Origin of the sequence: Halomonas sp. (assembly GCF_014859505.1) — a bacterium.
Lineage (GTDB): Bacteria > Pseudomonadota > Gammaproteobacteria > Pseudomonadales > Halomonadaceae > Halomonas.
In genome coordinates this window covers 1-43,673 of sequence record NZ_JACUUD010000015.1, presented here as the reverse complement: position 1 = coordinate 43,673, position 43,673 = coordinate 1, and the positions used below count along the sequence as shown (strand labels likewise).

At 68.1% G+C, this 43,673-nt stretch carries 39 protein-coding genes and 1 pseudogene; 18 read left to right on the top strand and 22 right to left on the bottom strand.

What is annotated here, in order from left to right:
* Positions 1 to 676 (top strand): transporter associated domain-containing protein (locus IBX53_RS04005; protein WP_290905687.1); only part of this gene is annotated, 676 nt, incomplete at its 5' end.
* 50 nt (positions 677 to 726) lie between these two features.
* The gene (lnt, locus tag IBX53_RS04000) at positions 727 to 2,193 is read left to right on the top strand and encodes an apolipoprotein N-acyltransferase (protein WP_290905684.1); all 1,467 of its coding nucleotides are present in this window, start codon (positions 727 to 729) and stop codon (positions 2,191 to 2,193) included.
* Between the two features lie 106 nt (positions 2,194 to 2,299).
* Here the strand turns inward: lnt and phaC are convergent, their stop codons facing one another.
* From phaC to prmB, 5 genes are all read right to left on the bottom strand, one after another.
* Complete coding sequence (gene phaC / locus IBX53_RS03995; protein ID WP_290905680.1) at positions 2,300 to 4,138, bottom strand: class I poly(R)-hydroxyalkanoic acid synthase; 1,839 nt, start codon at positions 4,136 to 4,138, stop codon at positions 2,300 to 2,302.
* Between the two features lie 140 nt (positions 4,139 to 4,278).
* Positions 4,279 to 4,704: a phasin family protein gene (locus IBX53_RS03990; protein WP_290905677.1), complete on the bottom strand. Its 426-nt coding sequence runs from the start codon at positions 4,702 to 4,704 to the stop codon at positions 4,279 to 4,281.
* Positions 4,705 to 4,818: 114 nt separating this feature from the next.
* Positions 4,819 to 5,280, bottom strand: coding sequence for a hypothetical protein (locus IBX53_RS03985; RefSeq protein ID WP_290905675.1), 462 nt, complete (start codon positions 5,278 to 5,280; stop codon positions 4,819 to 4,821).
* A 67-nt stretch (positions 5,281 to 5,347) separates the two neighbouring features.
* Complete coding sequence (aroC, locus tag IBX53_RS03980; RefSeq protein WP_290905672.1) at positions 5,348 to 6,433, bottom strand: chorismate synthase; 1,086 nt, start codon at positions 6,431 to 6,433, stop codon at positions 5,348 to 5,350.
* Positions 6,434 to 6,460: 27 nt separating this feature from the next.
* Positions 6,461 to 7,408 carry a 50S ribosomal protein L3 N(5)-glutamine methyltransferase gene (prmB, locus tag IBX53_RS03975; protein ID WP_290905669.1) on the bottom strand — a complete coding sequence of 316 codons (948 nt, stop codon included), beginning with the start codon at positions 7,406 to 7,408 and terminating at the stop codon, positions 6,461 to 6,463.
* A 126-nt stretch (positions 7,409 to 7,534) separates the two neighbouring features.
* On the opposite strand from prmB, the gene IBX53_RS03970 reads away from it, so the two are divergent.
* On the top strand, positions 7,535 to 8,110 hold the full coding sequence (locus tag IBX53_RS03970; RefSeq protein WP_290905665.1) for a Smr/MutS family protein: 576 nt from the start codon (positions 7,535 to 7,537) through the stop codon (positions 8,108 to 8,110).
* Positions 8,111 to 8,117: 7 nt separating this feature from the next.
* Here IBX53_RS03970 and IBX53_RS03965 read toward each other — a convergent pair whose 3' ends face one another.
* Genes IBX53_RS03965 through IBX53_RS03955 form a run of 3 tightly spaced genes read right to left on the bottom strand, consistent with a single transcriptional unit; the run spans position 8,118 to position 10,902 of the window.
* Entirely contained in the window at positions 8,118 to 9,209 is a 1,092-nt protein-coding gene (locus tag IBX53_RS03965; RefSeq protein WP_290905662.1) for a patatin-like phospholipase family protein, read from the bottom strand.
* Positions 9,206 to 10,096, bottom strand: coding sequence for an alpha/beta hydrolase (locus IBX53_RS03960; RefSeq protein WP_290905659.1), 891 nt, complete (start codon positions 10,094 to 10,096; stop codon positions 9,206 to 9,208). The genes IBX53_RS03965 and IBX53_RS03960 overlap by 4 nt, the downstream gene beginning before the upstream one ends.
* Positions 10,093 to 10,902: an alpha/beta hydrolase gene (locus tag IBX53_RS03955; RefSeq protein ID WP_290905656.1), complete on the bottom strand. Its 810-nt coding sequence runs from the start codon at positions 10,900 to 10,902 to the stop codon at positions 10,093 to 10,095. Before IBX53_RS03955 ends, IBX53_RS03960 begins: the two co-directional genes overlap by 4 nt.
* 225 nt (positions 10,903 to 11,127) lie before the next feature.
* On the opposite strand from IBX53_RS03955, the gene IBX53_RS03950 reads away from it, so the two are divergent.
* On the top strand, positions 11,128 to 12,075 hold the full coding sequence (locus IBX53_RS03950) for an AEC family transporter (RefSeq protein ID WP_290905653.1): 948 nt from the start codon (positions 11,128 to 11,130) through the stop codon (positions 12,073 to 12,075).
* Here IBX53_RS03950 and sixA read toward each other — a convergent pair.
* The 7 genes from sixA to IBX53_RS03915 all read right to left on the bottom strand — a co-directional run bounded on the left by sixA (position 12,072) and on the right by IBX53_RS03915 (position 19,951).
* Positions 12,072 to 12,548, bottom strand: coding sequence for a phosphohistidine phosphatase SixA (gene sixA, locus IBX53_RS03945; protein WP_290905651.1), 477 nt, complete (start codon positions 12,546 to 12,548; stop codon positions 12,072 to 12,074). The genes IBX53_RS03950 and sixA overlap by 4 nt on opposite strands.
* On the bottom strand, positions 12,541 to 13,608 hold the full coding sequence (locus IBX53_RS03940; RefSeq protein WP_290905649.1) for an NAD(P)H-dependent glycerol-3-phosphate dehydrogenase: 1,068 nt from the start codon (positions 13,606 to 13,608) through the stop codon (positions 12,541 to 12,543). The genes sixA and IBX53_RS03940 overlap by 8 nt, the downstream gene beginning before the upstream one ends.
* A gap of 158 nt (positions 13,609 to 13,766) precedes the next feature.
* Positions 13,767 to 15,209, bottom strand: a complete 1,443-nt coding sequence (locus IBX53_RS03935; protein ID WP_290905646.1) for an NAD(P)(+) transhydrogenase (Re/Si-specific) subunit beta — start codon at positions 15,207 to 15,209, stop codon at positions 13,767 to 13,769.
* A 15-nt stretch (positions 15,210 to 15,224) separates the two neighbouring features.
* Positions 15,225 to 16,796, bottom strand: coding sequence for a Re/Si-specific NAD(P)(+) transhydrogenase subunit alpha (locus IBX53_RS03930; protein ID WP_290905643.1), 1,572 nt, complete (start codon positions 16,794 to 16,796; stop codon positions 15,225 to 15,227).
* Positions 16,797 to 16,972: 176 nt separating this feature from the next.
* Positions 16,973 to 18,877, bottom strand: coding sequence for a molecular chaperone HtpG (gene htpG, locus IBX53_RS03925; protein WP_290905640.1), 1,905 nt, complete (start codon positions 18,875 to 18,877; stop codon positions 16,973 to 16,975).
* Between the two features lie 53 nt (positions 18,878 to 18,930).
* Entirely contained in the window at positions 18,931 to 19,452 is a 522-nt protein-coding gene (locus IBX53_RS03920; protein ID WP_290905637.1) for a PaaI family thioesterase, read from the bottom strand.
* Positions 19,445 to 19,951 (bottom strand): PaaI family thioesterase, encoded by a 507-nt coding sequence (locus IBX53_RS03915; RefSeq protein ID WP_290905635.1) that lies wholly within the window; start codon positions 19,949 to 19,951, stop codon positions 19,445 to 19,447. The genes IBX53_RS03920 and IBX53_RS03915 overlap by 8 nt, the downstream gene beginning before the upstream one ends.
* A 254-nt stretch (positions 19,952 to 20,205) precedes the next feature.
* On the opposite strand from IBX53_RS03915, the gene IBX53_RS03910 reads away from it, so the two are divergent.
* Complete coding sequence (locus tag IBX53_RS03910; protein WP_290905632.1) at positions 20,206 to 22,191, top strand: transglycosylase SLT domain-containing protein; 1,986 nt, start codon at positions 20,206 to 20,208, stop codon at positions 22,189 to 22,191.
* A gap of 48 nt (positions 22,192 to 22,239) precedes the next feature.
* Here the strand turns inward: IBX53_RS03910 and IBX53_RS03905 are convergent, their stop codons facing one another.
* Positions 22,240 to 22,884, bottom strand: coding sequence for a LysE family translocator (locus IBX53_RS03905; protein WP_290905630.1), 645 nt, complete (start codon positions 22,882 to 22,884; stop codon positions 22,240 to 22,242).
* Positions 22,885 to 23,163: 279 nt separating this feature from the next.
* Here IBX53_RS03905 and IBX53_RS03900 point away from each other — a divergent pair, with 279 nt between their 5' ends.
* Positions 23,164 to 23,370 (top strand): cold-shock protein, encoded by a 207-nt coding sequence (locus tag IBX53_RS03900; protein WP_290905627.1) that lies wholly within the window; start codon positions 23,164 to 23,166, stop codon positions 23,368 to 23,370.
* Between the two features lie 135 nt (positions 23,371 to 23,505).
* On the opposite strand, the gene IBX53_RS03895 is transcribed toward IBX53_RS03900, so the two are convergent.
* From IBX53_RS03895 to IBX53_RS03885, 3 genes are all read right to left on the bottom strand, one after another.
* A complete protein-coding gene (locus tag IBX53_RS03895; protein WP_290905624.1) occupies positions 23,506 to 24,198 on the bottom strand; it encodes a hypothetical protein in 693 nt (230 codons plus the stop codon).
* Positions 24,199 to 24,278: 80 nt separating this feature from the next.
* Entirely contained in the window at positions 24,279 to 26,228 is a 1,950-nt protein-coding gene (locus IBX53_RS03890; RefSeq protein ID WP_290905622.1) for a M48 family metallopeptidase, read from the bottom strand.
* A gap of 13 nt (positions 26,229 to 26,241) precedes the next feature.
* Positions 26,242 to 26,838, bottom strand: coding sequence for a LemA family protein (locus IBX53_RS03885; RefSeq protein ID WP_290905619.1), 597 nt, complete (start codon positions 26,836 to 26,838; stop codon positions 26,242 to 26,244).
* A gap of 118 nt (positions 26,839 to 26,956) precedes the next feature.
* Between IBX53_RS03885 and IBX53_RS03880 the strand changes: the two genes are divergently transcribed.
* The 5 genes from IBX53_RS03880 (at position 26,957) to IBX53_RS03855 (ending at position 31,228) form a co-directional block, all read left to right on the top strand.
* Positions 26,957 to 28,555, top strand: a complete 1,599-nt coding sequence (locus tag IBX53_RS03880) for a cation:proton antiporter family protein (protein ID WP_290905616.1) — start codon at positions 26,957 to 26,959, stop codon at positions 28,553 to 28,555.
* Positions 28,556 to 28,665: 110 nt separating this feature from the next.
* Positions 28,666 to 30,162: a DUF1538 domain-containing protein gene (locus IBX53_RS16235; RefSeq protein ID WP_367171538.1), complete on the top strand. Its 1,497-nt coding sequence runs from the start codon at positions 28,666 to 28,668 to the stop codon at positions 30,160 to 30,162.
* On the top strand, positions 30,159 to 30,509 hold the full coding sequence (locus IBX53_RS03865) for a transcriptional regulator (RefSeq protein ID WP_290905614.1): 351 nt from the start codon (positions 30,159 to 30,161) through the stop codon (positions 30,507 to 30,509). The genes IBX53_RS16235 and IBX53_RS03865 overlap by 4 nt, the downstream gene beginning before the upstream one ends.
* A 26-nt stretch (positions 30,510 to 30,535) precedes the next feature.
* Positions 30,536 to 30,922 carry a CBS domain-containing protein gene (locus tag IBX53_RS03860; RefSeq protein ID WP_290905611.1) on the top strand — a complete coding sequence of 129 codons (387 nt, stop codon included), beginning with the start codon at positions 30,536 to 30,538 and terminating at the stop codon, positions 30,920 to 30,922.
* Positions 30,923 to 30,940: 18 nt separating this feature from the next.
* Positions 30,941 to 31,228, top strand: coding sequence for a hypothetical protein (locus IBX53_RS03855; RefSeq protein ID WP_290905608.1), 288 nt, complete (start codon positions 30,941 to 30,943; stop codon positions 31,226 to 31,228).
* A 154-nt stretch (positions 31,229 to 31,382) separates the two neighbouring features.
* On the opposite strand, the gene pepN is transcribed toward IBX53_RS03855, so the two are convergent.
* The 3 genes from pepN to IBX53_RS03840 form a co-directional block, all read right to left on the bottom strand.
* A complete protein-coding gene (pepN, locus tag IBX53_RS03850) occupies positions 31,383 to 34,016 on the bottom strand; it encodes an aminopeptidase N (RefSeq protein ID WP_290905604.1) in 2,634 nt (877 codons plus the stop codon).
* Between the two features lie 110 nt (positions 34,017 to 34,126).
* Complete coding sequence (locus tag IBX53_RS03845) at positions 34,127 to 34,612, bottom strand: YajQ family cyclic di-GMP-binding protein (RefSeq protein WP_290905599.1); 486 nt, start codon at positions 34,610 to 34,612, stop codon at positions 34,127 to 34,129.
* A 53-nt stretch (positions 34,613 to 34,665) separates the two neighbouring features.
* A complete protein-coding gene (locus tag IBX53_RS03840; protein WP_290905596.1) occupies positions 34,666 to 35,166 on the bottom strand; it encodes a GNAT family N-acetyltransferase in 501 nt (166 codons plus the stop codon).
* An 85-nt stretch (positions 35,167 to 35,251) separates the two neighbouring features.
* On the opposite strand from IBX53_RS03840, the pseudogene IBX53_RS03835 reads away from it, so the two are divergent.
* From IBX53_RS03835 to IBX53_RS03805, 7 genes and pseudogenes are all read left to right on the top strand, one after another.
* Positions 35,252 to 35,443: pseudogene (locus IBX53_RS03835) on the top strand (RimK family alpha-L-glutamate ligase); the annotation flags it as partial.
* A 67-nt stretch (positions 35,444 to 35,510) separates the two neighbouring features.
* Positions 35,511 to 36,110, top strand: a complete 600-nt coding sequence (gene cobO / locus IBX53_RS03830; protein WP_290905593.1) for a cob(I)yrinic acid a,c-diamide adenosyltransferase — start codon at positions 35,511 to 35,513, stop codon at positions 36,108 to 36,110.
* Between the two features lie 345 nt (positions 36,111 to 36,455).
* Positions 36,456 to 37,802: a UDP-glucose/GDP-mannose dehydrogenase family protein gene (locus tag IBX53_RS03825; RefSeq protein ID WP_290905590.1), complete on the top strand. Its 1,347-nt coding sequence runs from the start codon at positions 36,456 to 36,458 to the stop codon at positions 37,800 to 37,802.
* Positions 37,803 to 37,811: 9 nt separating this feature from the next.
* Positions 37,812 to 39,749, top strand: coding sequence for a glycosyltransferase (locus IBX53_RS03820; RefSeq protein ID WP_290905587.1), 1,938 nt, complete (start codon positions 37,812 to 37,814; stop codon positions 39,747 to 39,749).
* A gap of 17 nt (positions 39,750 to 39,766) precedes the next feature.
* Positions 39,767 to 41,281 (top strand): PilZ domain-containing protein, encoded by a 1,515-nt coding sequence (locus tag IBX53_RS03815; RefSeq protein ID WP_290905585.1) that lies wholly within the window; start codon positions 39,767 to 39,769, stop codon positions 41,279 to 41,281.
* Between the two features lie 61 nt (positions 41,282 to 41,342).
* Positions 41,343 to 42,236, top strand: a complete 894-nt coding sequence (locus tag IBX53_RS03810; RefSeq protein WP_290905582.1) for a polysaccharide lyase — start codon at positions 41,343 to 41,345, stop codon at positions 42,234 to 42,236.
* Between the two features lie 32 nt (positions 42,237 to 42,268).
* Positions 42,269 to 43,564: an alginate lyase family protein gene (locus IBX53_RS03805; protein WP_290905578.1), complete on the top strand. Its 1,296-nt coding sequence runs from the start codon at positions 42,269 to 42,271 to the stop codon at positions 43,562 to 43,564.
* The last annotated feature ends 109 nt before the right edge of the window (positions 43,565 to 43,673 follow it).

Genomic DNA, 43,673 nt, shown 5'->3' with positions numbered 1-43,673 from the left:
GCAGGTGCGGGAGGTGCTTATCCCCCGTTCCCAGATCACCGCCATCGGCCTCGACCAGCCGCTGGAGGAGTACCTGCCGATCATCCTCGAGGCCGGCCACTCGCGCTATCCCGTGATCGGCGAGAACCTCGACGAGGTCAAGGGCATCCTGCTGGCCAAGGACCTGCTTCCGCTGCTTCAGGGCGGCCAGCAGAATGGCCGCCCCTTCCGCCTCGAGGAGGTGGTGCGCACGGCGCTGTTCGTGCCGGAGTCCAAGCGGCTCAACAGCCTGCTCAAGGAGTTCCAGGACACCCACAACCACATGGCGATCGTGGTGGACGAGTACGGCGGAACCGCCGGCATCGTCACCATCGAGGATATCCTCGAGGAGATCGTCGGCGAGATCGAGGACGAGCACGATGCCGACGATGAGGAGGATATCCGCGAACTGGGCGAGGGCCGCTACGCCATCCGCGCCCTGACTCCCATCGAGGATTTCAACGAGCGCTTCGACACCCGCTTCTCCGACGAGGAGTTCGACACCCTCGGCGGCCTGGTGATGCAGCGCTTCGGACACCTACCCGGCCGCGGCGAACACACCGAGATCGGCGGCTGGCGCTTCATCGTTCTCAACGCCGACAATCGCCGAATCCGCCTGCTGGAAGCCGAGCCCTGCGAAGGGTCTGACGAGGCCTGAGCCCCTGGGATTCGAGCCCTTGAAATCTCCCCATGACACGGACGGTCACGATGTCTGAGCTTCGCCTCTCCCCGCTGGTCGGCTGCCTGCTCGCCCTGGCGGCCGGCGTGCTGACCACCCTCACTGCCTCCCCCTTCGAGCTGTGGTGGCTCGGCCCCGTGGCAGTGGGGCTGGTCTACCTGGGCATTCACGCGCTGACGCCCGGCCAGGCCGCTCTGCGCGGCTGGTGCTACGGCCTGGGTCTGTTCGGCTCGGGCGCCTCCTGGGTCTATGTCTCGATCCACGACTATGGGTATACCGGTGTGCCCCTGGCGCTGTTTCTCACCGCGCTCTTCGTGGCCAGCATGGCGCTGTTCCTGGCGGTGACCCTTTGGCTCTACCGGCGCCTCACCGGCCCGCGGCTGGCCTTCCTGTCGTTTGCCGGCGCCTGGGTGCTGGGCGAGTGGCTGCGTACCTGGCTCTTCACCGGCTTCCCATGGCTGCTGCTGGGCTCCGCCCACGTGGACTCGCCGCTGGCCCCCTGGGCGCCCATTGGCGGGGTCTACCTGCTGTCGCTGATCACCGCACTCAGCGGCACCCTGCTGGTGGAGTTTCTGGCCCGGCGCTGGTGGGCCGCGGCCCCCATCGCGATCCTGTGGCTCGCCCCGCTGGCGCTGCCGACCCAGTGGACCCAGCCCGCCGGCGAGCCACTGCGCGTCGCTCTCCTGCAGGGCAACCTGGATCAGCTGATCAAGTGGACCCCCGAGGGCCAGCGCGAGGCCGCCAACACCTACAGCGAACTGACCCGCGCCCAGCCCGATGACATCGACCTGATCGTCTGGCCCGAGGCGGCGCTGCCGATGTTCGAGGACCAGGCGCGGCCCATCCTCGAGCGGGTGCAGTCCAACCTCGCCCCCGGTACCGCCCTGCTTACCGGCATCCTCCAGCGCGACGCCCAGGGGCGCTACTTCAACAGCGTGATCGGCCTGGGCCAGGCCGAGGGCGAATACCGCAAGGAGCATCTGGTGCCCTTCGGCGAGTACCTGCCCCTGGAGAGCCTGCTGCGCGGCACCATCGCCTTCTTCGACCTGCCCATGCCCGCCATGACCCCGGGACCCTCCGGCCAGGCACCGATGGTCGCCGCCGGCACCACCATCGGCAACGCCATCTGCTACGAGATCATCTATGCCGACCTGGTGGCCGAGCGCGCCCGCGACAGCGAACTGCTGATGACGGTCTCCAACGACACCTGGTTCGGTGAGTCCATCGGCCCCCTGCAGCATCTGCAGATGGCCCGGCTGCGCGCGCTGGAAAACGGCCGCTACCTGGTACGCGCCACCAGCAACGGGGTGACCGCGATCATCGACCCCCAGGGCCGCATCACCGCCCGTGCGCCCCAGTTCGAAGTGGCGAGCATCACCGGCGAAGCCGTGCCCATGCTTGGGCTGACTCCGTTCACCCGCACCGGCAGCTGGCCTACCTGGCTGCTCGCCGCGCTGCTGATCCTTCCCGGCCTTCGCCTGGGCCGCCAGGCGTAAGCCGCGAGCCACCATCTCGAACACAAGACAGCCAGAAACGAATCGCCCCGAGGCCTTGGCCACGGGGCGATTCTCTTGCCGGGTACGTCAGCTTACGTGTGGAGCTTCAGGTTTCCGACGAGGGCGGAATTTCGCCGAGCACCTCGGGGATGGTCGTCTTGACGTAACGGCCCGGAGCCGGCTCGAGGATATCGAGCTCACCGTCACCGGGCTGGCGGGCCGGCACCCTCTTCTCGGGGTCGGCGTAGCCGTTCTCGGTGATCCACGCCTGCCAGTGGGGCCACCAGGAGCCCTCATGCTGTTCGGCGCCGGCGAGCCACTCCTCATGCGTCTCGGGCAGGGCATCATTGGTCCAGTAGCCGTACTTGTTCTTGGCCGGCGGGTTCACGACCCCCGCAATATGGCCGGACCCCCCCAGCACGAACTTGACCGGCCCCTTGGGCAGCAACGCACCGTAGTAGGTGCTGTTCCACTTGGCGATGTGATCCTCCCGGGTGGAGAGGAAGTAGCTCGGGGTGGAGACCTTGCGCAGGTCGATCTTGACGCCATCGAGTTCGATGCCGCCCGGCTGCACCAGGCGATTCTCCAGGTACATGTGGCGCAGGTACCAGCCGTGGGTCGCCGCCGGCAGGTTGGTGCCGTCGGTGTTCCAGTAGAGCAGGTCGAAGGGCGCCGGCACGTCCCCCTTGAGGTAGTTGTTGATATAGAACGACCAGAACAGATCATTTTCGCGCAGCAGGTTGAAGCTGAAGGCCATGACCCGGCCGTCCAGATAGCCGTCGCGGGCCATCTTCTCCTCGATGCCCGCAAGCACCGGCTCGGAGAGGAAGACGCCGATCTCGCCCGGGTCGCGAAAGTCCTGCAGGGTGGTCATGTAGGTGACCGACTTCACCTTGCGGCCACGACGGGTGCTGGTCAGATAGGCCACGGTGGAGGCGGCCAGGGTGCCGCCCACGCAGTAGCTCATCATATTGACGGACTTCTCGCCGGTGGCCTGCTCGATCGCCTCCATGGCGTCGATGGGCCCGAGTTGCATGAAGTCGGCCCAGGTAAGGTCGCGCTGGGCAGGCCCCGGGTTGCGCCAGGAAATCAGGAACACGGTGTGTCCCTGGCCGACCAGCCACTTGACCAGCGAGTTGTCCTCGCGCAGGTCGAGGATGTAGTACTTGTTGATCCAGGGCGGAATGACCAGCAGCGGGGTCTTGAAGACCTCCTCGGTGGTCGGTGCGTACTGGATCAGCTGGATCAGTTCGTTCTCGTAGACCACCGAGCCCGGCGTCACGGCGATGTTCCTGCCGACCTCGAAGGCGCTGCGGTCGGTCATGGTGACGTTGAGGCCCTCGGCGGAGTTGCCCAGGTCATGGCGCAGCCTTGCCAGCCCGTCGACCAGATTCTGGCCACGGGTCTCCAGAGTCCTGCGCATCACCTCGGGATTGGTGGTCACGAAGTTGGTCGGCGCCATGGCGTTGACCATCTGGCGCGCGTAAAAGCCCAGCCGGTGCTTCTGGTCTGCAGGCATGTCGAGGCCATCGATCAGCTCCTCGACCATGCGCGAAAAGAGCAGATACTGCTGCATGATCGCCAGGTAGTAGGGATCGCTGGTCCAGGCATCATCCTTGAAGCGGCGGTCGCCCTTCGGCGGCGTTACCAGCGGCTCGACCTGCTCGCCGGCCATGGCGCGCATGCCGTTCTGCCACAGCTGGAACTGGTCCTGCATCAGCCGCGCCTGGGTCTGCCACAGCTGGGGAGGATTGCCCATCAGCGACTCGGCCGCCGCCTGAAAGCTGTCACGCATGTCCCCGTAGACAGAATCGGCGGCATCGCTGGGCACCATGCGCTCCAGCAGATCGCTCATCAGACCGCGATACTCCTCGCCGATCTCCTTCAGCTGGGCGTTCCACGCCTCGAGCTCGGCCTGTGTCGGTGCTTCAACCCCTGGCTGCATTGACCCCTCCTGGCGCGCCGATCACCCTCTGGGGTACCGGCTGCGAAAAGCAAAACCCGCCACCCGTTGAACACGGGTAGCGGACTGACCTGCGGCACACCTGAGCGCACCACTGGATGTGTTTACCCGAGAGCGCCGGCTCAGCTCTTGCTGGCACCGCGAGCGGAAGTGGCCTTGGCGGTCTCGGCCTTCTGCGGCTCACCAGCGGCGGCCTTGGCAGCCACCTTCTCGGCCAGCTTGGCCTGTTCTGCAAAAAGCGTCTCCAGTTCGGCCTTGAACTCGAGGCTCATCTCGGAGAGTGCCTTGGCATCTTCGAGCATCTGTTGAGAGAGCTGGTTCATCACATCGGCCTGGCGGGCGCTGAACGCCTGCATGGAATCGGTATCGCTGACCTCGCTGGCATCGCGCAGCCGCTCGGTACCGAGCTGACTGTAGCGCTTCATGGACTCCATCTGGTACTGGGTCAACTTCTCCATGTTGTCCAGCATCAGGGAGTTGAGCTTGCGCATCGGCTCGAAGAACTGGCGAGTCTGCTCGTTGAAGTTTTCGATCATCTTGTCTTGCATGGGGGTTTCCTCCCGAAACGGTGACGATTGACGGACGATGGGCCCGACATGTTGCATTGCACAAAGCGTAGTCTGCCATGCCCCATGTTGCAAGACGATGAAAGGCTAACGGGGTCACTCGCCCTTGGTTTTCGCCCGTGAGCGGACGCTGGCGGCGCTCTTCTTCGCCGTGCCACCGGCCTTGCTCGACGCACTCGAGGAACCGGCCGAGCCCGCGGCACTGCTCCTCGATGCCTCGCTGCTCCTGGTGGACGCCGCCCCGGCCTCGTCAGCCCCGCCTCGGGAAGCGCTCTGGCCGGCCTGCTTGAGCATGTCTAGCATCATCTGCTGGTAGGTGCCGAAGCTGGACAGCCCCTGGGAGAGCCCTTGAGAAAGCCCCTGGGTGAGCCCCTGCCCCATGCCGGACTGCTGCAGGAAGGGCTGCATCAGGCTCATGGGGTCATAGCCCTCCACCCCGGACTCCATCTGCTCCTTGATCTGGTCAAGCAGTTGCTGCTGGAAGACCGCCACATCGGGCAGGCCCAGCGACTGGCGAAACTCGTCCGGGGTCAGGTCGAACTCGACATTGATCTTCATGGCATTGCCCTTGCGTTGGTGATGCCAGGCAGTGTAGCAGCCCGCTCACTGGCTGGCGGAGCCCCCCTCAACGCAATACCGGGGTCCCTACACGCACCTCGGCATTCTGGGCGCGATGCCGCAGCAGGTGGTCCATCAGCGTCAGCGCCATCATCGCCTCGGCGATGGGCGTGGCACGAATGCCCACGCAGGGATCATGGCGCCCCTTGGTGACCACCTCCACCGCCTGGCCGTGGACATCGATGCTGCGCCCCGGGGTGGTAATGCTGGAGGTGGGCTTGAGCGCCAGGTGGGCGATGATGGCCTGGCCGCTGGAGATGCCGCCAAGCACCCCGCCGGCATGGTTGGAGAGGAAGCCCTCCGGCGTCATCTCGTCGCGGTGCTCGCTGCCGCGGCTTGCCACGGACGCGAAGCCGTCGCCGATCTCCACCCCCTTCACCGCGTTGATGCTCATCAGGCCGTGGGCCAGTTCGGCGTCGAGGCGATCGAACACCGGTTCGCCGAGCCCCGGCGGTACGCCCTCGGCCACCACGGTAATCTTCGCGCCGACGGAGTCCTGGTCGCGACGCAGCTGGTCCATGTAGGCCTCGAGCTCCGCCACACGCGCCGGGTCGGGACAGAAGAAGGGGTTGTCATCCACCGCCTCCCAGGCCTTGAAGGCGATCTCGATGGGGCCGAGCTGGCTCATGTAACCACGCACTGTGATGCCCCGAGTAGCCAGGTACTGCTTGGCAATGGCCCCGGCCGCCACCCGCATGGCGGTCTCACGAGCGCTGGAGCGCCCGCCCCCGCGGTAGTCGCGGATGCCGTACTTGTGATGGTAGCTATAGTCGGCGTGGGCCGGACGGAACTGGTCCTTGATCTTGGAGTAGTCCGCGGAGCGCTGGTCGGTGTTCTCGATCAGAAGACCGATCGAGGTGCCCGTGGTGACCCCCTCGAAGACCCCGGAGAGGATCCTCACCCGGTCCGGCTCGCGACGCTGGGTGGTGTGGCGCGAGGTGCCGGGGCGACGACGGTCGAGGTCACGCTGCAGGTCCTCTTCGTCGAGCGGCAGCCCCGGCGGGCAGCCATCCACGATGGCGCCCAGCGCTGGGCCGTGGCTCTCGCCGAAGGTGGTGACGGTGAACAGCTTGCCGAAGGTGTTGCCGGACATGGGCGCTTCTCCTTGAAGGGGCGTGGATCAGGCGAAGGACGCCGCATGGGCGTCGAGTTCATCGGCGGTGAGGGCGAACACCCCCTGGCCGCCGCGCTCGAATTCGAGCCACAGGAAGGGCACCTCGGGGAAAGCGGCCTCCAGCCGGTGGTCGGAGTTGCCGACCTCGACGATAAGCACGCCGCGCTCGGTGAGATGCTCCCGGGCCTCGCCCAGGATACGCCGCACGATCTCCAGGCCGTCGGGTCCGGCGCCCAGCGCCAGCGACGGCTCGTGGCGGAACTCGGCTGGCATGGTGGCCAGGTCGCGGGCATCCACATAGGGCGGGTTGGAGACGATCAGGTCGTAGCGGCCCGGCAGGCCATCGAAGAGGTCGGAGTGCACCGCACGCACCCGCTCGCCCACGTCGTGGCGGGTGATGTTCTGGCGGGCCACCGCCAGGGCCTCCTCGCTGATGTCGCCGAGATCCACCTCGCAGGTGGGCAGATGCAGCGCCGTGGCGATGCCGATGCAGCCGGACCCCGCACACAGGTCGAGCACCCGGGCCGGCGGCTCCTCGGGGAACCAGGCGGCGAAGCCATGCTCGATCAGCTCGGCGATGGGCGAGCGGGGGATCAGCACCCGCTCATCCACGTCGAAGGGATAGCCGGCGAAGAAGGCCTCGCCCAGCAGGTAGGGGAGCGGGCGGCGCGAGGTGATCCGCTCGCGCACCAGGGCCACGACACGACCGCGCTCGACGGGCAGCAGGCGGGCGTCGAGCACCGCCGGGTCGACGTTCCAGGGCAGGTGCAGGGCGCCCAGGGTCAGCGCCACCGCCTCATCCCAGGCGGATTCGGTGCCGTGGCCGAAGAAGAGCCCGGCCAGGTGGAACTCGCTGGCCGCCCAGCGCAGGCAGTCGCGCAGGGTGATCAGGCCATCGCGCAGCTCGGCATCGGGAAGCGAGAGGGTCGAGAAGGTGTCGTTGCGGGCGGCCACGGGGCATCCTGTGTTGTCGGGCGAATCGGGCAAGATGGCCGATTGTAACCGCCGGGACGGTTCACAGCCACGCCACGCTGGTTATACTGGTCGCCCCCTGACCTTCCCGACTGGCCCCACACCGCCATGAGCCGAGACCGCCACCGCCCGGACGACGACGAGATCAGCGCCTTCCGCCAGGCGTTGCGGGAGGCCGGCGTGCGTCGCCTGCGCACCAACCGCGCCGACCCCGGGCGTGAGCGACGCGAAGATCCCGCGGCCGTCGCCGAGCGCCGCGCCGCCGCCCAGACGGCGAACGAGACCAGCGGCAGCGGCCGCACCTCCGACGGACGGGTCGAGGCGGTTCGCCCCTCGGAGTCCCTGGAGTTCGCCCTGCCCGACCTGCCCTGGCGCACCCGTCAGCGGCTCAAGCGCGGCCAGCTGACCTGGGAGGCGGGGCTGGACCTGCACGGCCATACCCTGGAGGAGGCCCGCATCGAGCTCGAGGCCTTCCTGCGCGAGGCAAGCGCCGAACGGCGCCGATGCGTGCTGGTGGTCCACGGCAAGGCGTGGGGCGCTGCCAGCGATTATCCGGTGATCAAGAGCCATGTGAACGCCTGGCTTCGCGAGTGGCCGGCCGTATTGGCCTTCTCATCGGCCATCGAGGCCGACGGCGGCACCGGCGCCGTCTATGTGCTGCTGCGCCGCCGCGGCGAGGCCTGATCCGTTCTTATTCGCCCGGTTCGGACACGCTCGGGCGGAGCGGCTGCGCATGCCCAGGCCCCACCACCACGCCTCGCCCACCCCAGCCGGGGTGGTTGCGATCCTCGAAGCGATCCAGCGCCTCCACCGCCAGATGGCGACCCAGGGTGATCAGCGCCTCGGCGCGATGAAACTCGTAGGCACCACACACCGTCTTGGGCACCTCGATCAGCACGTCCGGCGGATAGCCCGCCACCTTGTACTTGGCGAGTGCCGCCTGGGTGATGTCGAAGGAGGCCAGCACCATGTCCAGCCTTCCCCACTCGCGGCGGCGGATGCCCGCCTCGCTTTGGTCGCCCCCTTCGTCATCCACGCCGCCGTTGCTCGTCCCCAGGCCATTGAACCAGCGACCCGCGGCGCTCCTGACCTCCTCGATCCAGCCGCCGAAGTCGATGCCGCCAGCGTCGCGCGCGCGCTCACGGGCACGCTCCTTCTCGGCCTGATCGGGCGGCAGCAGCTCCTCCAGGGTCACCGGATGCGGGCTGTGAGCGGTGACGTTGACCGCCAGCACCAGGTCGGCGTGGGCGGAGACGATGGGAATGATCGGCAGCGGATTGAGCAGGCCGCCGTCCACCAGCACCTGGTTCCCGCGGTGCACCGGGGTGATCACGCCGGGCACGGCGATGGAGGCGCGAATCGCCTCCAGCAGCGGGCCACTCTGGAACCACACCTCGCGCTGGCGGATCAGGTCGGTAGCCACGGTGGTGACAGGGATCGTCAGGTCCTCGATACGGGTATCGCCGATCAGACTCTCCAGTTTGCCCATCACCTTGCTGGCCCGCATGGCGCCCATGGGGCTCCAGGTCACGTCCACCAGCCTGAGCACGTCGAAGTAGTCGAGGCGACACACCCAGTCGCGGTAGCCCTCGAGTTGCCCTGCCGCATAAACACCGCCGATCAGGGCGCCCATGGAGCAGCCGGCGATCGCCACGATCTCGTAGCCCCGTGCCTCCAGCTCATCGATGACCCCGATGTGGGCATAGCCGCGCGCGCCGCCACTGCCCAGCACCAGGGCCACCCGCTTGCCGTCGCGTTTCGCCGGCGTCTCGTGCTCATTCATCTCCCCTCCTCCTGGTCATCCTGCCCCGGCATCATCCGGTGCCAGTCGGCGATCACCTCGGCAACCGCCTCCACCGCCTCCGGCTCCAGGTGCAGGTGGTGCCCGCCGTCCAGGACCCGGCGCTGGAGCCCTGGCATCACCCCACGGGCCAGCCGGGCCCGTTCGCCCTCGCCGAGGATCCCGGTCGTCCCTTCCACCAGCAGGGCCGGGCAGCGGATCGCCGCGAGCATCGCCAGCCCCTGTTCGGGGCAGAAGCGGACCGGCGAGGGACGCAACAGGCGACCATCGGTGCGCAGCTGGACGTGGCCATCGTCCCGCGCCTCCAGGTTGCGAGCCACCAACGGACGCGCCGCCTCGGCACCGATCGGCGTGGCGCCCCCTGCCACCCGCGCCGCCACGGCACTCTCACTGTCAGGATAGCGCGGCGTCGGCGACAGGGGGCGACGGTGGCCCATCAGCCCCCGGCGCAGCTGGGCCGGCGCCTGCTCCGCCGGCGTGGTGAGGGTGCCCAGGCCATCGAGGAGCAGCAGCGCCTCGACCCGCTCGGGGAGCGCCGCGGCGATCAGGCAGGCAACGCCGGCGCCCATGGAGTGGGCCAGCAGCGTCACCCGCGTCAGGCCGAGCGCCTCCGCTGCGTCGAGCAGGTCATGGCAGTAGTCCCAGATCGCATAGTCGCCCGGCAGGGGCGCGGAGTGCCCATGACCCGAGAAGTCGATGGCCACCACGCGGATCCCCAGGCGTTCCACCAGCCGCGGCGCCAGCCGCGAGAAACTGGCGGCGTTATCGAGCCAGCCGTGCAGGGCCAGCCAGGTCGGCGCGCCCGGCTCGCCCCACGCCAGGGCCGCCAGGCGGCCATCGGCCAGGCGCAATTCACAGGGGCCGGTCATGGGCAGGTTTCCAGCAGGGCATCAAGGGTCACCAGCAGGGCGTCACGGGTCTCGTCCGGGTACTCCATGGGGAACATGTGGGATCCCGGCACGAGGGTTACCGGCACGCCATGGCGCTGAAGGCGGCGCCGGCGCCGCGGCGTCAGCAGGTCGGAATCCTCGCCGGCGAGCAGCGCGCAAGGCACTCTCAGCCGCTTCGGCAGGTCGCCCAGGTGGTCCGGCAGGTGACAGAAGATCTCCACCTCCACCTGGGGGTCGTAGACCAGTACCGCCTGGCCATCGTCGAGCAGCCGGGTCCCTCCCTGCACGTAATCGTCGAGGGCCTCCGGGGTGAAGCGCCGGAACAGCCGGCGCCGCCTGAGCGCGTCCCGCATGGCTTCGCGGTCGGGCCACAGGGCCCGCCGGCCGCGGCTCTGCCCCGCCGGTGTCACCCGCTCCACGAAACCGAAGCGCTTGGCGAGCTTCATGGCCCAGGCATCGAGGCCCAGCATCAGCGGCGGGTCGAGCATCACCACGCAGCGAAAACGCTCGGGCGCGGCCTCGGCGGCCATGGCCATCAACACGCCGCCCATGGAGTGACCCACGCCAATCACCGGCTCATTGTCCCCCTCCAGGGCATGGAGCAGTTCATCGCGCAGCGCCAGCCAGTTGTGGCCCACCGGAAAGTCGGGGTGGTGGCCCAGGCGATCGAGGAGCTGAACATCGAAGCGCTCGCCCAGGGGGCCGAGGAAACTGCGATAGCTCGAGCCGGGAAAGCCGTTGGCATGGGCGAAGAGCAGGCGGGGACGGTCGGGTGATGGGGTCATGGAGGCATCCGTGGTCGGGCGGGCGGGGCTCTTCTGGCCGTAGCAGGCTAACGGGATTACCATGATTCGCCAAGTCACCTCCCGGCCTGACCCTTCTCTGGAGCCCCTGTGAACGCGACCCCCAAGCCCCCTCGTGACACCCGCACCCGCAACCGGATCTTCTTCGCCGCGGTGATCGCCGCGATTCTCGTCGGCCTGTGGCTGGCCCGCTAGGGCGCCGCCAGCATGGAGCTCTCCGCCCTCTTCCTCCAGACCCTCGAGGTCACCCTGCCGGTGTTCGCCATGGTCTTCATCGGCCTGGGCCTCAAGCGCGCCGGCTGGATCGATGCCGCCTTCGTCTCCACCGCCTCCCAGCTGGTGTTCCGCGGCACCATGCCGGCCCTGATCTTCCTGAGCATCATCAAGGCCGACCTGGATGCGACCCTCAACCCGACGCTGCTGGGATTCTTCGCCCTGGCCACTCTGGGCAGCTTCCTGTTCTGCTGGGGCTGGGCCCGACTGCGGGTGCCCCATGCGGAGCGCGGGGTCTACATCCAGGGGGCCTTCCGCGGCAACTGCGGCGTCGTGGGGCTGGCGCTGGCGGCGGGCATGTACGGTGACTACGGCCTCTCCGCCGGCGGGCTGCTGCTCGGGGTGGTGATCCTCACCTACAACGCCTTCTCGGTCATCGCGCTGGCCAGCTACCAGGAGGGCCGCAGCGCCGACTGGCGCAGCATCCTCTCGCACATCGTGCGCAACCCCCTGATCCTCGCGGTGGTGGCGGCCATCCCGGTGGCCGCCCTGAAGCTGCGCCTGCCCGGCTGGCTGATGACCTCCGGCGAGTATTTCGCCTCGCTCACCCTGCCACTGGCGCTGATCTGCATCGGCGCCACCCTGTCGCTGGGCGCCATCCGCGAGTCCGGGCGCCTTGCCACCAGCGCCAGCCTGCTGAAGATGGTCACGGTGCCGTTACTGGCCACCACGGCGGCCTGGCTGGCCGGCTTCGAGGGTCGCGAGCTGGGAGTGCTGTTCCTGTTCTTCGCCAGCCCGACGGCGGCCGCGGCCTTCGTCATGGCCAAGGCCATGGGCGGCAATGCCGTCCTGACCGCCAACATCATCGCCCTGACCACCCTGATGGCCAGCCTGACGATCACCGTCGGCGCCTTCGGGCTCAAGGTCGCCGGCCTGATCTAGTCCAGATCGGCGGGGGCGATCAATCGCACGAGTCGAGCGCAGCCCGCCGCCCACACATCGGCCTCCAGTTCCGCCAGCGCCGCAGTGGGAAACCCCGGACCGCGCTCGGCGCGGCCCTCCACCAGCAGGCCGACAAGGGCTCCCACCAGCGGCATATGGCTTACCAGTAACAGGGGTCCCCCACCGGGCTGACCGAGCAACCAGTCAGCCACCGCCGTGGAATCGTCGTCGGGGGTGAGGATCGACAGCGTCTCCACCCGAACGCCAAGCCTCTCGCCCATGATGGCGGCGGTCTGCCGGGCGCGAACGAAGGGGCTGGCCAGCAGGCGCGCCCCGGCGAGGTCGTCACGCTCGGCCAGCCAGGCGGCCATGCGGCGCGCCTCGTCATGCCCGCGCCCGGTGAGTTCGCGTTCGGCGTCCGGCCGCCCCGGCCCCGCCTCGCCATGGCGCAGGATCAGCAGGCGTTCAGCCATGCCGGCCCCCGCCTTCGCGGTGGGCGCGCTGCACATCCTCGCGGGCCAGCACGAACTCCACGTCGCTGCTCTGCTCGCCGAGCATCAGCATGCGCGCCATCTCCTTGGCCGGCACGCCCTTGAAGAGCACCTGATAGAGCCCCTCGGCCAGCGGCATGTAGACGCCCTCCTGGCGGGCCATGTCGCGCACCAGACGGACGGTGTTCACCCCCTCGGCCACCTGGCCCAGCGCCGCCACCGCCTCGTCCAGGGTACGGCCCTCGCCCAGGGCATAGCCGACCCGGTAGTTGCGCGAGAGGGGCGAGGAGCAGGTCACGATCAGGTCGCCGACCCCGGCCAGCCCCAGAAAGGTCATGGGATTGGCGCCCCGATAGACGGCAAAGCGACTCATCTCGGCCAGCGCCCGGGTCATCAGCATGCTGCGGGTGTTCTCGCCCATCCCCAGCGCGGCGGCCATGCCGGCCGAGATGGCGTAGATGTTCTTCAGCGCCCCGCCCAGTTCGACGCCGTGACGGTCATTGCTGGCGTAGACCCGAAAGTAATCGCAGCCCAGCGCCGTCTGCACCCGGGTACGGGTCTCGGGATCGTCGCTGGCGATCACCGTGGCGGTGAGCTGCTTCTGGGCAACCTCCGAGGCCAGGTTGGGCCCGGAGATCACGCCGATATGGGGGAAACCGGTTTCCTCCTCCAGGATCTGGCTCATCAGCTTGAAGCCCTCCTCCTGGATGCCCTTGGTGGTGCTGACCAGGATCTGGTCAGGGGTCAGCCAGGGGCGTGCCTGGCGCACCACCTCGCGAAAGGCCTTGGAAGGGATCGCCACCAGGACCAGGCCGGCACCGCTAAGCACCTCGGCCATGTCGGTGGAGGCGATCACCGCGGGATTGATCGCATAGTCGGGCAGGTAGCGGCCGTTGCGATGCTCGCGATTGATCTGCTCGGCCAGCTCGGGGTCACGCAGCCACTGGCGCACCCGTGAGCCATTGTCGGCGGCGATGCTGGCCAGGGCGGTACCGAAGCTGCCGCCCCCCAGCACCGCCACCTTCATCTGTTCCTCTGCCATGCTCGGCCCCGCCTGTGTGGATGAAATCGGGATGGTGGATGAAATCGTGGTGAATGGAGTCACGATTGTAGCGAAAAAAGGGCCCGAATCGTCAGCCGATTCGGGCCCCGCGAACCTCCCTGTCGACCGGCCGTCACGGCAGGCCGACGGCCTGTGGCCTAGTCGATCAGCGACAGCAGCGAATCGATGCTCTCGCGGGCGTCACCGTAGAACATCCGGGTGTTCTCCTTGTAGAACAGCGGGTTCTCGATGCCCGAGTAGCCGGTGCCCTGACCCCGCTTGCAGACGAAGACCACCCGCGATTTCCACACCTCCAGCACCGGCATGCCGGCGATGGGGCTGTTGGGGTCCTCCTGGGCCGCCGGGTTGACGATATCGTTGGAGCCGATGACGATCGCCACATCCGTCTTGGGGAAGTCATCGTTGATCTCGTCCATCTCCATGACGATATCGTAGGGCACCCGAGCCTCGGCCAGCAGCACGTTCATGTGCCCGGGCAGGCGCCCGGCCACCGGGTGGATGGCGAAGCGCACCTCCTTGCCGGCGGCGCGCAGCTTGCGCACCAGTTCACTGACCGCGTTCTGGGCCTGGGCCACCGCCATGCCATAGCCCGGCACGATGATCACGCTGTCCGCGTTGTTCAGCGTCGCCGCGACCCCACCAGCATCGATGGACACCTGCTCGCCCTCTATCTCCGCCGCCGGCCCCTTGGTGCCGCCGAAGCCCCCCAGGATCACGCTGACGAAGTTGCGGTTCATCGCCTTGCACATGATGTAGGAGAGGATGGCGCCGCTGGAGCCCACCAGGGCACCGGTGACGATCAGCAGGTCGTTGGAGAGGGTGAAGCCGATGGCCGCCGCCGCCCAGCCCGAGTAGCTGTTGAGCATCGACACCACCACCGGCATGTCGGCTCCGCCGATGCCCATGATCAGGTGGTAGCCGATGAAGAACGCCAGGGCGGCGAGCAGCAGCAGGGTCCAGAAGCCGGCGCCGTTGAGGTAGAAGATGGCCAGCAGCAGCGACAGCGCCGCGGCACCCGCGTTGAGCTTGTGGCCACCGGGCAGCTGCCTGGACTTGCCATCGACCTTGCCGGCCAGCTTGCCGAAGGCGATCACCGAACCGGTGAAGGTCACCGCACCGATGAAGATGGCGAATACCACTTCTATCTGGAGGAAGGTCAGCTCGTCGGGCGCCTTGGTGGCCACCATGGCGGCGAAGGCCGAGAACTGCTCGGTGGCGCCTCCCACGGCCTGGACGGCCAGCACACGGCGTCGCTCCAGGTCGGCGTTCCAGGCCACGAAGACCGCGGCAAGGCCCACGAAGCTGTGCAGCGCCGCCACCAGCTGGGGCATCTCGGTCATGGCGACTCGCTTGGCCACCACCCAGCCGATTGCTGCACCGATGATGATCATCGGTATCATCACCCAGTAGGCACCGATGCCCGGGCCCAGAGCGGTGAACAGCACCGCCACCGCCATGCCGACGATGCCGTACCACACCGCCCGCTTGGCCTTCTCCTGATTGCTCAGCCCTCCCAGGGAGAGGATGAACAGTACGCTTGCCGCGATGGCCGCGGCGGACACGAATCCTTGACTCAGCATCTCATCTCTCCGGGATCAGGACTTCTGGAACATGGCCAGCATCCGGCGCGTGACCAGAAAACCGCCGACGATGTTGATGGTGGCGATCAGCACCGAGATCGCCGCCAGCAGCATCACGATACCGCTGCCTGAACCGATCTGCAGGACGGCGCCGAGAATGATGATCCCGGAGATGGCATTGGTGACCGCCATCAGCGGCGTATGCAGCGAGTGACTCACGTTCCAGATCACCTGGAAGCCCACGAAGCAGGCCAGCACAAAGACGATGAAGTGCTGCATGAAGGAGGCCGGGGCGATCTGGGCCAGCAGCAGCATCACCGCACCGCCCACGCCGAGCAGGATGGCCTGGCGCTTGGTCTGGGCCTTGAACACCGACAGCTCGGCGGCCCTCTTCTCCTCCGGCGTCGGCGTCTTCTCCTTGGGCCTGGGCTTGGCCGCGGCGATGGCCTTCACCTTCGGCGGCGGCGGCGGGAAGGTGATCTCGCCGGCGTGGGTCACCGTGGCGCCGCGGATCACGTCGTCCTCCATGTCATGCACCATCACGCCGTCCTTCTCCGGCGTCAGGTCCGTGAGCATATGGCGGATGTTGGTGGCATAGAGCAGCGATGCCTGGGTCGCCATGCGTGAGGGGAAGTCGGTGTAGCCGATCACCACCACGCCGTTATCGGTCACCACCCGTTCATCGGCGACGGTCAGATCGCAGTTACCGCCCTTCTCGGCGGCCAGATCGATGATCACCGAGCCGGGTTTCATGGCCGCCACCATGTCCTCGAGCCACAGCTTGGGGGCCGGGCGGCCGGGAATCAGCGCCGTGGTAATGACGATATCGATGTCAGGCGCCTGGGCACGGAAGCACTCGAGCTGCTTCTCACGAAACTCGGGGCTGGAGGGCGATGCATAGCCGCCGGTCTCGGCGCCGTCCTGGCTCTCCTCGAAGTCGAGGAACACGAACTCGGCACCCATGGACTCGATCTGCTCGGCCACCTCGGGCCTCACATCGAAGGCCCGCACCATGGCGCCCAGGCTCACCGCCGTGCCGGTGGCGGCCAGACCCGCCACCCCGGCCCCGATCACCAGCACCTTGGCCGGGGGGACCTTGCCCGCGGCGGTCACCTGGCCGGTGAAGAAGCGGCCGAAGTTGTTGCCCGCCTCGATCACCGCCCGGTAGCCGGCGATGTTGGCCATGGAGGAGAGCGCGTCCATCTTCTGGGCCCGGGAGATGCGCGGCACCATGTCCATGGCGATCACGCTGGCTCCCTTCGCGCGGCAGCGCTCCAGCAGCGCCTCGCTCTGGGCCGGCCAGAAGAAGCTGATCAGCGTCTGTCCCTCGCGAAGGCGGTCGGCTTCCTCCTCGGAGGGCTCGCGGACCTTGATCACCACCTCGGCCTCACGCCACAGGGCCTCGGCGCCCTCGACCACGCTGACGCCCGCCTCGCGATAGGCCTCGTCGGTGAAGCCCGCCGCCTCGCCGGCTCCACTCTCTACCAGACACTCGTGTCCCAGTTTCTGGATCTGCTGAGCGCTCTCGGGGGTCAGCGCGACACGCGCCTCGCCCCTGACCCGCTCTCGGGGTGCTCCAATCTTCACGTCGCTTCTCTCCATGGCTAACCTGGCGGGGCCCGGAGCCGCCGCCGACTCCCTCATCCTAGGCCACCGCGACGCTCTCGTCCGGTCCCGCTTTCTACGCTGCGGCTTGGTGCCACCTCCGAAAACGACGACGCCACCCCGCAGGGTGGCGTCGGATCACGGCATGGCCGGGTCGGTCAGGTGGTGAGCAGGGCGTTGAGACGCTTGACGTAGGCGGCCGGGTCATCGAGATGACCACCCTCGGCGATGATCGCCTGGTCCAGCAGCACGTGGGCCAGATCACCGAAGGCCTCGCCATCGACGCCCTCGAGCTTGGCCACCAGGGCGTGGACAGGGTTGAGTTCGAGGATCGGCTTGACCTCCGGCATCGGTTGGCCGGCGGCCTCCATGATGCGGCGCATCTGGAAGCCCATCTCGTGCTCGGGCAGCACCACGCAGGCCGGCGAGTCGGTCAGGCGGTGGGTCACCTTGACCTCCTGGACCTGGTCGCCCAGCGCCTCCTTGACGCGCTTGACCAGGTCCTCCTTGGCCTTGGCAGTCTCCTCCTGGGCCTGCTTCTCCTCCTCGCCCTCGATGTCGCCGAGGTCGAGCTCGCCCTTGGCCACGTCCACGAAGGCCTTGCCCTCGTAGTCGTTGAGGTGGCTCATCAACCACTCGTCGACGCGGTCAGTCAGCAGCAGCACCTCGATGCCCTTCTTGCGGAAGATCTCCAGGTGGGGGCTCGACTTCGCCGCGTTGAAGCCGTCGGCGACGATGTAGTAGATCTTCTGCTGACCCTCCTGCATGCGTTCCACGTAGTCGGCCAGCGACTGATCCTGGGTGGTGCTGTCAGTGTGGGTGGTGGAGAAGCGCAGCAGCCCGGCGATCTTCTCGCGGTTGGCGAAGTCCTCCGCCGGTCCCTCCTTGAGCACGCTGCCGAAGGTGTTCCAGAAGGTCTGGTAGGCCGCCTTGTCCTTGGCCAGCTTCTTGAGCATGTCCAGCGCACGCTTGGTCAGCGCGGAACGGATCTTCTCGACCTTGGGATCCTGCTGCAGCAGCTCGCGGGAGACGTTGAGCGACAGCTCGCGAGTGTCCAGTACCCCCTTGATGAAGCGCAGATAGAGCGGCAGGAACTGCTCGGCGTCGTCCATGATGAAGACGCGCTGCACATAGAGCTTCACGCCGCGGGCGCCGTCACGATCAAAGAGGTCAAAGGGCGCGCGGCCCGGCACGTAGAGCAGGCTCGTGTACTCGAGCTTGCCCTCGACCTTGTTGTGGCTCCAGGTCAGCGGATCCGAGAAGTCGTGGGCCACATGCTTGTAGAAGGCCTGGTACTCCTCGTCGGAGATCTCGCCCTTGGGGCGTGACCAGAGCGCAGTGGCCTCGTTGACGGTCTCCCAACTGACGGTCTCGCTGCCCTCGATCTCCTTGCCCTCGTCGTCACGGGCCTTCTCGACCTTCGGCATGCGCACCGGCACCTCGATGTGGTCGGAGTACTTGCGCACCAGGCTCTGCAGACGAAAGTCGTCGGCGAACTCCTTCGCATCTTCCTTGAGGTGGAGCACGATCTCGGTCCCGTGGATGTCGCGCTCGATGTCGGCCACGGTGAACTCGCCCTCGCCCCGCGAGCGCCACTCCACGCCCTCGGCCTTGTCGCTGCCCGCCTTGCGGGTGCGCACGCTGACCTCGTCGGCGACGATGAAGCCCGAGTAGAAGCCGACGCCGAACTGGCCGATCAGCCGGGCGTCCTTCTGCTGCTCGCCGGAGAGCTGCTTGAGGAAGTCAGCGGTACCGGAGCGGGCGATGGTGCCGAGATTCGAGATGACCTCGTCGCGGCTCATGCCGATGCCGTTGTCGCGGACGGTGACGGTGCCCGCCTCGGCGTCGTGCTCGATCTCGATGCGCAACTCGCTGTCGCCCTCATAGAGCGTGTCGTTGTCCAGCGCCGCGTAGCGCAGCTTGTCGCAGGCATCGGCGGCATTGGAGATGAGCTCGCGCAGGAAGATCTCCCGGTTGGAGTAGAGGGAGTGGATCATCAGGTGGAGAAGCTGCTTGACCTCGGTCTGGAAGCCAAGGGTTTCTTCGTGCGTGGCGGTGGTCATGTGTCCTGAACCTCGTCGACATGTTCTGCGGCGAGCGGTGCCGCGGGGGTGAATCACTGTCGCCGATATGGGGCCCCGCGGACGCTTTTCAAGCCTTGCCGCTGCTCATGCCTCACCCGGCCGGACTCGCCCAGCACGAAGTGCAGCCGCGCCGTGGCCACCGGAACCGATTCGCTCTCCTGCCAGGCCGTCACCTGAACATTGGCCAGGCGTCGTCCCTCACGCAGCAGCAAGCAGCGGGCGAAGGTGGGCACCGCCCGCGCGGTGCGCAGGTAGTCGATGGAAAGATCGACGATCCGCGGCAGCGTCGCCTCACGGGCGGACAGCATCAGGTCAAGGGTCGCGGCGGTTTCCATGAAGGCGGCGACCACGCCGCCGTGCAGCGCCGGCAGCAGCACGTTGCCGACATTGCCCGGCGCCGGCTCCAGGCGAAACAGCAGGCCGTCACCCTCCGGGTCAGGCACCGCGGAGACACCGATGCGGGTGGCGTAGGGAATCAACGCCAGCCAGGCCGCCACATCACCCTCGGTGCGGGTGCGCGCGATCCATGCCACGTTATCGAAGCCCTCAGGCATTGCCGCTCTCCTTGTCATGGTTCGCTGCAAACAGCGCCTCGGCAAAGCCGGGCGGCGTATTGCGCGGCCCCAGCCGCACGAAATTGCCGATGCCCCGGGCCACCTGCCTCCCCTCCTCCTGCCACAGGATGCCTTCGGTAAAGACCACCGAGGCGGTGACCCCGACCACCCGCGCCTCGGCGTAGAGCGCCAGGCCCGCCACCGCCGGCCGGAAGTGGTCGACACGCAGGTCCAGGGTCGGGCACACCTCCGGCTCGGGCAGCCCACGCAGCACGGCACTGCCGCAGACGGTGTCCAGCAGCATGGTCAGCACGCCGCCGTGGACCAGCCCGCGGGAGGCGTCGCCCAGCAGGTCGTCACTCCAGGGCAGGCGCATGCGGATGGCCTCGGCGTCGGCCGCCAGCACCTCGAGGCCCAGCTCACGGGTATGGGGAATCACCCGCACGAAGCGGGTCAGGGCCCGGCGCCAGGCATCGGGGGATCGATCGGGACTGGGCATCACACCTGGCTACCTCCATCGTCGTCAAATAATAGTGTTATCACAGGCTTCCATCGGATGGTTTTACCACACGCTTTCCAACAAGCGTTTGAAAGACTCCAGGCTAGTCGTGCGCCTGCCGCGGCACAAGGCATCGCCCGTCAACGCAGCACCACCTCCGGTTACCCTTTCCCCCTACCCTTGACGCCGGGAATGCGCCACGATGGATGACATGGATAGAAGCCATCAGACGTCAACTCCCGGAGACCCTTGCCATGCGCCAACGCCACCCCGCCACGAAGCGCGGCACCCGGCGCAGCGGCGCCCGGCGCCTCGGCACCCTGCTGACTGCCCTGACGCTGTCGCTGCCGTTCTCGCTGACGCTGGCCCAGGCCGACGACCGCGCCCTGCGCAATGCCCTGGAGGCCGCCCGCAGCCAGCAGTGGGAGCGCATCGACCAGCGCGCCATTGCCGACCATCCGCTGGTCGGCTACGTGGAGTACCACCGCCTGCGCGGACGCCTGCCCCAGGCCGAGCCGGGCCAGGTCCTCGACTTCATCGAACGCCACGCCGACTCGCCCCTGGGCGAGTGGCTGCGCGGTCAGGCCATTGCCCAGTACGGCTACGCCGGCCGCTACGGCAGCCTGCTTGCCGTGGCCGACGGCGAACCCGCCGGTACTGCCCGCCAGTGTTACTACTACTCCGCCCTGCTCGGCAGTGACCCCCAGGCCGCTGCCGAGGGCGGGCTGGCCCTGTGGATGGTGGGCCGCTCCCAGCCCGATGCCTGCAACAACCTGTTCAGGGCCCTGCGCGACCGCGGCGTGATCGGCGAGCAGCAGGTCTGGGAGCGCAAGATGCTGGCCTGGCAGGACGGCGAGACGGGCCTCGCCAGCTTCCTGGGCCGCCAGCTCGGCAGCCGCTGGGAGGAGGCCCGCCAGGCCATGACGCGCCTCTCGGGCGACTTCGCCTCCGTGACCCGAGTGCCGACCTGCCTGGGCCCCGAGTGCCGCGGCTCCGGCCCGCTGTTCGCCGCCGCCATGCACGGCTTCACCCGCGCCGACACCGAGGCGGCCCTGGAGGCGTGGCGCAAGATCGCCCCCCACCTGCCCATCGAGCGCGAGCACCATGAGGCCATCGAGCGCGACCTGATCTTCTATACCCTGGTTCGCGACATCCGCCACAATCGCGGCTGGGTCGACGGCGCGCTGGCCGGGCGCAGCGACGCCGACCTGCTGGAGCTGCGCGTGCGCGCCGCCCTGGGCGAGCGGGACTGGCGCGGCGTGCTCGACTGGCTGGCGCGCATGACGCCCGAGACCCGCGACGACAGCCGCTGGCACTACTGGGCCGCGCGCGCCCACGAGCAGCTGGGCGACAGCGCCCGCGCCCGGGAGGACTATGCCCTGGCCGCCGAGGGGCGCAACTTCTTCGGCTTCGCCGCCGCCGACCGCCTGGGCCAGCCCTATGCCCTGAACCTGGAACGCAACGGCTTCGATGACAGCTACCGGCAGCAGGTCTCCCGCTGGCCGGCCGTGCAGCGCACCGAGGCGCTGCTGCGTATCAACGAACCAGGCCTGGCCGCCAGCGAATGGTATGCGGCCGTGGAGCGCGGCGGCGAGCGAGAGGCCCGCGCCCTGGCCGACTACGCCCAACGCCGCGGCTGGCACGCCAAGCTGGTGCAGACCACCATCACCGGTCGCATGTGGGATGCCCTGGACTGGCGCTTCCCCGAGGCCTACCGCGAGCACTTCCTGCACTGGGGACGCATGACGGGGGTCGACCCCTACCTGCTGATGGGCATCGCCCGGCGCGAGAGCGCCTACAACCCCGAGGCGGTCTCGCCGGCCGGCGCCCGCGGCCTGATGCAGGTGATGCCCGGCACCGCCACCCAGCTGGCTCGCCAGCTCGGCATCAGTGACCCCGGCGCCTACGGGGTGCTCGACCCGGAACTCAATATCCGCCTGGGCAGCACCTACATCCGCGACATGCTCAACCGCTACAGCGGCAACCGCCTGGCCGCCGCGGCCGCCTACAACGCCGGTCCCGGCCGGGTCGACCGCTGGCTGGCCGACGCCCCGGAGGAGTTCGACCTCTTCGTGGAGAGCATTCCCTTCCGCGAGACCCGCCTCTACGTGCAGGCGGTGCTCAGCTACCGGGCGATCTTCGAGAGCCTGGCCAATGGCGGCGACAGTCGCGGCGTCTCCATGCTGAGCCCGACCGAGAAGACGGTGCGCTACGACCGCTCGCTGCTGGCCAGGAACTGAAGGTCACTGCACGCAGGAGGCGCCGGGTAAGCCTCGCGCAGGCCGACCCTATGCCGGAGGGCGCTCCAGCGCCAGCTTGATGCCAAAGGCGATCAGCACAGCCCCGGTGGCTCCGTTGAGGCCCCGGGCGAAGGCGCGGCTGGCCAGCAGGCGCCCGGCGCTGCCCACCATCACCGCCACGCCGATCTGCCACAGGTTGGCGATCACGAAGTGCACCCCGGCCAGGAACAGCGACTTGGCCAGCGCCGGGTCGCCGGGGGCGATGAACTGGGGCAGGAAGGCCATGTAGAAGACCACCGTCTTGGGATTGAGCACGTTGGAGAGCAGCCCCTCGCGCAGCGGCCGCCACATCGGCACGGGCTGGCGCTCGCCACTGACCTCCGCCACCGGTAGCCCCTGGCCACGGCGGGCCGCCAACAGGCCCTGCACCCCCAGCCAGATCAAGTAGCAGGCCCCGGCCAGCTTGAGCAGCCCGAAGGCCCAGGCCGACTGCAAGAGGATCAGCGAGATCCCCAGCGCCGAGACCGCGGCATGCACGAAGAGCCCGCAGCAGATCGCCAGGCTGGTCAGCACGCCGTCACGCACCCCGCCCCGGGCGGTGTTGCGGATCACCAGCAGGGTATCGACCCCGGGACTAATGGAAAGCAGGGTAATGGCCATCAGGAAGGGCCAGAACTGGGCATCGATGAACATGGGGGCGGGGTATTCCTTGGGTCGAGAAGCGGGCTTGCTGCCCGAGGGGATTCGATCTACAGTGGTTTTGCGGCTGGCGTCCGGCGTGATGAACACGGGGATGTCAGGGTGCCTCGGCACCGTATCGCAGCGCTGGTCAGCAGGAAGCAAGTCGTCGGTTGTCGTTCGATTTACTCGATACGCGCGGTGAGTACTTCTTTCCCTGTCCTGCCCACGCACTTCGGGCATCCGCACCGGCGGACCCGGCACGACCATTAAAGTATGTTAAGGAAATCGACAATGGCAACTGGCACTGTCAAGTGGTTCAACGACACCAAGGGTTACGGCTTCATCTCTCCGGACGACGGCGGTGATGACCTGTTCGCTCACTTCTCCGAGATTCAGGCTGACGGCTTCAAGACCCTGCAGGACGGCCAGAAGGTCACCTTCGAGGTCACCCAGGGCAAGAAGGGCCTTCAGGCCTCCAACATCCGCCCTGCCGACTGATCAGGTGCGCGGAAGGCGGCGCTCGACGCCGCCATTGAAACGAGAAGGCCCACCGATCGGTGGGCCTTTTTCTCTTGGGTGGGCACGCTTTCTATGGTGGGCCCGCTTGGCCGCCTCGGGGGATAGGCCTCGGGGCTAGTCGGCCTCCATGGGCTCGAACTCGAAATCGTCGACCTCCATGGGCTCGAACTCGGGAAGCTCCTGCTCCACCGCATCGAACTGCTCCTCCAGGCGGCGCTGGGCCTCCTCGAAGCGGCGCTCCTGCTCCTCGATGATGGCGTCGACGTCGGAGCTGGTCGGCCCGCCGGTATCGAGCTGGTCATCATCCAGGCCGGTGCCGAGGTCCATCCCGGTATCGAAGGCGTCGTCACCCTCCATGGGCTCGGGTACAACGGCCTCCTCCTCGGCCGCCTCGAACTGTTCCTCGATGCGCCGCTGCGCCTCCTCGAAGCGCCGCTCGGTCTCCTCGAGCATGGCGTCGATCTCGTCGCGGGTGGTCTCACCGGGCAGTGCCGCCCCCTCGTCCAGGGTGCTGGCCGGGGACTCGCCCAGGGTCTCGGCCTCGGGGATCTCCTCCGGCACCTCGTCGGGAAGCTCGGCCGCAGGATCCGTCACCTCGGCCGCGGCCGCTTCCTCCTCGACCAGCCCCGCCTGCTCCTCGGGCGACAGCTCATCGTCGAGGGCTTCCGGTTCGGCACTTTCGTCCGGCGCGGCCTCTTCCTGTGCGGCGGGCTCGGCCGGTGTCGGCTCGTCACCGTTGCCGCAGCCGGCCAGGCCCAGGGCCATCAGGGCCGCCAGCAGGGCGGGCTTCCAGAGTGTCTTTTGCATGTGCCTGCTCCTGCACGTCTGATTTCCGGGGATGACACATTGCAACAGAGCCGCCGGCCTCCCGCAAGGCAGAACCCGAGTCACTCGTCCCCCAGGGCACCACGCAGCGGCAGCGGGCAGCCAAGGGTCCAGGCCACCGCCCGCAGCAGCTCGGCCTCCTGCGGGACGATCCGGCCATCCTGCTCCACGCAGCAGACCATCGCGGCCAGCAGCGCCGCCCGCTCGGCCTGGACCAGCCTCACCAGGCGCTCCATGGCCCAATCCAGCTCTGCCGCCGTGGGCGGCTCAAGCACCAGATCCAGCTCGACGCCGAGCGCCCGACCCGCCTGATCGAGGGACTCGCGCTGCTCATCCAGAGTCGTCTGACCGGCGCGGGCCAGGGTGGAGAGCAGCAGCGACAGCGGCCCCGCGAGGTCACGCAGGTGCCGGTCTCGCCGCGCCCGACGCTCGCCCTCGATGCCCACCAGCACCAGCCGGTGCAGCGACCATTGCAGGGCACCCGGCACGGTTTCGGCGGCCATCAGGCCAGCCAGGCACTGGCGGAAGCGGGCGAACTGGGCCGCGGAGAGCTGGCGCAGCTGCGGCAGACTCAGCTCGATCAGCGGTAGACGATCCCCAGGCGCCAGGGTCGCCAGGGGCTCGGCGAGGGCGTCGAGTTCGCTCAGCACCTCGGGCAGCGCCTGGTTGGCCAGCACGCGCCGCTGGGCATCACGGCTGACCGGCTCCACCCCCATCAGGATGCCGTAGACCAGGGCCCGGGCGGCGAAAGGCTCATGGGCGGCGTCGATCAACCGCGCGTCGATACTGGCCAGCCGGCGGCGAGCCGCGGACAGGGCCGCGGGGTCGGGCTGGCCGACGCTGGCCACCACCGCGCCGGCGATGGCGGCCCCGGCCAGGGCACCCCCGACCTCAGCGCCCATGCCTCCACTCACCCCCCCCCCGAGAATGGCGCCGCGGGGCGAGGAGGACGCAGCCTCCTGTGTCGTCGCGGCCTTCGGGGTGGGGGCGAAGGGCTCGGGCAGGCTCCCGTCCCAGCGCGGCAGCACGCGACGGATGCGCGCCTCCAGGGGCGGATGAGTGGCGGTGAGTCCACTCAGGTGGCGCACGCCGCTGCCGAAGTAGAGGTGGCTGAACTCCGAAGCCTGGGACGCCATCAGCCGCGAACCCAGACGATAGGCGGCCAGGGTCTGCAGGGCCCCGCCGATGCCCTCGGGGTTGCGGGTGTACTGCACGGCGCTGGCATCGGCGAGGAACTCCCGCTGGCGACTCACCGCCGCCTTGATCAGGTTGCCGCACAGGGTCCCGGCATAGCCCACCAGCATCAGCGCCGCCCCGCCGGCCATCAGCCCCACCTGGGCACCGCCGCCGCGGCGCGACGAGCGTCCGCGTCCCGTCATCGCGGCCCCGCGCAGCAACAGCTGGCCGATCAGGCCGATCACCAGGATGCCATGGAGCAGCGCCACCAGCCGCAGGTTCAGGCGCATGTCGCCGTGCAGGATATGGCTGAACTCGTGGGCGATGACGCCCTGCAGCTGGTCGCGATCGAGGTGCTCGATGGCGCCCCGGGTCACCCCGATGGCGGCGTCGTGGGAATCATGTCCAGCGGCGAAGGCGTTGATGGCGGCATCCTCGAGCAGGTAGACCGCCGGCACCGGCATGCCCGAGGCAATGGCCATCTCCTCCACCAGGTTGAGCAACTTGCGCTCGTCGGCGTCCCGGGTCTCCGGGTTGAGCGGACGGCCACCCAGCGCCTCCGCCACCGCCGACCCGCCGGCGCGCAGCTGCAGGTGACGCATCACCGCACCGCCCACCACCACGGCCAGCACCCCCAGCGTCACCCAGACGAACAGCTCGGGCTCAAGGGCCCGTGCCAGCGGGTCCGGGCCACCCAGCTGTCCGTCCATCAGCACCACGGCCAGCGCCACCAGCACGCTGGCCGCCACGATCAGGCCGAGCACGGCGAGCAGCAGCAGCACGACGAGGCGCCCGGTCTGACGCCGGGCACGATCCTGGGCGGTGAAGAAATCCATGAGTTTCCTCCGCTCAGAAGCTGACGCGTGGCGCGGCCTGGATCTCGGCGCTGTCCTCGAACTCCAGCAGCGCGGCGTCCTGCTTGTGGCCGAAGGAGGGCGCCAGGACGACCGGCGGGAAACTCTGCTTGTAGGTGTTGTACTGCATCACGGCGTCGTTGAAGGCCTGCCGGGCGAAGGCGACGCGGTTCTCGGTGCTGGTCAGGGTCTCGGAGAGCTGTTGCATGTTTTCCGAGGCCTTGAGATCCGGATAGGCCTCCATCACCACGTTGAGCCTGCCAAGCGCCGACCCCAGCGCACCCTCGGCCCCGGCGAGCTGGGCCATGGCGCCCGGCTCGCCGGGATGGGCCGCCGCATTCTGCAGCCCGGCCAGGGCGCCGTTGCGCGCTTCAGTCACCGCCTGCAGGGTCTCACGCTCGTGGCTCATGTAGGCGCGGGCGGTCTCCACCAGGTTGGGAATCAGGTCGTAGCGGCGCTTGAGCTGCACCTCGATCTGGGCGAAGGCGTTCTGGTAGCGGTTCTTCAACGCCACCAGGCGGTTGAAGATGGAGACCGCGTAGACCACCAGCAGGCCCAGCACCACCACCGGAAGGATTGTCGAGAGTTCCATGCGCATCTCCTCTTTCGGCCCGGGCCGGATGCCGGGGCCATGCCATCGGTCGGTGCCATTTCTCCAGCAACCTCTTTACACTCTATCCCGAGCCACTTTTCTGTGACAGGGACCGTTGATGATCGATGCCGCCTATATCCTCGCCGCTTTCATCGGTGGCCTTGCTGCCATGGCGGTAAGACTCCCGCCACTGGTGGGTTTTCTGGCGGGCGGGTTTGCGTTGAACTGGCTCGGCTACACCCTGACCCCGACCCTGTCGACCATTGCCGACATCGGCGTGACGCTGCTGCTGTTCACCATCGGTCTCAAGCTCAACATTCGCATGCTGCTGCGAACCGAGGTCTGGGGAAGCGCCTCGCTGCACATGATAGGTTCCAGCCTGCTGTTCTTCCTGATTCTCGGGCTGCTCAAGTGGCTGGGCCTCTCCCTGCTCGATGAGGCCGGCTGGCGGGTCCTGCTGCTGCTGGGCTTTGCGCTCTCCTTCTCCAGCACCGTGTTCGTGGTCAAGGTGCTCGACAAGCGCAGCGAGACACAGTCGGCCTATGGCCGCCTGGCCATCGGGCTGCTGATCATGCAGGACGTGTTCGCCGTGGTGTTCATCACCGCCTCCACCGGCGAGCTCCCCAGCCCCTGGGCGTTCATGCTGCTGCTGCTGATTCCCCTGGCGCCGATGCTCTACCATCTGCTGGACCGGCTGGGTCACGGCGAGATGCAGATGCTGTTCGGCATGCTGCTGGCACTGGTGCTCGGCTACGGCCTGTTCGAACTGGTCGGCATCAAGGGGGACCTCGGCGCCCTGATCGTCGGCCTGCTGCTGTCGCCCCATCCGGCGGCCCAGGCACTCTCCCGGTCGATGTTCAACCTCAAGGAGCTGCTGCTGGTGGGCTTCTTCCTCAGCATCGGCTTCACCAGCGTCCCCGACTGGCAGATGGCCAGCCTCGCCCTGCTGCTGGTCGTCCTGCTGCCCCTCAAGAGCCTGCTCTACCAGTGGGTCTTCATGCGCTTCCCGATGCGCCACCGCACGTCCCTGCTGGCCACGCTGACGCTGACCAACTACTCCGAATTCGGCCTGATCGTCGGGGCCCTGGCGGTCTCCACCGGCTGGCTCGCCCCGGAATGGCTGGTAGTACTGTCGCTGGCCGTGGCGCTGAGCTTCGCCTTTTCAGCCGCGCTCAATGCGGTGAGCGAGGGCCTCTACCGTCACCTGGAGTCAAGGCTGCCCGCACCACGGCGTGGCGACATGCCCTCCGGCGAGCGCCCCATCGAACTGGGCGATGCCGAGGCCGTGGTTCTGGGCATGGGGCGCATCGGCCGCAGCGTCTACAAGCGACTGGGTAAAGAGTACGGGCTCAGGGTGCTGGGCATCGACAACAACCCCAGAACCGTCAAGGAACTGGGGGAGCGCGGCATGAACCTGCTGGAAGGGGATGCCGTGGATTCCGACTTCTGGGACAAGATGCTGATGTCACCTGACGTCCGCATGGTGATATTGGCCATGCCGCACCATGCCGGTAACCTGTTCGCCCTGCAGCAGCTGCGCAACCGCCAGTTCAAGGGCAGGATCACCGCCGTGGTCGAATACCCGGAGGAGATCGAACCCATCCGCGAGCTGGGGGCCCATGCGGTCTTCCATGTCTATGACGAGGCCGGGCGTGCCCTGGCCGACAGCGCCGCTGAGGCGGCCGGCGTCGGCTCCATGGCGCGCCAGATGGGCTGACGGGGAAGAGAGGTATCGTCATCCCGCGACGGCGACGAGCGTGATAGGCTGATGGCGCAGGCGACAGCCAAGCCGCGGAAAGTATGACTGCCTGCCAGAGGGAGCCGGCCTTGCCGAGTCAAGTAAAGGACCTTGTACACGCCCTGCTGCATGCGCTGCGCAACCTGATGCCGATCATCATCGTGGTGGTGGGCTTCCAGGCCCTGCTGCTGCGCGAGTGGCCCGAGGGCGGCCTGGGCATGGCGATCGGCCTGGGCATCGTCGCGGTGGGGGTGGCACTGTTCCTGCAGGGGCTCGAGCTGAGCATCTTCCCAGTGGGCAAGCGGCTCGCCAACCAGTTCGCGAGGCGAGGCTCCATGCCGCTGCTGATGGCCTTCGGCTTCGCCATCGGTTTCTCGGCGGTGGTGGCGGAACCGGCGCTGATCGCCGTGGCCGAGCAGGCCTACGAGATCAGCGAGGGACGCATCGACGCCCTCACCCTGCGGCTGATCGTGGCCGGCTCCGTGGGCCTGGTGATGGCGCTGGGAGTGTTCCGCGTGATCCTCGGCCACCCCCTCCACTGGTACATGATCGTCGGCTACGTGACGGTGGTGCTGGTGACCTTCTTCGCCCCCGAGGAGATCGTCGGCCTGGCCTACGATTCCGGCGGGGTCACCACCAATATCGTCACCGTGCCGCTGATCGCCGCCCTGGGCATCGGCCTGGCCTCCTCCATTCGCGGCCGCAACCCGCTGCTCGACGGCTTCGGCCTGGTGGCGCTGGCGGTGATGGTGCCGATGATCAGCGTGCAGCTCTACGGCATCCTGGTCTACGCCGATCCGGGCGAGGTGGCCAACGGTGCGGCCCTGGTGGCCGCCGGCACCGATACCGAGGCGCCCTCCGGGCCGGTCACCATGATTCTCGACCTGTTCGGCATGCTGCGCGACGTGCTGCCCATCCTTCTGGTGATCCTGTTCTTCCAGTTCGCAGTGATCCGCCGTCCGCTGGCCAGCCCGCTCAAGGTGGGCGTGGGCTTCGCTCTGGTGATCATCGGCCTCTACGCCTTCGTGGTGGGCCTGAAGCTGGGGCTCTTCCCCATCGGCCAGCGCATGGCCGAGCAGCTGATCGGCTTCGACACCTGGCTGTGGGTCTACCTGTTCGCCTTCGCCATCGGCTTCGCCACCACCATGGCCGAGCCGGCGCTGATCGCCGTGGGCCAGCAGGCCGAGGAGGCCGCCGCCGGCAAGATCCAGGGCAACGCGATCCGGATCCTGGTGGCCGTCGGCGTGGCCATCGGCATCACCATCGGCGTCCACCGCATCATCAGCGGCGACTCCATCCACTACTACATCATCGGCGGCTACGTCCTGGTGATCGCCCTGACCGCCGTGGCACCGCGCTACATCGTGGCCCTGGCCTTCGATCTCGGCGGGGTGACCACGTCCGAGGTGACGGTGCCGCTGGTGACCGCGCTGGGCATCGGCCTGGCCAGCCAGATCGACGGGCGCAACATGCTGATCGACGGCTTCGGGCTGATCGCCTTCGCCTCGATCTTCCCTATCGTGACCGTGATGAGCTATGCCATCCTGATGGAGCGGGTGGCGCACTGGAGAGAGAAGCAACCATGAAGTTTTCCCTGCTGGTGGCCATCGTGCCCGAGGAGCTGGAACAGCAGTGCATCGACGCCGCCACCACGGCCGGCGCCGTGGGCATGACGCTGATGTCCGGCCGCGGCATCGGCGGCGAGCGCAAGAAGACCTTCTTCGGGCTGACCTTCGAGGGCAGCCAGAGCATCATGCTGCTGACCCTGGAGAAGGGGCTGTCGCTCAAGGTGCTCAAGGCGGTTCGCCAGGTCCTCAACCCCAGCGGCGAGGATTCCAAGGGCCTGGTGATGACCCTGCCCGTGGAGCACCTGGGCGGCATCGACATGGCGCAGGTCAAGCGCTTCGAGGAACGGCTCAGGCACGACGGCTGAGCGCCACCCACTGACGGAGAGAGACGATGCTGGTCAAGGACATCATGATGCGCGACGTGGTGACGGTCTCGCCCTTCGCCACCCTGCGCGACGCCCTGGCGCTGATGAAGCAGCACGGCCTCAAGTGCCTGGTGGTGGAGCAGCAGGACCCCCACGACGCCTGGGGGCTGATCACCTACACCAATATCCTCAAGACGATCGTCGCCGAGAACGGCGACATCGACCTGATCAACGTCTATGACGTCTGCGCCAAGCCGGCCATCGGCGTCGGCGAGTCGCTGGACGTGCGCCACGTGGCGCGCCTGATGACCGACAGCATCGTCAAGCGCGTGCTGGTGCTGGACGACAATCGCCTGGTCGGCCTGGTGACCATGGACGATATCGTGGGTACCGTTCTCGACCTTATCGAGTGACACACGGGACCCACTGACATGGAAGAGTTCTTTACCTGGATCGGCAGCACCCTGGGCGAGGTCATCCGCTTCATCGTTGACCTGCTGACCGGCTTCTTCGCCAATATCGGCAATGCCGGCCGTGGCTTCCTGGACGGCCTCTCGGGGGCGCTGGGCATCTCGCCGTCGCTGATCAGCCTGGTGGTACTGGTGATCGGGCTGTGGCTGCTGTGGAAGGGCTTCCGGGCGCTGATGCGCCGGGCCATCGTCGCCACCCTGATCTGGCTGCTGCTGGGGGTTATGGTGCTGAGCTGGCTCATTTACTGATTGGGCGGAGGCTTTGCTGCTGCACTCGATATCCTGGCCGCCGGCGGTGCTCGGAATCCTCATGTAGCGAGCTACACTCCGGTTCCTGCGCTCCGGCGGCGACCAGCCTCTCATCGCTCGCGACGCAAATCACTCTCGCCCAATAACCCTCACATCACGCGAGAGCCTTCTCGACCACTTCGAAGACATTCGGCGAGAGATCCTCGGCGCGGATACGCTCGAGCTCGGCCTTCATCAGCGCCTGGCGCTGCTCGTCGAAGCGCGCCCAGCGGGTCAGCGGCGTGATCAGCCGCGCAGCGATCTCCGGGTTGAGCCGGTTGAGCTCGATCACCACGTCGGCCAGCAGGTGGTAGCCCGCGCCGTCGATGCGGTGGAAGTTGACCCGGTTCTGAGCGGCGAAGGTCCCGATCAGCGCACGCACCTTGTTGGGGTTCTTCAACGAGAAGGCCGGGTGCGCCATCAGGAACCTGACACGGTCGAGCACATCGGGCTGCGGGCGGGTGACCTGAATGCTGAACCACTGGTCCATCACCAGCGGGTCGTGGGCCCACTTCTCGCCGAAGGCCTTGAGCGCCGGCTCACTGAGGTCGTCACGGCGGCTGTGACTGAGCAGGGTCAGGGCGTGGCGCACGTCGGTCATGTTGTGGTCAGCCTCGAACTGCTCGCGAGCCAGCGCGACTCCCTCCTCGTCCTCGATGGCCAGGAGGTACGAAAGCGCCACGTTCTTCAGGCTGCGCCGGGCGATCTGCTCCGGGGTCGGCGCATAGGGTTCGTCGCGATGATTGCCGCGATAGACCCGCAGGAAGTCGTCACGCAGTGCCGTGGCCAGGCCCTGCTTGACGAAGGTGCGCGCCGCATGGATGGCATCCACGTCCACCAGCGGCTGCTGCTCGGCGATATAGGCCTCGGAGGGCAGGGTCAGCATCTCGGCCAGCACGGCCCTGTCGTCGGTCTCGGCCGCCAGCAGGCCGCGGAAGGCCTCCACCACCCGAGAGTCCATCACCTTCTCCACGCCGTTGCGATGGGCGGCGATCAGGTCGTCCAGGGCCAGCATGGCCAGGCGCTGACCGGCGTCCCAGCGGTTGAAGCCGTCGGAATCGTTGGCCAGCAGGAAGGCCAGGTCCTCTCGGCCGTAGGGGAAGCGCAGCTTCACCGGCGCCGAGAAGCCGCGCAGCAGCGAGGGTACCGGTGCCTCGGAGACGTCGGTGAACAGGAACTCCTGCTCGGCCTCGCGCAGTTCGAGCACCGTATCGGAGCCCAGGGTTTTGCCCTCCAGGGTCAGCGGCAGGTCGCGGCCGCTCTTGGTGCCCACCAGGCCCAGGCGAATCGGGATATGCAGCGACTGCTTGTCCGGCTGCCCCGGGGTGGCCGGGGTTCGCTGACGCAGCATCAGGCGGTATTCGCCCCGAGCGTAGTCATACTCACCGAAGGCATCGATCTCCGGGGTACCGGCCTGGGAGTACCAGCGCATGAACTGGGTCAGGTCGAGGCCGGAGGCCTCGGCCATGCAGTCCACGAAGTCCTCGATGGTCACCGCCTGGCCGTCGAAGCGCGCGAAGTAGAGATCGCTGCCTCGGCGGAAGGCCTCCTCTCCGACCAGATTGGCCAGCATGCGCACCACCTCGGCGCCCTTCTCGTAGATGGTCAGGGTGTAGAAGTTGCCGATCTCGATGTAGTGATCGGGTCGCACCGGGTGGGCCGTGGGGCCGGCATCCTCGGCGAACTGGGCGGTGCGGAAGACGGAGACGTCCTCGATGCGCTTGACCGCCGGCGAATTGGTGTCGGCGGAGAAGCACTGGTCGCGGAATACCGTGAAGCCCTCCTTCAGGGAGAGCTGGAACCAGTCGCGGCAGGTGACGCGGTTGCCGGACCAGTTGTGGAAGTACTCATGGGCGACGATGCTCTCGACCCGCTGGAAGGCGGCATCGGTGGCGGTGTGGGGGTGGGTCAGCACCGCCGCCGAGTTGAAGATGTTGAGCCCCTTGTTCTCCATGGCGCCCATGTTGAAGTCGTTGACTGCAACGATCATGAACAGGTCCAGGTCATATTCGCGGCCGTAGGCCTGTTCGTCCCATGTCATGGCGCGCTTGAGCGATGCCATGGCGTGCTCGGTCTTGCCGAGGTTCTCCTCCTCCACCCAGATCTGCAGGGTCACCTCGCGACCGCTAGCGGTGGTGAAGGCATCCTCGACCTTCTCGAGGTCGCCGGCCACCAGGGCGAACAGGTAGCTGGGCTTGGGGTGCGGGTCTTCCCAGGTAACGAAGTGGCGGCCACCCGGCAGCGTGCCGCGTTCCACCGGGTTGCCGTTGGAGAGCAATACCGGCTCGCGCTCGGCGTCGCCGATCACCGTGGTGGTGAAGGTGGCCATGACGTCGGGGCGATCCGGGTAGAAGGTGATACGACGGAAGCCCTCGGCCTCGCACTGGGTGCAGTACATGCTGCCCGAGCGGTAGAGGCCCTCCAGGGCGGTATTCGCCTCGGGAGCGATCTCCACCTCGGTATCGAGCCTGAAGCGCTCCGGCACCCGGTGGACGATCAGCCCGCCATCGCCCGCCGCATATTCGTCTGCTTCGAGCGGCTGGCCATCCAGGGCAATGGCCTTGAGGGCCAATCCCTCGCCGTGGAGTTCCAACGGCTCGCCGGCTGCGCGCTCGGGGTGGCGCTCCAGATGCAGGCAGGCCTTCACTCGCGTGGCGGCCGGGTCCAGGTCGAAGGTCAACTCGGTGCGGGTGACGCGGTAGGCGGGAGAACGATAGTCGCTGAGATGGGTCGCCTGGGGGTCGGACATTCGGGATGCTCCTGTCGGAAATGACCAACATTGTACGGCGCCCGCCCTCCCAACCTCAAAGCGGGCTCACTGACTGACCAGAACCGGGGCGATATGGGCCCCGAGGCCGCTCAGTCGCGGAAGTTGTCGAACTGCAGGGGCAGGTCGGGGCCACCCTCGCCGCGCAGCAGCGCCATCACCGCCTGCAGGTCGTCGCGCTTCTTGCCGGTGACGCGCACCTTGTCGCCCTGGATCTGCGCCTGGACCTTGAACTTGGCGTCCTTGATGCGCTTGACGATCTCCTTGGCCTCCTTCTGATCGAGGCCCTGCTTGAGGATCACCTCCTGGCGGGCGCGAACGCCGGAGAGCACCGGGTCCTGGACGTCCATGCAGCGGGCGTCGATGCCACGCGCGATCAGCTTTCCGCGCAGCACGTCGAGCATCTGCTTGAGCTGGAAGTCCACCTCCGCCTCCAGCGAGACCGTCTCACCGCTGAGTTCGAAGCTGGCGGTGACCCCCTTGAAGTCGAAGCGGGACTGGACCTCGCGGTTGGCCTGATCCACGGCATTGCTGGCCTCGTGGCCGTCGAATTCGGAAACGATATCGAAGGAGGGCATGGCGGCTCCTGAAGGACGTGTGAAAGAAGATGATGCAAAACGTCGGGATTCTATCAGTCCGCGACGCTCTCCGCGCCTGCCGGAAGCGTCTCGAGGTCCTTGGTCATCTGCCAGCCGGCGCAGCCGTCCTCGTAATACTCCGGCAGCCAGCGCTCCAGGCGAAAGCCCATGCGTCGGTAGAGCTTCAAGGCGACCCGGTTGTCGGCACGGACCTCGAGACCCAGCCGAGCGCTGCTTCGGGCCCGCGCCTCTCCCTCCAGGCACTCGAGCAGCTGACGCCCCAGGCCGCCGCCGCGGGCGTCGGGATGCACGCAGAAGGAGTAGAGCCGTGACCGGCGGCTGCCATGGCGAAACAGCAGGGTGCCGTAGCCCAGCAGGCGGGCCGGCGAGAGGTCCTCGGCCTCCCGCTCGACCACCCAGGTGACGGCGTGGGCACGATTGAGCAGGTGCCAGAGCTGGCGGCGGCTGAAGCGGTCGCCGGCAAAGGCACTCTGCTCCAGGCGGTAGAGGGCATCCAGGTCATGGGAGGTGGCCGGACGCAGTCGGGTGGTCATGGGGGGCTCCTGAGTCGAAGCGATGATTTTGCGCAGCGCGGCAGCGGCTGTCAGCGGGCGGGAACATGAAATCTTTTCACTGTGCCGGCTGATCAGTGACGGCTTCTACGGCGTCGACCTCAAGCAGGCCGGTGAGCGGGTGGTGGTGATCGAGGTCAACGACAACCCCAACGTGGACGCCGGCATCGAGGATGCGGTGCTCGGCCGTGCCCTCTATGAGCGCATCATGGCGGTGTTCCTGGCGCGCATGGAGGCCCGGGTGCGCCAGGGGTGCTGACGCGAACCGCCGGCTCGCGTATGCTGTCGACTTTCCTCGACAAGCCTTGTACAGAAACGGAGCCCCGATGAACGATCGCGACACCCGCCACCAGCAGGCGATGCAGAAACTCAAGGCCCACGTCGACGGCAAGGTCGCCGCCGCCACCGAGCAGCGCGGCCTGCTGCTGGTCTTCACCGGCAACGGCAAGGGCAAGACCACCGCCGCCTGGGGCACCGTGACCCGGGCGCTGGGCTACGGCTACCGGGTCGGGGTGGTGCAGTTCATCAAGGGCATGTGGGAGTGCGGCGAGCGCGAGCGGCTGGTCGAGGACCCCAACCTGGAAGTGGCCATCATGGCCACCGGCTTCACCTGGGACACCCAGAACCGCGAGGCCGATACCGCCGCCTGCCGGAAGGTGTGGGTGGAGGCCGAGCGCATGCTCGCCGACCCCGAGGTCTACCTGGTGGTGCTGGACGAGCTGACCTACATGCTCAAGTTCGGCTACCTGGATATCGAGACGGTGAAGCGCGCCATCGAGAACCGCCCGCCGGAGCAGACGGTGATCATCACCGGGCGCAACGCCCACCGCGAGCTCACCGCCATGGCCGACACCGTCACCGAGATGCAGGAGGTACGCCACGCCTTCAACGCGGGGGTGCAGGCACGCCGCGGCATCGACTACTGAGCCTATCGAAAAATCAACATAATCAATAATATAGCAAACAGCCGGCGGCTCCCGTCGCCAGCCGGCAACACCGTAACCCCCTGATCGTCAAGCTTTCTTCCCATCCACGCTCGTTCTGTTGCCGCCTGGCGACGGAACGCGCGTGGCCGTCCCGCGACGCCGCCCGACCACGCCCTCCAACGCCTTGATCTGCAAGGCCCTCCATGACCTGGCCCGATTGTTGCTAAAGGGCCTCACCGCATGCCCAAGAAGACCGGGCCCCTCTCGCACCGCCGTTTGCCACCGCCTGGCGAAGGCTAAGGCGACATGCATGGGGAGGCCCATCAGCAAGGAGCAACGACGACCATGAGGATCACCATCTTCGGTTCCGGTTATGTGGGACTCGTGACCGGCGCCTGCCTGGCAGACGTCGGCCACGATGTCATCTGCGTCGACGTGGACGCCGACAAGGTCGCGAGACTGAACGACGGCCAGGTGCCGATCTATGAACCCGGCCTCGAGAGCCTGCTCCGCCAGAACCAGGCCGCCGGCCGCCTGCGCTTCACCACCGATGCCGCCGAGGGCGTGGCCTTCGGTCTGCTGCAGTTCATCGCCGTGGGGACCCCCTCCGACGAGGACGGCAGCGCCGACCTGCGCCACGTGCTCAAGGTCGCCGAGACCATCGGCCATCACATGACCGACTACCGGATCATCGTCGACAAGTCGACGGTGCCGGTAGGCACCGCCAACAGGGTGGAGCGGGTGATCGCCGCCGAGCTCGACCGCCGCGGCGTGCAACTGCCCTTCGACGTCTGCTCCAACCCGGAATTCCTCAAGGAGGGCGCGGCCATCGAGGACTTCTCGCGGGGCGCTCGCATCGTGATCGGCACCGAATCGGAGCGGGTCAGGAGCGCCATGCGCGAATGCTACGGCCCCTACAACCGCCAGAAGGACAAGCTGATATTCATGTCGGTGCGCAGTGCCGAGCTGACCAAGTACGCGGCCAACGCCATGCTCGCCACCAAGATCAGTTTCATCAACGAGATCGCCAACCTGGCCGAACGCCTGGGCGCCGACATCGAGGAGGTACGCCACGGCATCGGCTCGGACCCGCGCATCGGCTATCACTTCATCTACCCCGGCTGCGGCTACGGCGGTTCCTGCTTCCCCAAGGACGTCAAGGCCCTGGCCCATACCGCCGAGGCGGCCGGCTATCCCGCCGAGATGATCGGCGCGGTGGAGCGGGTCAACGCCCGCCAGAAGGGCCGACTGTTCGAGAAGGTGTGCGAGGCCTTCGACGGCCAGCTGGCCGGCAAGACCATCGCCCTGTGGGGGCTGGCCTTCAAGCCCAATACCGACGACATGCGCGAGGCGCCGAGCCGCGCGCTGATGGAGGCGCTGTGGGAGGCCGGTGCCCGGGTCCAGGCCTTCGACCCCGAGGCCGCCGAGGAGTGTCGCCGGCTCTACGGCGAGCGCGACGATCTCGCACTCTGCGCACGCCGCGACGAGGCCCTGGAGGGCGCCCATGCGCTGGTGATCTGCACCGAGTGGAAGGCCTTTCGCACCGTCGACTTCGCCCGCCTGCGCGACACCCTGCGCGAGCCGGTGGTGGTCGACGGCCGCAACCTCTTCCTTCCCGAGAACGTCAAGGCCGCCGGGCTCGCCTACTACGCCATCGGGCGGGGTGACTCCGTGCGGCCCGTCGTGGCCTGAGGCAGCGTGATGTCGAAACCACCCGTCGATCGCTCCGTCGCCAGCCGCGTGACGGAACTCACCGCCCTGGTGCTGATCCTGGCCGCCCTGGTGGTGATCATCGTCGAGCTGCCCTCGGAGGTGTTCAGCCCCGAGTCGAAGAGCTTCTTCTTCGCCATCGGGGCCGTGGGCGCCTGGCGCTACAGCTGGTGGCTGGTCCAGGCCGTGCGCTCGGTGTGGTACAACCGCCGCATCTTCCCGCGCCTGCGCGCCGAGGCGGACGCGGCGGCCGAGCTCTCCCGGCCGCCTGAGCTCTACGTGCTCTGCACCTCCTACCGCATCGAGGGGGAGGTGAACTTCCGGGTCTACGATGCCCTGGTGCGCGAGCTGGTCGACTACGGGGTGCCCAGCGTGCTGTTCGCCTCGATCTCGGACCGCACCGATGTCGACGTGATCACCCACGTGCTGGACGACCACGGCTGGCCCGACAACGTCGAGGTCCGCTACATGTTCCAGAAGGGTGACGGCAAGCGCTCGGCCATGGCCGAGGTGCTGCGGGCGATCTCCCGTCGCCTGCCCGCCCCGGGCGCCCTGCTGGTCTCCATGGATGGCGACATCCGCCTGGAGCCCGGCACCCTCGAGCGTTCGCTGTCGTTCTTCCAGGCCGACCCGGGGCTCGGCGCCCTGACCACCAACAACAGCGCCATCGTCACCGGGGGCGACGCCACCCGCGAGTGGTACGACCTGCGCTATGCCCAGCGCCACCTGGTGATGAGCTCGCTGTCGGTCTCCCGGCGGCTGCTGGTGCTCACCGGCCGCTACAGCGCCTTCCGCGCCGACCTGGCGGTGCAGCCGGACTTCATCGACCTGGTCGAGAACGACCAGGTGGAGCACTGGCGCTTCGGCCGCTTCAAGTTCCTCTCCGGGGACGACAAGTCGACCTGGTTCTGGCTGCTGAAGCACGGCTGGCGGATGCGCTACATCCCCGACGTCTATGTCTCGGGCTACGAGGAGCTGCCCGACCGTCGGCGTTTCTTCGCCTCCACCACCGACCTGATGCGCCGCTGGTACGGCAACATGCTGCGCACCAGCAACCGCGCCATCGCCCTCGGCCCCCGCCCCATGGGGATGTTCGCCTGGTGGAGCCTGGTCGACCAGCGGCTCTCCATGTGGACCACCCTGATCGGCCCCACGGTGGCGATCCTGGTGTCACTGTTCGTACGCCCCTCCTTCCTGTTCGCCTACCTGCTGTGGATCCTTTTCACCCGCGGGATCGCCACCCTGATCCTGGCCTGGCAGCGGGGGCGCTACAGCCTGCTGTGGATCCCGCTGATCTACTACAACCAGGTGTGGGGGGCGATCCTCAAGACCTACGTGAGTTTCCGCTTCAACCGCCAGAAGTGGTCGCGCCAGGGGATCTCCGCCGGCGAGCCCGACGACCCGGTCGCCATACGCCGCCAGCGCCGCATGGGCCACGTGCTGCACGGCTTCGCCTACGGTGCGCTGCTCTTCGTGCTGATCCTCGCCACCGGGGTGCTTAAGCCCCCCGACCGGATGTCGCTGGCCATCGCCCGGGACCAGGGCAACGGCGCCAGCGAGCCTGCCGAGAACGCCAATCGCTGGCTCGCCCAGGTGGCCACGACCGTGCCCGAGGGCGGCAGCGTGCGACTGCCCGAGGGCCAGCTGCGGGTCAACGAGGCCCTGCTCGACCGCCTGGCCCAGAAGCCCGTACGCGCCGCGCGCATCGACGGCGCCGAGGGGCTGCTCTCGAGCACCCTCTCCCTGACTCCCGGGGTCGCCGAGCACATCACGGGGCCGGAGGGAGAGCCCCTGGCCGACACCACCCGCTGCACCCCCGATGCGGGCTGCACCCTGACCCTGGACCAGCAGCGCCTGACCCTCGTCAACGTAAGCCTCAGGGTCGAGCCCGACCCCGTCATGGACGCCGTGAAGACGGCCGGCCCCTGAGCAAGGAGAACCAACGGATGGCTGACCATCATTCCGATCCGCGAGATCCGGATCGACACGAACCGACCCTCGGCGGTGTGCCCGGTGGCACCCGGGAGCACGAGCGCCAGGCCCGCGGCGACCGGATCCAGCATGAGCGCCGCGACGAGCGCCGCCATATCCGCGTCTCCCCGCCCTTCCGGGTAAGGCTGGCGGACGGCCGCACCCTGGCTGGGGTCGATGTCTCCCTGGGCGGCTTCGCGCTGCACAGCGAGCACCCCTTCCAGCCCGGCGAACCGCTCTCGGCCTCGCTGCTGATGACGGCCGGCGCCACCGAGCTGATCATCCCGGTGCAGGCCGGCTGCCGCCGCGTCACCCCGGACCGTGACGGCCGCGGCTACACGGCAGGCTTCGAGATCACCGACATCGAGCCGCCCCACCGCGAGCTGCTGCGCCAGGTGATCCGCAGCTGCCTGAGCGGGCGCACCGCCAGCATCGAGGCGCTGATGGCCGGCGAGGACCCCCAGACGCCGCGCCAGCGCCAGGCCGGGGTGAGCCAGCCGCTGCCCGCCTCGCGTCCGCGTCACCGCGGGCGTCGCTACGTGCTGCTGTTCGCCGCCATCGGCCTGCTGGCGCTGGTGGTGGCCGCCACCGCCTACCGCAACTTCATGATGATCGAGCCGAGCTTCGCCGCCGTGACCGCGCCGCGCATCGACATCCGGGCCCCGGGGCCCGGCATCCTGGGGGCTCACGAGCTCCAGGCCGGCGACCGCGTCGAGCGGGATGCGCGCCTGACCCGGGTCGAGAACAGCGACCTGGAGTCGGACCTGATCCTGGCCGATGCCGCCCAGCGCTACAACGACCGGCTGATCGAGAACCTCCAGGAGCACCTCGACGCCGGCAGCCAGGAGGTCAGCCTGGCCAACTCCGCCCAGCCGGCCAGCGGCGACACCCTCTCCTTCGAGTCGGTCTCGCCGGAGATCGCCCGGGCGCGCATCGAGCAGTTCGAGACCGCCCGCGACTACGAGAGCTCGCGGATCACCGCCCTGCAGGCGCGCCAGGCCAGCAACGACATCTACAGCCCCTGCGACTGCCTGGTGGCCTGGGCGCTCTCCAGTGCCGACGGCACCTACATCAACGAGGGCGAGCGGATCATGACGCTGATCCGCACCGGCGAGGACGACGTGATGGTCGAGGCGCTGGTGCACATGAACGACATCGAGCGTATCGAGCCCAACCAGACCGCCTACCTCTCGCTGCCCGACGCCTCGGGGCCGATCCGTGCCCGGGTACGCAACGTCGCCCTGGACGTGGAGCGCCAGCCGCGGGCCGGTTTCCCCAGTTGGGTCCGCCAGCAGCAGAACGTCGCCAGCGTGCTGCTGGTCCCCGAACGCGACCTGCCCGCCCAGAGTGTCGGCCAGCCGGTGGACGTGCGCTTCACCGAGGCGCCGCTACTGGGCGCCACCGCCGAGTGGGTCTGGCAGGGCGCCCGCGCCGTGATCCAGTTCGGCGACCGCATCTATCGCGCCGCCATGCAGGAAGACGACGCCTGACAGCATGCACCCCCCTCCCGCGGCCGCCGGACGGTCGCGGGCGCACTCCCGAGGAGGCCCCATGTCACAGCACCCGATTCTCCTTCCCTCCGGCCCCCTGCGCCCCGCCATCGGCCTCGCCCTGGCGGGGGCCATGGCGGCCCTCGCCCCCGGCGCCGTGCTGGCCGACGGCGATGCCGAGGCCCGGCCGTCCCTCCCCCGGGTCGAGGCCTGCTCGAGCCGCTACGTCGAGGTCGATGCCCCGCGCCCCGGCGCCGCCGCCGGGGGCCACGAGGCGATCCGCAAGGGCTTCGCCACCCATCGCCACTGGGGCACCGAGGAGAACGTCCAGCGCCTGGGCGCCGACCAGACCGGCCTCGGCGAGCCCGGGCTGCGGGTCCACTACCCCGCGGGCAGCTCGTCGCCCGGCGAGGAGCCCCGGGGCGGTGCCGGCTTCTACACCGAACCGGCGGCGCTGGCCGGCGCCGAGCGCGCCTGCCTGAGCTACCAGGTGCGCTTCGCCGAGGGCTTCGACTTCGTCAAGGGCGGCAAGCTGCCCGGCCTCTACGGCGGCGAGGCCCCCAGCGGCGGCGAGGCGGTGGACGGCGAAAGCGGCTTCTCCATGCGCCTGATGTGGCGCGAGGACGGCGAAGGCGAGCTCTACCCCTATGTGGTCGACCGCGAGGGCGAGTCGCTGGGCCGCGGTGCCTGGCGCTTCCCCACCGGACGCTGGGTGACCGTGGAGCAGGAACTGGTGCTCAACGACCCGGGCGAGGCCAATGGCATGGCACGGGTGTGGATCGACGGCCAGCCGGTGCTCGAGCAGGACGACCTGGTCTTTCGTACCACCCCCGAGCTGACCATCGACGGCCTGATGTTCTCGACCTTCTTCGGCGGCACCGGTGGAGAGTGGCGAACGCCCCGCGACCAGCACGTGGACTTCGCCGCCTTCCGCCTGCATGCCCCGACGCCATGACCCTCCACCCTCACGTTTCACGGAACGCCCCCATGACCTTGTGTAAGCCCCTGCGCAAGCCCTTTTACGAGCCCCTGCCCGAGGCCCGACGCCCCGCCCCGAGCCGATACCTGAGCCGCCTGACCCTGTCGCTGCTGCTGGCCGGCTTCGCCGGCGGCGCCGGGGCCGAGGAGCTGCTCGGCCGCGAGGAGCGCGAGGCCCTGGACCTCTCGGCCTATCGCGTCACCGACCCGGACGCCGGCTACTTCGACGTGGCCGAGCGCATGGCCGAGCTCGAGTCCACCGACAACGCCATCCTGCTGCAGGAGCTCGACGAGTTCTCCCGCGGCCCGAGCTGCGAGCAGCTGCTGGCCTACGAGCCCATCACCACCCGGGTGCGCATCCCGGGGTACTACCCCAATCCGGAGGAGTGGGAGCTCGCCTCCGAGCCGCTGTTCCGCTTCGAGGACAGCGTCTCGATGCTGGCCGGCGCCTTCATCGCCAGCGGCGACAGCTACTATGCCGACTGCCTGGTGCGCTACCTGGATCACTGGGCCGAGGCCGAGGCGCTCACCGACTTCCACTACGACTCCACCCAGCCCCAGGCCTGGTTCGCCACCGAGTCGATGCTGTTCGCCGCCGGCATGGCCTATGCCACGGTACGCCCCTTCGTGGAGGGCCTGGAGGAGGAGCGGGAGCGCCTGGAGGCGTGGCTGAACGGGCTCGCCCACCAGCATGCCAACATCCCCGGCGAGCCCGAGAACAGCTGCTGCAACAACCACTTCTACCGTCGTGCCCTCTATGGCAGCATCATCGGCGTGATCACCGAGGACGACGAGCTGTTCCGCTTCGGGGTCAGTGCCATCCACTCGGCACTGCACGACATGACCGAGGAGGGGGCCCTGCCCCTCGAGGTGAACCGCGGGCGCCGCGCCACCCACTACCAGAACTATGCCCTGCTCTACCTGGTGACCAACATGCAGGTGATCGCCCGCCAGGGATACGAGGAGATCTTCGACCTGGAGGTCGACGGCAACACCCTCCATGACGGCGTCGACTTCCTGTTCAGGATTCTCGAGGACCCGGCCGCGTTGGGCGACTTCGCCCCCCTCGAGCAGTACACCGGTTTCCTCAAGGACCCCCAGTACTTCACCTGGATGGAGATCTACCAGGCCCGCTTCGACGACTCGCGGGTCGCCGACTTCGTGCATCGGGTCCGGCCGCTCTACAACCGCAGTGCCGGCGGGTACATGACCCTCTACCTCATGCCACCCGATGCCCAGACGCATATCTTCCAGGACGACGAGCAGCGCCAGACCGAGGCCTTCCGGGGTCTCGGCGAGTCGTGACGCCCGCCCTCCTTCCGCCGACGTCGAGGACCTTCCCATGACCCGGATCCGAACTCCCCTCTCCACGCCCTCGAGACTCACGGCCTCCCTGGCCCTGCTGGCCCTGCTG

Excerpts from the sequence above, each read along its gene's own strand:
- IBX53_RS03865 (WP_290905614.1), top strand. The coding sequence starts at position 30,159 with ATGAAGTTTTCCCTGCTGGTGGCCATCGTGCCCGAGGAGCTGGAACAG.
- lnt (WP_290905684.1), top strand. The coding sequence starts at position 727 with ATGTCTGAGCTTCGCCTCTCCCCGCTGGTCGGCTGCCTGCTCGCCCTG.
- IBX53_RS03885 (WP_290905619.1), bottom strand. The coding sequence starts at position 26,838 with ATGGAACTCTCGACAATCCTTCCGGTGGTGGTGCTGGGCCTGCTGGTG.
- IBX53_RS03855 (WP_290905608.1), top strand. The coding sequence starts at position 30,941 with ATGGAAGAGTTCTTTACCTGGATCGGCAGCACCCTGGGCGAGGTCATC.
- IBX53_RS03915 (WP_290905635.1), bottom strand. The coding sequence starts at position 19,951 with ATGCCCAGTCCCGATCGATCCCCCGATGCCTGGCGCCGGGCCCTGACC.
- IBX53_RS03815 (WP_290905585.1), top strand. The coding sequence starts at position 39,767 with ATGGCTGACCATCATTCCGATCCGCGAGATCCGGATCGACACGAACCG.
- IBX53_RS03940 (WP_290905649.1), bottom strand. The coding sequence starts at position 13,608 with ATGGCAGAGGAACAGATGAAGGTGGCGGTGCTGGGGGGCGGCAGCTTC.
- IBX53_RS03970 (WP_290905665.1), top strand. The coding sequence starts at position 7,535 with ATGAGCCGAGACCGCCACCGCCCGGACGACGACGAGATCAGCGCCTTC.
- IBX53_RS03965 (WP_290905662.1), bottom strand. The coding sequence starts at position 9,209 with ATGAATGAGCACGAGACGCCGGCGAAACGCGACGGCAAGCGGGTGGCC.
- IBX53_RS03990 (WP_290905677.1), bottom strand. The coding sequence starts at position 4,704 with ATGCAAGACAAGATGATCGAAAACTTCAACGAGCAGACTCGCCAGTTC.
- IBX53_RS03985 (WP_290905675.1), bottom strand. The coding sequence starts at position 5,280 with ATGAAGATCAATGTCGAGTTCGACCTGACCCCGGACGAGTTTCGCCAG.
- pepN (WP_290905604.1), bottom strand. The coding sequence starts at position 34,016 with ATGTCCGACCCCCAGGCGACCCATCTCAGCGACTATCGTTCTCCCGCC.
- IBX53_RS03935 (WP_290905646.1), bottom strand. The coding sequence starts at position 15,209 with ATGCTGAGTCAAGGATTCGTGTCCGCCGCGGCCATCGCGGCAAGCGTA.
- IBX53_RS03845 (WP_290905599.1), bottom strand. The coding sequence starts at position 34,612 with ATGCCCTCCTTCGATATCGTTTCCGAATTCGACGGCCACGAGGCCAGC.
- IBX53_RS03880 (WP_290905616.1), top strand. The coding sequence starts at position 26,957 with ATGATCGATGCCGCCTATATCCTCGCCGCTTTCATCGGTGGCCTTGCT.
- phaC (WP_290905680.1), bottom strand. The coding sequence starts at position 4,138 with ATGCAGCCAGGGGTTGAAGCACCGACACAGGCCGAGCTCGAGGCGTGG.
- IBX53_RS03820 (WP_290905587.1), top strand. The coding sequence starts at position 37,812 with ATGTCGAAACCACCCGTCGATCGCTCCGTCGCCAGCCGCGTGACGGAA.
- IBX53_RS03840 (WP_290905596.1), bottom strand. The coding sequence starts at position 35,166 with ATGACCACCCGACTGCGTCCGGCCACCTCCCATGACCTGGATGCCCTC.
- cobO (WP_290905593.1), top strand. The coding sequence starts at position 35,511 with ATGAACGATCGCGACACCCGCCACCAGCAGGCGATGCAGAAACTCAAG.
- IBX53_RS03895 (WP_290905624.1), bottom strand. The coding sequence starts at position 24,198 with ATGCAAAAGACACTCTGGAAGCCCGCCCTGCTGGCGGCCCTGATGGCC.
- IBX53_RS03920 (WP_290905637.1), bottom strand. The coding sequence starts at position 19,452 with ATGCCTGAGGGCTTCGATAACGTGGCATGGATCGCGCGCACCCGCACC.
- IBX53_RS03810 (WP_290905582.1), top strand. The coding sequence starts at position 41,343 with ATGTCACAGCACCCGATTCTCCTTCCCTCCGGCCCCCTGCGCCCCGCC.
- aroC (WP_290905672.1), bottom strand. The coding sequence starts at position 6,433 with ATGTCCGGCAACACCTTCGGCAAGCTGTTCACCGTCACCACCTTCGGC.
- IBX53_RS03860 (WP_290905611.1), top strand. The coding sequence starts at position 30,536 with ATGCTGGTCAAGGACATCATGATGCGCGACGTGGTGACGGTCTCGCCC.
- IBX53_RS03950 (WP_290905653.1), top strand. The coding sequence starts at position 11,128 with ATGGAGCTCTCCGCCCTCTTCCTCCAGACCCTCGAGGTCACCCTGCCG.
- htpG (WP_290905640.1), bottom strand. The coding sequence starts at position 18,877 with ATGACCACCGCCACGCACGAAGAAACCCTTGGCTTCCAGACCGAGGTC.
- IBX53_RS03955 (WP_290905656.1), bottom strand. The coding sequence starts at position 10,902 with ATGACCCCATCACCCGACCGTCCCCGCCTGCTCTTCGCCCATGCCAAC.
- sixA (WP_290905651.1), bottom strand. The coding sequence starts at position 12,548 with ATGGCTGAACGCCTGCTGATCCTGCGCCATGGCGAGGCGGGGCCGGGG.
- IBX53_RS03960 (WP_290905659.1), bottom strand. The coding sequence starts at position 10,096 with ATGACCGGCCCCTGTGAATTGCGCCTGGCCGATGGCCGCCTGGCGGCC.
- IBX53_RS03890 (WP_290905622.1), bottom strand. The coding sequence starts at position 26,228 with ATGGATTTCTTCACCGCCCAGGATCGTGCCCGGCGTCAGACCGGGCGC.
- IBX53_RS03805 (WP_290905578.1), top strand. The coding sequence starts at position 42,269 with ATGACCTTGTGTAAGCCCCTGCGCAAGCCCTTTTACGAGCCCCTGCCC.
- IBX53_RS03910 (WP_290905632.1), top strand. The coding sequence starts at position 20,206 with ATGCGCCAACGCCACCCCGCCACGAAGCGCGGCACCCGGCGCAGCGGC.
- IBX53_RS03900 (WP_290905627.1), top strand. The coding sequence starts at position 23,164 with ATGGCAACTGGCACTGTCAAGTGGTTCAACGACACCAAGGGTTACGGC.
- IBX53_RS03905 (WP_290905630.1), bottom strand. The coding sequence starts at position 22,884 with ATGTTCATCGATGCCCAGTTCTGGCCCTTCCTGATGGCCATTACCCTG.
- IBX53_RS03825 (WP_290905590.1), top strand. The coding sequence starts at position 36,456 with ATGAGGATCACCATCTTCGGTTCCGGTTATGTGGGACTCGTGACCGGC.